Raw genomic sequence first — 57671 nt, forward strand, 5'->3', positions numbered from 1 at the left:
CGGTGGGAGGACAGTCCGTTTTTTGTGAATCGTGAGGTGCGGGCGTGGCCTGAGCGTGGGGATGGGGTGGCGCGTCGTGGTGGTGTGAGTGCGTTTGGTTTCAGTGGGACGAATGCGCATGTGGTGTTGGAGTCGTGTGGTACGGCCGCGGGTGATCGTGCGTTGGTGGGTGGTCAGGGTGTGGCGTCGGCGTATGTGCTGCCGGTGTCGGCGAAGTCCGAAGAGGCTCTGGAACGCGCCCTGTTGGGCCTCGCCGACCACCTGGAGGGGGAGAAGGGGATCGGTGCCGGGTATGTGGCCTCGGTCGCGCACACCCTGAGCGTCGGGCGGCATCACTTCGCGCACCGGTGTGCGGTGGTGGCGCGTGATGTGGACGACGCGGTGCGGTTGCTGCGGGAGGCAGCGCGGGGGGAGAAGCCGCGCAAGGTCCACCGGGGCGTCGTAGCCCGCGAGTTCACGCCCAATGCCGCCGTCATCACGGTGGCGCGGGAGATGATCGAAGAGGCCAACGGCAGCCAGGGCGACCCGGCAAGCTACCAGCAGTTCCTGATGGCGCTGGCCGACTTCTACTGCCAGGGCTACGAACCCAGCCTGGAGCATCTGTTCGCCGAGCCGCCCGCCTTCGTCTCCCTGCCCACCCAGCCCTTCCTCGCACGGCACTGCTGGGTCGGCGCCCACGCGGCCCGGCAGCAGGCGGCCGCCGCGGCAACCGCCGTCCAGGCCCCCGCCGCCCTGCCCGCCACCCCCGCCCTGCCGGTGGCGGTACCCGAGCAACGCACCACCTCCGCACTGCCGTTGCGGCAACCGGCGGTGGCCCAGCCGACGCAGCCGGTCGCAGCGCGACCGGTGGAGCCGGCGGAGCGGACCGTGGACGGCAGTGTGCGTCTGCTGCCCGTGGAGGTCGCCGCGGCCCTGGTGACCGAAGGGAGCCAGGCCCCGGACCGGGCCGCTCACCAGCGGATATCCCTGCGCCCGCTCACCGAGACCGAAGCCCCCGCACCGGTCCCCGCACCACAGCCCGCCGCCCCGGCCCGGCCCGCGCCCGCGGTGACCACCCGGGTCGTCGCCGCTCCGGTCACCGCTGCCGCCACCCCGGCGGCGGTGGACTCCGGCGAGGTGCTGGACCGGCTCCAGGTGAGTCTGGCCGCAGAGTTGTTCGTGGAGGTCGAGGAGGTGGACCCGGATCGCAGCTTCACGGAGTTGGGGCTGGACTCGGTGGTGGGTGTGGAGTGGGTCCGGGTGGTGAACGAGGACTTCGGTACGTCGATCGGTGCCACGCGGATCTACCAGTACCCGAACCTCCGCGAGTTCGCCGGATACGTCGCCTCGCAGGCCGCAGCGGTCACCGTCACTTCGGCGCCGGCACCACGGCCCGTACCGCAACAGCCCGCGCCGCAGGCCGTATCGCAGCCCGTCTCCCGGCTCGTCCCCGAGCGGGTGGCGGAGCCGGTGGCGGTGGCCGTTCCGGTGGCGCTGGATTCCGGTGAGGTGCTGGAGCGGTTGCAGGTGAGTCTGGCGGCGGAGTTGTTTGTGGAGGTCGAGGAGGTGGACCCGGATCGCAGCTTCACGGAGTTGGGGCTGGACTCGGTGGTGGGTGTGGAGTGGGTCCGGGTGGTGAACGAGGACTTCGGTACGTCGATCGGTGCCACGCGGATCTACCAGTACCCGAACCTCCGAGAGTTCACCGGATATGTCGCCGAGCAGGCCGCGGCGGCAGCCGGTACGACACCCGCACCGCACACCGCACCCCCGGCAGCGCACCAGCCCGCATCCCCGGCGACGCAACAGCTCGTGCCGGAGCAGCGCACCGATGAGCCGGTGGCCGTGTCGGTGCCGGCGGCGGCGGATTCCGGTGAGGTGCTGGACCGGTTGCAGGTGAGTCTGGCGGCGGAGTTGTTCGTGGAGCCGGAAGAGGTGGACCCGGACCGCAGCTTCACGGAGCTGGGGCTGGACTCCGTGGTGGGCGTCGAGTGGATCCGGGTGGTGAACGAGGACTTCGGTACCTCGATCGGCGCCACACGGATCTACCAGTACCCCAACCTCCGTGAGTTCGCCGCGTTCGTCACCGCTGAAATGCCCACGCCCGAAGACGACTTGGCCGAGGTGCTGGCCAAGGTCTACGACGGGCAGATCGATGTCCAGCAGGCCGAGGCGCGCCTGGGCACGCCGAAGACGGAGGCCTGAAGTCAATGAACCGCCAGGAGATCCTCGCCGCGCTGAGCGAGAAGCGCATCACCCCGGACGAGGCGGCCCGGCTGCTGCGGGGCGAAGCCCCCGCGGCGCCCCGCCCCGCCGCGGCGCCCCCGGCCGCTCCGGCCACCCCACCCGCCCCGGCCACCCCGCCCGCCACCGTCACCTCGGCCGCGCAGGCGGAGCAGCACAGCGGCGGTACCCCCCAGCCCAGCCCGATCGCCATCGTGGGCATGTCGGGCCGGTACGCCACCGCGCGGGACCTGGAGGAGTACTGGCGGCTGCTCGCCGCGGGCGGCGACGCGGTGCGTGAAGTCCCGCGCTCCCGTTGGGACATGGACCGCTACTACGACCCGGAGATAGGCAAGGAGGGCTCCATCTACTGCCGGTGGATGGGGGGCCTGGACGACGTCGACCGGTTCGACTCGTTCTTCTTCGAGATCTCGCCCTCCGAGGCGGAGATGATGGACCCGCAGCACCGGCTCTTCCTGGAGGAGTCGTACCGGGCCTTCGAGGACGCCGGATACACGCGGAAGACCCTGGACGGCACCAACTGCGGTGTCTACCTCGGTCTGGCCAACGGCGACTACCAGACGCTGTGCGACCGGACACCGCCGCGGCACGAGGACGAACTGCCCAGCGTCACCAGCGTCAGCAACGCCATCGCCGCCGGCCGGCTGGCCTACTACCTCAACCTCAAGGGCCCCGCCCTCACGATCGACACGGCCTGCTCCTCCTCGCTGGTCGGCGTGCATCTCGCGGTGCAGGCACTCCAGCGCGGCGAGGTCGACATGGCGCTCGCCGCCGGTGTCTCCCTCTATCTGAGCGCCCACTCGTACCAGCACATGTGCTCCGCCGGAATGCTCGCCCCGGACGGCCGGTGCAAGTCCTTCGACAACAGCGCCGACGGTTTCGTACCGGGTGAGGGCGCCGGGGCCGTGGTCTTCAAGCGCCTCGCCGACGCCGAACGGGACGGCGACCACATCCACGGCCTGATCGTCGCCAGCGGCATCAACCAGGACGGCCGCACCAACGGCATCACCGCGCCTAACCTCGGCAGCCAGGCCGAGCTGGTGCGCGCGGCCTACGAGCGCAACGGCATCGACCCCGAGACCATCAGCTACGCCGAACTCCACGGCACCGGCACCAAGCTCGGCGACCCCATCGAACTGGAGGCGCTGGCCACCGCGTTCCGCAACTGGACCGACCGGCGCACCTACTGCGCCATCGGCTCGGTGAAGTCCAACATCGGCCATATGTCCGCCGCCGCGGGTGTCGCCGGACTGCACAAGATCCTGCTGTCGATGCGGCACCGCACCCTGGTGCCGACGCTCCATGTCCGGGAGCCCAACGAGCACTTCGACTTCGAGCAGTCGCCGTTCTACCTCAACACCAGCTCCCAGGAGTGGCGGCCCGCGCCGGGTGCGCCCCGACGCGCCTGCCTGAGCTCCTTCGGCTTCAGCGGGACCAACGCCCATGTGGTGGTCGACGCCTACACCCCCACCGCCGCGCCCCGCCCCCAGGGCGGCGACCGGGACCGCACCTTCGTGGTCTCCGCCAAGCGGGAACCCCAACTCCGCGAGTACGCCCAGCGGTTGGCGTCCCACCTCGGCAGCCGCCCGGACCTCGACCTGGACGATGTGGCGTACACCCTGCACACCGGGCGGGAGGCCATGCGGGAGCGGCTGGCCGTCACCGCCCGGGACCGTGCCGGACTCATCGAGGCGCTGACCGCCTTCGCGGAGACCGGTGCGGCCGGGCCCGGGGTGGCCCGGGGCAAGGCCGCGAACCGGCCCGCCGCCGGGGCGGACTGGGTGGACGGCGGGAAGGTGGACTTCTCCGCCGAGTGGAGCGGCCTGCGACCGCGGCGGATACCGCTGCCCACCTACCCCTTCGAGCGGGAGTCCCACTGGTACCCGCGCGAGGTGGAGGGCTCCCGGTGGGCGGAGACGGGCGAGGCCCGCCCGGCCGCACCGCACCCGCTGGTGCACCGCAACATCTCCGACTTCACCCGCCAGCGCTTCCGTTCCGACTTCACCGGTACGGAGTTCTTCCTCGCCGACCACCATGTCGACGGGGTCCCGGTGCTGCCCGGGGCGGCCGTGGTGGAGCTGGCGCGGGCCGCGGGCACCCTGTCGGCGGGCCGGGAGGTCACCGAGGTCGGCGAGGTGGTGTGGTCGCGGCCCGTCACCGAGCGCGCGGTGGAGATCTCCCTGCTGCCCTCGGGTGCGGACGCCGCCACCTTCACCGTCACCACCGTCGACGCCGAGGGCGCCGAGACGACCTGCGCCGCCGGCACGGTGGGCTTCGCACCCCGCACCACGCCTCCGGTGCTCGACCTGGCCGCGCTGCGCGCCAAGTGCCCCACCCGGGTGGACCGTTCGAGCCTCTACCCGCGGACCGAGGGCGCCCCGGACACCGGAGTCGTCTACGGGCCCGCGTTCCGGGCCCTCACCGAACTGTCCCACGGCCCGGACGACGCCCTCGGGATGCTCGAACTCGACCTGACCGAAGGCGAGTTCGTACTGCACCCGGGCCTGCTCGACGGGGCCTGGCAGGCCATCGGGCCGTTCCTCGCCGAGCTGGACGGCACCTTCGTGCCGTTCGCGGTGGACGCGGTGCGCTGCTTCGCGCCGCTGCCGTCCTCGGCGGTGGTCCATGTACGTCCGGCCGGTGCCGCGGGTGCGGGCAGCCGGTCGTTCCACCTCACCGTCGCGGACCGCGAGGGCACCGTCGCCACGGAGATCCGCGGCTTCACCGTCCGCTCCACCCGGCCCACCGGCCGTACGGACGGCGGCTCGGAACAGCCGCAGGACGTCTTCCTCACCCAGCGCTGGCAGGACGCGCCGCCGCGCCCCAGGGCCGGGGCGGCGGCACGGCGGGTGCTTCTGCTGCACACCGCCGACCCCGGTGAGAACCCCCTGCTCACGGCCGCCGATGTGTCGGCCGTGGCCGAGGCCGTGCCCGGGGACGCCCTCACCGTCGACGGCACCCGCTTCACCTACCGCCCGACCGAGACCGAGGACCACGCCCGGCTCCTCGCGGACCTGCGGAAACGGGACCTGCTGCCCGACCGGATCGTGCTGGCCGGCCCGGCACCCGCCGACGGCCCCTACATCGTGCACGCCCTGGCCCGTGCCCTCGCCGCCGCCCGGCCCCGCCACCCGGTGGAGCTGCTGCACGTCCACCCCGTGCCCGAGGGCGGCGAACCGGCCCCGGAGGCACGCGCCTCGGGCGGCTATCTGCGCTGCCTCACCAAGGAGGACCGGCACCTCACCGCCCGTACCGTGGGCGTCGCCCCCGGCTCCGCCGCCGACCGCGTCCGCGCCGAACTCGCCGCGGAACCGGACGAGTTCCACGACATCTGGTGGCAGGGCGGCACCCGCACCGCGCTCCGCGCCGCGGAGGTGGCCGTCGAGGGCGAGAGCGTCGCCTTCCGGGACGGCGGGGTGTATCTGATCACCGGTGGCGCGGGCGGCGTCGGACTGGCCTTCGCCCGGCACCTCAGCCGTACCTACGGCGCCCGTCTGGTCCTCACCGGCCGCACCTCCGAGCAGGACCTCGGGGAGGCCTGGCGGGCCGCGGACCTGCCCGCCGACCGGACGCTGTATCTGCGGGCGGACGTCTCCCGCCGCGAGGACGTCGACGCGCTGCTCGCCGGTGCCAGGGAGCGCTTCGGGCGGATCGACGGCGTACTGCACTCCGCGGGCGCGCTCCGCGACGGGCTGCTCCGCGACAAGCCCGCCGGGGACATCGCCGCGGTACTGGCACCCAAGGTGACCGGCACCCGCCTTCTCGACGAGGCCCTGCAGGACGAACCGCTGGACTTCTTCGTGCTGTTCTCCTCGATGTCCGCCGTCCTCGGCAACCTCGGGCAGAGCGACTACTGCTATGCCAGCGCCTTCCAGGACGCCTTCGCCGCGCAGCGGGAACGCCGCCGCGCGGCGGGCGAGCGCACCGGCCGCACCCTCTCCGTGGGCTGGCCGCTGTGGGCGGACGGCGGGATGCGCGTCGACCAGGACGCCGAACGCCGGCTGCGCGAGCACCTGGGCATCGTCCCGCTGGAGTCCGACCGCGGCTGCCGCGCCCTGGAGCACGCCCTCACCCTGAGCGACACCCATGTGGTGTACGCCCCGGGCGACCCGGCGGCGATCCGCCGCACCTTCGGCCTGGCGGAGGCGGAGCCCGCCCCGGCACCCGAGGCCCCCGCCGCCGCGCCCTCCGTGGTCCCGGTGGACCGGATGCGGTCGCCGATGATCGGCTATCTCGCCCGGATCATCAGCGAGCGCACCAAGCGCGCCGTGGAGAAGATCGACGCCACCGACGAGTTCGAGGTCTACGGCATCGACTCCATCATGATGATGAGCCTGACCCGGCGCATGGAGGAGGACTTCGGGGAGCTCCCCAAGACCCTGTTCTTTGAATACGGCACCATCGAGGAGCTCGCGGACCACTTCCTCGCCGAACGCGCCGAGGACGTACGGCGGGTACTGGGCATGGACGGTGCGGACCGTGCGGAGGAGCAGGCGGCCGAGCCCGCCGCCGCACCCGAGCCGGTCGCCACCGCGCCCGAGCCCGCAGCCGCCTCCCGGTTCCTGCCGGTGAGGGCGGAGAGCGCCCGGCCCGCGGCGCCCCGGGACACCGGCTCCGGGACCCATGACATCGCCGTCATCGGCATCAGCGGACGCTACCCGGACGCCGACGACCTGCCGGAGTTCTGGAGCAACCTGGCCGCCGGCACCGACTCCGTCCGCGAGGTGCCCGCCGAACGCTGGGACCACAGCCAGTACTACGCACCCGACGGCCGCACCCCCGGCAAGGCGTACGCCAAGTGGGGCGGCTTCGTACGGGACGTGGACCGCTTCGACCCGCTGTTCTTCAGCATCTCGCCCGGCGAGGCGGACTTCATGGACCCCCAGGCGAGGCTGTTCCTCCAGACCGCCTGGCACGCCGTCGAGGACGCCGGCTACACCCGCGCCACCCTCGCCGACCACACCGTCGGCGTCTATGTCGGCGTCATGTACGGGATGTACGAACTCTTCCAGGGCGAGATCAAGGGCGAACCCGCCCCCGTGCCCTCGTCGTTCGCGGCGATCGCCAACCGGGTGTCCTATGTGCTGAACCTGCGCGGACCCAGCATGGCCGTGGACACCATGTGCTCCTCCTCGCTGACCTCGCTGCACCTGGGCTGCGAGAGCATCCGCCGCGGCGAGAGCGACATGGCCATCGCGGGCGGCGTCAACCTCACCATCCACCCCAACAAGCTGATCCTGCTCAGCCAGGGCAACTTCGCCTCCACCGACGGCCGTTGCCGCAGCTTCGGGGAGGGCGGCGACGGCTATGTGCCCGGTGAGGGCGTCGGCGCCGTACTGCTCAAGTCGCTGGACCGGGCCATCGCCGACGGCGACCACATCCACGCCGTCATCAAGGGCAGCGCCCTCAACTCCGGTGGAAAGACCACCGGTTTCACCGTGCCCAACCCCAACGCCCAGGCGGAGCTGGTGCGCAGCGGCCTCGCGGACGCCGGGGTGGACGCGCGCACCGTCTCCTACATCGAGGCGCACGGCACCGGTACCTCGCTCGGTGACCCCATCGAAGTCACCGCGCTCACCAACGCGTTCCGCACCGGGACGCCCGACACCGGCTTCTGCGCGATCGGCTCGGTGAAGTCCAACATCGGGCATCTGGAGTCGGCGGCCGGTATCGCGGCGCTGACCAAGGTGGTCCTCCAGCTCAAGCACCGCAAGCTGGTCCCCTCGCTGCACGCCACCACCCTCAACCCGTTCATCGACTTCGAGCGCAGCCCGTTCCGGGTGCAGCGCGAACTCGCGGACTGGGCCGCCTCCCCGGCCCATCCGCGCCGCGCCGGGATCAGCTCCTTCGGCGCGGGCGGCGCCAACGCCCATGTGGTGGTCGAGGAGTTCCTCGACGACCGCGCCCCGCGGAAGTCCACCGGCCCCTGGCTCTTCGTGTACTCGGCCCGGGACGAGGAGCGGCTGCGGGAGACCGCGGTCCGCCAACTGGCCGCCGCCCGCGCCGGGTTCGACGGTGCCGGCCTCGACTCGGTCGCCCACACCCTCCAGACCGGACGGGAGGCGATGGATTGGCGGCTCGCCGTGGTGGCCGACTCCGCCGGTGAACTGGCGGCGCTGCTGGAGGCGTACCTCGCGGGCGACCACAGCTCGCCGAGGCTCGCCACCGGCGGCATCCACGGCGCCAAGCGGCAGTCGATGCTGCTGGACCTGATCGAGGACTCGGACATGCTGGCCCGGCTGCTGCGGGAGCGGCGGTTGGAGAAGGCGGCCGAACTGTGGGTCGAGGGCGTCGCGTTGGACTGGTCGCAGCTCCACACCGGCCCGCCGCCGCGGCGGGTGCCGCTGCCCGGCTACCCCTTCGCCAAGGAGCGCTGCTGGGTCACCACCCCCGCGAAGACCCTGGCGGCCACCGCCGAACGCCTGCATCCGCTGCTGCACCGCAACAGCTCCACCCTGGAAGGGCTGCGCTTCAGCAGCGCCTTCACCGGCCGCGAGTTCTTCCTCACCGACCACCGGGTGGGCGGACAGCCGATGCTGCCCGCCGTCGCCTATCTGGAGATGGCGCTGGCCGCCGTCCGCGGAGCCCTGCCCGAACAGGCCCGGGACACCGCGCTGCGCGTCCAGGACGTGGTGTGGCTGCGGCCGTTCGTCCACCGGGACGGCGCGCCCGACCTGCACATCACGCTCACCCCGGGAGCCGGGCAGGACACCGTCGCCTTCCGCGTCCACAGCGACGGCACCCACTGCCAGGGCGAGGTCCGCCTCGCCCCGGCCGCGGAGCCCGAGCACACCGTGGACCTGGACGCGGTACGAGCCCGCTGCGCCCGCCCCGAGGTCGACGGCACCTGGTGCTACCGGGCGTTCACCCATATGGGCATCGACTACGGGCCCGCGCACCAGGCCGTCGCCACCGTCCACCGCGGCGACGGCGAGGCCCTGGTCGCGCTGCGCCTGCCGGACGGGGTCGACACCGACGGCTACACCCTGCACCCCGCGACACTGGACGCGGCGCTCCAGTCGACGCTGGCGCTGGCCCTCCCGGACAGCCTGCCCGCCGACCCGGCCGAGCTGGGTTCCGCCGGGACCTCCGCCGAACTGCCCTTCGCCGTCGAGGCGGTGGAGGTCGTCCGGCCCACGGCACCGGTGATGTGGGCGCATCTGCGGCGCCCCACCGGCAGCGGCGAGGGCCGGCTGAAGCGGGTCGACATCACCCTGTGCGACGCCGAGGGCCGGACCGCGGTCCTGCTGCGCGGGGTCGCCTTCAAGACCTTCGAGTACGACACCGCGCCCGCCGAGGAGCGCCTGCTGTTCGCCCCGCGCTGGCGGGAGTCGGCCCCCGAGTCCGCCCCCGCGGCCCCGGCGCACTTCGACCGGTGGGCGGTCCTGCTCGGTGACGGCGCGCCGGTGACCGCGGCGGACCTGGGCCGCTCGCTGCCCGAGGCGGGCTGCCGGACGCTCGACTCGGACGTCCCCGCCGACGCCCCGCGCAGCGGTGAGCGCTATCTCGACCAGACCGTGGAACTGCTGCGGCAGGTGCGGGAACTCGTCGAGGAGCACCGTGGTGGGCGTCTCCTGGTGCAGTTGGTGGCCGCCGACGGCCACAGTGTGGCGCTGTCCGGGCTGCTCCAGACGCTGCGGGTGGAGCACCCGTCGGTCAGTGTGCAGGTGCTGGCCTGCCAGGACGCGCCGCCCGCGGTGGTCCTGGCGGAGCGGCTGCGCGCCGAACGCCGCTGGCCCACCGCACAGGTCGTCCGCTACACCGCGGACGGCCGCCGTGAGGAGCGCCACTGGGAGGAACTGCCCACCCCCGCAAGGGAGTCGGGCGCACCGCTGTGGCGGGCCGGTGGGGTCTATGTGATCACCGGCGGCGCGGGCGGCCTCGGTCTGCTGATGGCGGACGAGATCGCCCGGAGTGTCCCGGACGTAACGCTGGTCCTCACCGGCCGGTCCGCGCCCGGTGACCGTACCGAGGAGGCGCTGGCGGGGCTGCGGGCCCATGGGGCCGTCGCCGAGTACGCGCAGACCGATGTCACGGACGCGGAAGCGGTGCGTGCGCTGATCGCGCGGGTCGGCGCCGAGCACGGCGGGCCGCACGGGGTGCTGCACTGCGCGGGTATCACCCGGGACAAGCTGCTCACCGCGAAGGCACCGGACGACGCGCGGGCGGTGCTCGCGCCCAAGACGGCCGGTGTGGTCGCGCTGGACGAGGCCACGGCGGGGCTGCCGCTGGAGTTCTTCCTGCTGTTCTCCTCCGCGGCCGGCGCCCTCGGCAACATCGGCCAGGCCGACTACGCGGCGGGCAACGCCTTCCTGGACCGGTTCGCCGCGTACCGCGAGGAGTTGGCGGCCCGCGGTGAACGCCGGGGCCGGACCCTCTCGGTGAACTGGCAGTTGTGGCGGGACGGCGGGATGGGGGTGGCCGCCGAGCAGGCGCGGGCCGCCGCCGACAGCGCGGGTCTCGCGGTCCTGGACCGGGCGACCGGCCTCGGGGTGCTCGCCGACTGCGTGGCGAGCGGCGAACCGCAGGTGCTGCCGCTGGTCGGCGACGCCGCCAAGCTGCGCGGCTACCTCCTGGCGCAGACCGCCAACACACCCGAGTCCGCGCCGGACGGCACCCGGGACGGCGAGGACCGTCCCGAAGTGGCCGCCGGGCAGGCCGAGTTGCTTGCCGAGGCCATCAAGGAGGTGGTCGCCGACGAGATCAAGCTCGACCCGTCGCGGATCGACGCCTATCTCGCGCTGGAGAACTACGGCATCGACTCGGTGCTGATCATCAATCTGACGCAGCGCCTGGAGGAGGACTTCGGGCCGCTCGCCAAGACCATCTTCTTCGAGAACCAGACGGTGATGGAACTGGCGGAGGCGCTCAGCCGCAGCCACCCGAAGGAGACCGCCGCGCTGCTGGCCCGGCGCTCCGGCGCGGTGGCCCGACCGGAGCCGACCGCCGCCGGAACCCAGAGCGACACCGCCCCCCGGCCGGCCACGGCCTGGTCCCCGCTGTGGGGAAACACCGCGGACCGCGCCGCCCCCGCCCTCCCCGGAGGTGAGGCGGCCACCGGCACCGACATCGCCATCGTGGGCGTCGCCGGGCGCTACCCGCAGGCCGAGAATCTGGCGGCCTTCTGGACGAACCTGCGCGAGGGCCGGGACAGCATCACCGAGATCCCCACCGACCGCTGGGACCACGCCCCGTTCCACCGCCCCGAGCCGGGCCGGCAGGACGCCACCTACGCCAGGTGGGGCGGGTTCATCGACGACGCGGCCTGCTTCGACTCGCTGTTCTTCAACATCTCGCCCGGCGAGGCGGAGATCATCGACCCCCAGGAGCGCGTCTTCCTGGAATGCGTCCACCACACCCTGGAGGACGCCGGATACAGCCGCCGCGCCCTCACCGGCCGCCCCATCGGCGTGTATGTCGGCGTGATGTACGAGGAGTACCAGCTCTACGCCGCGCAGCAGCAGGTGAAGGGCGAGATGGCGACGCTGAACGGCAGCGCCGCCTCCATCGCCAACCGCGTCTCGTACTTCTACGGGCTGCACGGGCCGAGCATGGCGGTCGACACCATGTGCTCGTCCTCGCTGGTGGCGATCCATCTGGCCGCGCAGAGCCTGCTGTCGGGCGAGTGCGAGGCGGCGATCGCGGGCGGGGTGAACCTGTCCCTGCACCCCAACAAGTTCCTGATGCTGGGCAAGAACCGCTTCGCCGCCACCGACGGCCGCTGCCGCACCTTCGGCGAGGGCGGCGACGGCTATGTGCCCGGTGAGGGCGTCGGCGCCGTACTGCTCAAGCCGCTGGCCCGCGCCGAGGCGGACGGCGACCACATCTACGGGGTGATCAAGGGCACCGCGGTCAGCCACGACGGCAAGACCAACGGCTACACCGTGCCCAACCCGCACGCCCAGACCGCGGTGATCGAACGCGCCCTGGAGCGGGCCGCCGTGGACTCCCGCGACGTCTCCTACGTGGAGGCCCACGGCACCGGCACCCGCCTCGGCGACCCGCTCGAAGTCTCCGCGCTGACCCGGGCGTTCGGCGGCCCGGACGGCAACGGGGCGCACTGCCACCTCGGTTCGGCCAAGTCGAACATCGGGCACTGTGAGAGCGCCGCCGGTATCGCCGGGGTCAGCAAGGTGCTGCTGCAACTCCAGAACCGGGAGATAGCGCCCTCGCTGCACTCCGCCGTCCTCAACCCGGAGATCGACTTCGCGGCGACCCCGTTCACCGTCCCCCAGGAGGTCACCCCCTGGGAGGTCGGCCCGAGGCGCTCCCGGATCGCGGGGATCTCCAGCTTCGGGGCGGGCGGCACCAACGCCCATGTGGTGATCGGCGAGTACCGGGCGCCCGAGCGGCCCGCCGCCGGTGACGCCCCCGGCGAGCCGCTGCTGATCCCGCTGTCGGCCCGCCGCGAGGACCAACTGCGCACCATCGCCGACGAGTTGCTCACCTGGCTGCGGGCGCGCCGGCTGACCGCCGCCGAACTCGCCGATGTCGCCCACACCCTCCAGGTGGGGCGCGACGCACACGAGGAGCGGCTCGGCCTGCTGGTCCGCACCCAGGACGAACTGGAGGCCGCCCTCGGCGACTTCCTCGACGGCCGCCCCACCGGCCACCTCGGCCGCGGCGTCAAGCCCAATCCGGCCGTACACGCGGACGCCCTGTACGAGGACCACCGGGCGGGCCGGTTCGACGCGGTGCTCGACGCCTGGGCCGGCGGGCAGGACCTGGACTGGGACCGCCTCACCGAGCCCGGCACCCGCAACCGCCTCTCCCTGCCCGGCTACCCGTTCGCCCGGCAGCGGCACTGGCATCCGCCGCACGACACGGCCACCCCGCTCGCGGCGGCCCGGCCGGTGGCGCAGACCGCGCCGCGCCTGCACCCGCTGCTGCACCAGAACCGCTCCTCCCTCTTCGAGCAGCGCTTCACCGCGGCCTTCACCGGCGAGGAGGCCTTCCTCGACGGGCACCGGGTGGAGGGCCACCGGGTGCTGCCCGGCTCGGTGTCGCTGGAGATGGCCCGGCTCGCGGGCGCGCTCAGCCTGGAGCAGGAGGTCCGCTCCCTCCGGAACGTGCTGTGGCGGCACCCGGTGGTGGTGGCCGGGGAACCGGTGGAGACCACTGTGCGGGTGCACCCCGAGGAGGACTCCGTACTGGTCCGCATCGGCCTGGACCAGGGCCCGCCGGAGGCCGCGATCTGCATGGAGGCCCGGGTCTCCGTCGACCTGGAATCGGCCCAACTGCCCGGCTCCGGCGGCCGGATGGTGGATCTGGCCGAGGTCGTCGCGGGCTGCGAGGGCAAGCTGCCCGGCTCCGCGGTGTACGCCGCCATGGCCGCGGCCGGGCTGGACAACGGGCCCGCGTTCCAGGTGATCGAGGAAGTGCTGTTCCGGGACGGGGAAGCGGTGGCGCAACTGGCGCTGCCCCCGGCCGCGGAGCGGCACGAGGCCGATGTACTGCCCCCGGCCCTGGTCAACGGCGCCTTCCAGGCGGTCAGTGTGCTGATGTCGGGTCACGGCGACGGTCTGCTCCTGCCGTTCTCCATCGGGTCCGTCGACATCCACGGCCCGCTGCCCGACGAGTGCGTCGCGTATCTGCGGCACCGCGGTGCGGACGGCGGCGGTACCGTCGACCGCTTCGACATCACCCTGACCGACCTGGCCGGCACGGCTCTCGTCATCGTGCGGGACTACGCCCTGAAGTCGCTCCCCAACGGGGCTCAAGACAGGTGAATGAGGAAATGACCGAGCACGTCAGGTACTGGACCCCCGAGTGGCAGCCGTCCCCCGAGCAGGGCGGCACCCGGAGCGGCGGCGCGCGCCCCGCCCGCCGTGTCCTGCTGCTCACCACGGCCGCCGGCGCCGAGCAGGCCGTCCGCCGCGAGCTGGCCGCGCGGCACCCCGGCGCCACCCTCCACGCGGTGCGCACCGCGGAGGACTTCACCGCGGCACTGCGCGACGGGCCGCCTCCGGAGCGCGTCCTGATCTGGCGCAGCCCCGGCGCACCCGGTGACGTCGGCGGCGCGGAGGCCGCGGCCCGCGAGTACTTCCTGCTCCAGGACGCCACCCAGGCCCTGCTCCGGCAGCGGGCGGCGCAGGACGTACGGCTGGTGCACGCCGTCGTCGAGGACGAGGCGCACCGCGGTCTGGCGCTGCCCGAGTACGCGGCCGTCGCCGCCTTCGCGCGGGTCGTCGCCCAGGAGCGGCCCAGCTTCCACTACCGCAGTGTGGCGCTGACCCCGCGGCCCGCGGGCGAGGCCGCCGCGGCCCTGCTGGCGGAGTCCGAGCTGGACGACGCGGCGACCGAGGTCCGCCACGACGGCGCCACCCGGTCCGTACGGCGGCTGCGGGCACTGCCCCAGGCCGGCCGCGGCGGGGCGGGCGCGGTCTCGCTCCGGGACGGCGGCACCTATCTGATCACCGGTGGACTGGGCGGCCTGGGGCGGGTGTTCGCCCGGGAGGCGGCCCGGCGCGCCCGGGTCGGCCTGGTGCTGACGGGCCGCCGCCCGCTGGACGACCAGGGCCGCGCCTTCCTCACCGAACTGCGGGACACCGGCGCCCAGGTCCGTTACATACCGGCCGATATCGCCACCGTCGACGGGGTGGAGGCGCTGCTGCGGGAGATCCGCTCCGAGCCGGGACCGCTCACCGGAGTCATCCACTCCGCGGGCGTGATCCGGGACTCCTTCCTGCTGCGGAAGACCCGCGAGGAGGCCACCGCCGTACTCGCCGCCAAGCTGTACGGGACCCGGCTGCTGGACGAGGCGCTGAGCGGGGAACCCCTGGAGTTCTTCGCGCTGTTCTCCTCGCTGGCCGGGGTGATCGGCAATCTCGGCCAGGCCGACTACTCCTTCGGCAACGCCTACCAGGACCACTACGCGGGGTGGCGCGAGTCGCTGCGGGCCCGCGGGCTGCGGTCCGGGCGCAGTGTGTCGGTCGGCTGGCCGCTGTGGGCGGAGACCGGCGACGGGGGCGCCATGCACGCCGCGGACGGTGCCGAGGAGCGGGCCAGGGAGCAGATGGGCCTGCACCCGCTCGCGGTGTCCGAGGGCGTGCGCGCCTTCCATGACGCGCTGGCGCAGGACGCGGCGCAGGTGGTGGTGGTCAAGGGCGAGGACCGCACCTGGGACCTGCTGGCCCCGGAGACCGCGCCCGCACCGGCCACCTCCGCCGCTGCCGGGACCGTTCCGGAGGAGGGCGCCGCCGACCCCGTGCTGCTGGCCAGGACCCGTGACCATCTGGTGCGGCAGGTGAGCCGCTTCACCAAGCTCCCCGTCTCCGACATCCGCACCCATGACTCCTTCGGCCGCTACGGCGTCGAGTCGATCATGATCATCGGGATGACGGAGGAGCTGGAACGCGACCTCGGCCCGCTGCCGAAGACCCTGTTCTTTGAATACGACAGTGTGGACGAGCTGGCCGAGTATCTGGCGCGTACCGTGGCCTCTCCGCTGCGCGCCCTCTTCGGCCTCGGCGACGCCCCGGCGGCCACCGCGCCCGCCGCCCCGCCGGCACCCGCGGCACCCGCCCCCGCCCGTACCCCGGCCGCAGCCTCCGGTAAGTGGGCGCTGCTGCGGAACCGCGGCCGGGCCGCGCAGGAACCGGCCGCCGAAGCCGCCCCGCGCCGCCACCCGGAGCCCGCCCCCCGGGCCGAGCGCCGCGAGCAGCACGTCCGGGATGATCAGGACAACCAGGACATCGCCATCATCGGCCTCGCGGGCCGCTACCCGCAGGCGGACGACCTGGACGCCTTCTGGGACAACCTGCGGCACGGCCGGGACGCCGTCACCGAGATCCCCGCCCGCCGCTGGGACCACCGCCCCTACTGGGACCCGGAGAAGGGCAAACCCGGTACCTCGTACAGCCGTTGGGGCGGCTTCATGGAGGGGGTGGAGCTGTTCGACCCGCTGTTCTTCTCCATCCCGCCGGTGGAGGCCGAGTATCTGGACCCGCAGGAGCGGCTCTTCCTGGAGACGTCCTGGCAGGCCGTGGAGGACGCCGGGTACGCGCCGGGCGCGCTCGCCGGGCGCAAGGTCGGCGTCTTCGCCGGAGTGATGTTCGGCCTGTACCAACTGCTGGCCACCGACAAGCACGGCGGAGTGCTGCACGGCCACTCCTCCTACGCCTCCGTCGCCAACCGGGTCTCGTACTTCTTCGACTTCCGCGGGCCCAGCGTCACCGTCGACACCATGTGCTCCTCCTCGCTGGTGGCGGTGCACCAGGCGTGCGCCACCATCCGCAGCGGCGAGTGCGAGGTGGCGCTCGCGGGCGGCGTCAATGTGATGACCCACCCGTCGAAGTACGTCCAGCTCTCCCAGGGCGGCTTCCTCTCCACCGACGGCCGCTGCCGCGCCTTCGGTGAGGGCGGCGACGGCTATGTGCCCGGTGAGGGCGTCGGCGCCGTGGTGCTGAAGTCCCTGCGCCAGGCCCGCGCCGACGGCGACCACGTGTATGCGGTGATCAAGGGCTCGGCGGTCAACTCCGGTGGCCGTACGAGTGGTTACTCGGTGCCCAACCCGCAGGCGCAGGCCGCGGTGATCGGCGAGGCACTGGCCGCGGCGGCCGTCTCCCCGCGTGACATCTCCTATGTGGAGGCGCACGGCACCGGCACCGCGCTCGGCGACCCCATCGAGATCACCGGCCTCACCAAGGCCTACCGGCTCACCACCCAGGACCGGCAGTTCTGCGGGATCGGCTCGGTGAAGTCCAACATCGGGCACCTGGAGTCGGCGGCCGGTATGGCCGCCCTGACGAAGGTCATCCTTCAACTGCGGCACCGGGAACTGGTGCCGTCCCTGCACACCACCACACTCAACTCGCTGATCGACTTCGACAGCACCCCGTTCTCGGTGCAGCGGCGGCTGGGCGAGTGGAAGAGCCCGGCCGGAGTGCCCCGGCGGGCGGGTGTCAGCGCCTTCGGCGCGGGCGGCACCAACGCCCACCTCATCCTGGAGGAGGCACCCCCCGAGCTGTCCGGCACCGCGGGCGGGGACCGGCCGCAGCGCGAGGAACTGCTGCTGTTCTCCGCACGCGACCCACAGGACCTGGCGAACGTCGTCCGCCGCGCCCTCGCCCACCTCGACCGGCACACCGCCCCGCACCCCACCGCACCGGCGGACGGCGCACCCGCCCTCGCCACCGCGGAGACGGTGCGCGACCGGGTGCGTGCCGTGGTCGCGGACGCCCTCAGCATCCGCCCGGGCGACCTCGACGACCAGGAGACCTACACCGACCTGGGCCTCGACGCCTACGCCACCGCCGCCTGCCACGAACGCCTCCAGGAGGAACTGGGCACCGCCCTCCCCGCGGAACTGCTCCACGAGGAGCCGTCCGTCGCCAGTACCGTCACCCGGCTCACCGACCTGCTGACCGGCGGCGGGCACAGCACCGGACCCACCCCCGCCGAGACCGCCGAGCTGCCCCGACTGGCCCTGGCGGACCTGGCGTTCACCCTCCAGACCGGACGGGACGCGATGGCGGAACGGCTCGCGGTCCGCGCCCGCACCGTGGCCGGACTCCGCGACGCGCTCCGCGCCCACCTCGGCGGCGAGCGGGACATCCCCGGTGTCTGGTCCGGCTCGGCCGACGAGCAGGACCGGCGGCTGCACTCCATGCTGCGGCACGACGTCACCCAGAAGTACACCCGGCAACTCCTCGCCGAGGGACGGCTGGACGAGGTCGCCGACATGTGGGTGGTGGGCGCCGAGGTGGACTGGGCGGCGGCCTGGGCGGACCGCGGCGCGCGGCGGCTGTCACTGCCCACCTACCCCTTCGCCCGCGAACCCCACTGGATCCTGCCCGTGGAGCCGGACGGCCCGCTGATCCCGCCGCCCGACGCACCGCCGCCCACCGCGCCCGCGGCGGCACCCCCGGCTCCGGTCGCGGCACCCGCGCCCACCCCGTCGGCCACCGAACCCGCCGACCAGGGACGGGACTTGTACACCGAGGTCCTGGACGACCTCAAGGCCCGCTTCTCCACGTCGCTGAACATCCCGGTCGCCCGGCTGAAGCCCCGTACCTCCTTCGAGGACTACGGCATCGACTCGATCCGCATCACCCAGCTCAACAAGGTCCTGGAGGAGGGCTACGGGGCGCTGCCCACCTCGCTGCTGTTCACCTACAAGGACCTGGAGTCCCTGGCCCGGCACCTCACCACGGTCCGCCGGGAGCGGCTCCCGCGGGAACCGCGGCCGGCGAGCCCCCGGCCCGAGGCCGTGCCCGCGCCCGCCACCGTCGGCGACATCGCGATCATCGGCCTCAGCGGGCGCTACCCGCAGGCGCCGACCCTGGAGCAGTTCGCGGACAACCTCGCGGCCGGCCGGGACAGCATCACGGAGATCCCCGCCGAACGCTGGGACCACCGCGACTACCCCGAAGTCGACTGCCGCTGGGGCGGGTTCATCGACGACGCGCTCGGCTTCGACCCGTCGTTCTTCAACCTCTCGCCCAACGCCGCCGCCTATATGGACCCGCAGGAGCGGCAGTTCGTTCAGGCGGTGTGGCACTGCCTGGAGGACGCCGGCTACACCCCCGAAGCCTTCGCCGACCCCGAGGCGGGCGACCGGCGCGGCAATGTCGCCGTCTACGCGGGCGTCACCTTCAACGAGTACGGCCTCTACGGGGCGGCCGATCTGGCGGCGGGCAAGACCGTGCCGCTGGACGCGCAGCTGTACTCGGTGGCCAACCGCATCTCGTATCTGCTCAATCTGCGCGGCCCCAGCCTCGTCGTGGACACCGCCTGCTCGTCCTCGCTGTACGCCATCCATCTGGCGTGCGAGTCGCTGCGGCACGGGGAGAGCGAGGTCGCCATCGCGGGCGGCGTCAACCTCTCCCTGCACCCCAGCAAGTACCTCACCCTGGGCATGTTCAACTTCCTTTCCCCAGAGGGCCATTGCAAGAGCTTCGGGGACGGCGGCAACGGCTATGTCCCCGGTGAGGGCGTCGGCGCGGTGCTGCTGAAGCCGCTCGACCGGGCGCTGGCCGACGGGGACCACATCCACGCCGTCATCAAGGGCTCCGCCGTCAACCACGGCGGCAAGACCAACGGCTACACGGTGCCCAACCCGGTGGCGCAGGCCGAAGTGGTGCGCACCGCCCTGGAGCGGGCCGGGGTGGAACCCGGCGGCGTCAGCTATCTGGAGGCCCACGGCACCGGCACCTCCCTCGGCGACACCATCGAGATCGAGGCGCTGTCCACCGCGTTCGACGGCTACCCCGCCGACGGGCGGCACTGCGCCATCGGCTCGGTGAAGTCCAACGTCGGCCATCTGGAGGCCGCCGCCGGAATCTCCCAACTCACCAAGGTCGTCCTCCAGATGCGGCGCGGCCGGCTCTTCCCCAGCCGCCTCAACTCCGAACGCCTCAACCAGGAGATCGACTTCGGCCGCACCCCGTTCCGGGTGCAGCTCGCCGAGGAGCCCTGGGAGCCGCCGGCCGGCGAGCCGCGGCGGGCCGGCATCAGCTCCTTCGGCGTCGGCGGTGTCAACGTCCACCTGGTGCTGGAGGAGCACACCGCGGCCCCGCGCCCCGAGGCCGCCCGCGAGGACACCGGCTCCTGGCTGGTCCCGCTCTCCGCCCGCACCCCGCAGATCCTCACCCGCTACGCCGAGCGGCTGCTGGCGTTCCTCCAGACCGCGGGCCCCGGCCGGCTCCCCGAGCTGGCGGACCTGGCGTTCACCCTCCAGACCGGGCGGCGGGAGCTGTCCAGCCGGGTCGCGTTCACCGTGACCGACCACGCCGATCTCGCCGAGCAGTTGAAGGGTTTCGCCGCCGACGGCCGGGTGCCCGTGGCGACCGGTGAACTCGCCGACACCGCCCGCCGCTGGGTCGCCGGCGAGGACGTCGACCTCGCGGCCCGCTGGACGGGCCGGCCGGTGCGCCGCACCCCGCTGCCCGGCTACCCCTTCGAGACCGACACCCACTGGATGTACACCGAGCCCGTCCGGGGCGGCGCCGCCGGCGAGCTCCCGGCGGCTGCCGGGACCGAGGCCCCCGCCGCCGAGGGGCCGGACGACGACGGGGTGGACCACGCGTTCCTGCGCCGGCTCGCCGCGGCGTTCCCCGGCGAACGCGCCGAGCTGATGAACGGCTACCTCCAGCAGCGCATCGCCGAACTGCTGGGCTTCACCGGCGGCAAACTGCCGGAGACCGACCGGGGCTACTTCGAACTCGGTATGGACTCCATCACCTCCACCCAGACCCACAACCTGCTGGAGCAGCTCTTCGACCAGGAGCTGGACCTCCAGCTCTTCTTCAACTACCCGACGATCGAGGAGACTTCCGAGTACCTGCTCGGACTGCTCGACCTGGACCCCCGCCGCGACTCCACCACCCCCGCCACCCGCACGGTGCCCGCGCCCGACGACACCGACGCCCCGGTCTGGCTGTTCACCCGCGACTGGACCGAGACCGGACCGGCCGCCGACCCCGAGGCGCACACCGGTGGCACGGTGCTGCTCCTGGACACCGGTGACGAACTGCGTACTGCCCTCGCCGGCCTGCCCGCGGCGCGGCGCCCGGAGCGGGTCGTCCTGGTCCGCCCCGGCACCGACGGCTTCCGCGTACTCGGCGACGACACCTACGAGGTCGACCCGCTGGCCCGCGCCGACCACGAGCGGCTGCTCGCCCGGCTCGCCGACGAGGGCCGCACCGTGGACCGGGTGATCCACGCCTGGTCCGCGGACCGCTCCGAGTCCGACCCCGAGCGCATCCAGACCGGACTCGACCACGGCGTCTACGCCCTCACCGCGTTCAGCCAGGCCCTGCTCACCGCCCTCCCCGGGCAGCGGGTGACCCTGCTGTACACCTTCGCCGCGGCCGACCCGGGCGCCGCGCCGGAGAACCGGGCGGTGGCCGGACTGATGCGGGCCGTGCGGATGGAGAACCCGTCCCTGGTCTACAAGACGTTCGAGCTGACCGGCCCGGACCCGGACGAGGCCGCCGCCGCGCTGATGGCCGAGTTCGACCGGCCCGACGAGGACGTGGAGCTGCGGCACGACGGCACCCGGCGCTGGACGCGCAGCTTCCGCCCGGTGCCCGCCGCCCAGGTGGAGGCCGCCCGCGCCCCGTTCGGCAAGGGCGGCGTCTATCTGATCACCGGCGGCCCCGGCGGACTCGCGGGCCTCTTCGGCCGCTATCTGTGCCAGGACCACCAGGCCACCGTGGTCCTGGTGGGACGCAGGCCCGCCGACCCGGAACGGCTCGCGGAACTGGAGTCCTGGAGCCGGGACGGCGCCCGCGCCGCCTACCTCCAGGCCGACATCGGGGACCGGCGGCAGGTCGAGGACCTGGTCGGCGAGATCCGCTCCCGCTTCGGCCCGGTCACCGGCGTGATCCACTCCGCCGGTGCGCTCCGCGACGGCCCGATCAAGGACAAGCGTCCCGAGGAGATGGCGGAGGTCCTGAAGGCCAAGGTGTTCGGCACCCGCAACCTGGACGAGGCGCTGCGCGGCGAACCGCTGGAGCACTTCGTGATGTTCTCCTCGCTCGCCGCCGTCCTCGGCAACTTCGGGCAGAGCGACTACTGCTACGCCAACAGCTATCTGGACTCCTTCGCCGAGTACCGCGAGGAGCTGCGCGAGCGGGGCGAGCGCAGCGGCCGGACGCTGTCGGTGAACTGGTCGTTCTGGCGCAGCGGCGGCATGGAGACCAGCGACGCCATCCTCACCTGGATGCGCAAGCGGCTCGGCACCGTCGTCATCGAGGGCCCCGAGGGCTGGGAGGCGCTGCGCACCACGGCCGCCCTGAGCCACCCGCAGGTCGTCACCGTCAAGGGCGACATCGCCAAGATCGGCAGCCTGATGGGCGTGTCCGAGGAGGACATCGCCGCGACCGTGCCGGTCCCCGAGCGCACCGCCGAGGCCCGGGCCGAGGCCGCGACCACGGCACCCGGGACGGCCGAAGTGACCGCCCCCGCCGGCCTGTTCGACGCCGACGCCACCCCCGGCGACCTGCCGCCGTCCAGCCTCGACGGCATGGACGAGGACGCTCTCGTCGCCCTGCTGCGCAATGAAATCGAGCTGAGTGAGAACGAGGGCTGTTGAGTCATGAGTGAGCACGTCAAAAGCAGCACCACCGAGGTGCTGAAGCGGTCCGTGGTGACGATCCAGAACCTGCGCCACCAACTGGAGACGACCCGCCGCGCCGCGCGGGAGCCGATCGCGGTCGTCGGGATGGCCTGCCGCTTCCCCGGCGGCTGCGACACCCCGGAGCAGTTCTGGGAGTTCGTCCGGGACGGCGGCGTCGGCGTCCGGGACGTCCCCGACGACCGCTGGCCGGTGCAGGACCACTACGACCCGGTGCCCGGCACCCCCGGCAAGATGTACATCCGGCGCAGCAACTTCCTCGCCCGCGATGTGGCGTCCTTCGACGCCCGGTTCTTCAAGATCCCGCCGGTGGAGGCCAACTCCATGGACCCCCAGCAGCGCCAGTTGCTGGAGATCACCTGGGAGGCGCTGGAGAACGCCGGGCAGAACCCGGAGAAGCTGCGCGGCAGCGCCACCGGCGTCTTCGTCGGCATATCCAGCAACTCCGAGTACGCCCAGCTCGTCACCGACTCCGCCGAGGCCAACGAGTACATCGGCACCGGCACCACCTCCAGCATCGCCTCCGGCCGGGTGTCGTACGCCTTCGGCTGGAACGGGCCCGCGCTCTCCGTCGACACCGCCTGCTCCTCCTCGCTGGTGGGGCCGCAGCTCGCGGTGGACGCGCTGCGCCGCGGCGAGTGCGACATGGCGCTCGCCGGCGGCGTCAACATGATGCTGTCGCCTGGTGTGATGGCCTCGCTGTGCGCCATGAACGCCCTTGCCCCCGACGGCCGTTCCAAGCCCTTCGACGCCTCGGCCGACGGCTACGGCCGCGGCGAGGGCGCCGGGATGGTGGTCCTCAAGCGGCTCTCCGACGCGCAGCGCGACGGCGACACCGTGTACGCGGTGATCCGCGGCGGCGCCGTCAACAACGACGGCGAGAGCAGCGGCCTCACCAAGCCCAACGGCCGCGCCCAGCAGGCCGTACTGGCCAGCGCCCTGGAGAACGCCCGGGTCGAGGCCAGTGCCGTCGACTACCTGGAGACCCACGGCACCGGCACCCTCCTCGGCGACCCCATCGAGATCGACGCCGTACGGCGGGTCTACGGCGACCCCGCGCGGAAGCTGACGCTGGGCGCGGTGAAGGCCAACATCGGCCATCTGGAAGCCGGAGCGGGCATCGCCAGCCTGATCAAGACAGTGCTCTGCCTGCACCATGAGCAGATCCCGCCGATCGCCGGACTGGACGACCTCAACCCGCGGATCGAGCCGCTCAGCGACTCCTTCGACTTCCCCACCGCCCCCAAGCCCTGGCCGTCCTCCGCAGACCGCACCCGGTACGCCGCCGTCAGCTCCTTCGGCTTCAGCGGCACCAACGCCCACCTGATCATCGAGGAGGCCCCGCGGCCGGCCGCCCCCACGGCGAAGACACCGCCGTCCACGGCCGCGCTGCTCACCGTCAGCGCCGCCGACGAAGAGCGCCTGGTGCAGCAGATCCGCGACCTCGACGCCTATCTCGCCGCCCGCCCCGAGGTCCCCTTCGACGACGTCTGCTACACCGCCAACGCCTGCCGCACCGCCTTCACCCACCGGGCGGTCTTCCTCGGCAATGGCCCCGACGCCGTCCGGGACGCGTTCCGCGAGGTGCTGGCCGCGTACGACGAGGACAAGACGCTCTACTCCGACACCACGGTGATCCTCGGCAGCAGCCACGGCCGGGACCGCTGGAACGCCAAGCGGACCCTGTTCACCACCCACGCCGGGGGCCGCGCCTTCGCCGCGCTGACCGACGAGAAGATCCAGCCCAAGCTGGCGTTCCTGTTCGCCGGGCTCTCCGGCGACACCGGCCGCACCTTTGCCGCGGCCCGCGCCCTGGCCGCCCGCTTCCCGGTGTTCCACGACGCCCTCACCGAGTGCCTGAGCCTCTTCGAGGCCGAACTCGGGCCGCAGACCGCGGCGTTCACCGCCGAGGACGCCACCCCGGCCGATCCGGAGGCGGCCCGCGCCTGGCTCTTCGCCACCGAGTACGCGCTGAGCCGGCTGCTCGCCTCCTACGGGGTGCAGCCCGAGATCACCTTCGGCGAGCGGACCGGTTCCCTCGTCGCGGCCGTGGTCTCCGGAGTCCTCAGCCTGGAGGCCGCCGTCCGCCACCACACCGCGCTGGACGACGCCCGCGAGGCCGCCGGCACGGTGCGCCACGCACGGGTGGAGCTGGGCGCGGAGAAGTTCGAGGGCGTCCTGCGTGACTGGCAGGGCCATGTCCATCTGTCCGCCGTGTACGGGCCGTCCGAGCGGGTCGTCTCGGGTGAGCCGGACGCCCTCCAGATGGTGTGCGAGGCGCTGACCGCCGCCGGTGCCACCGTCACCCAGGAGCCCGACGGCGACTGGCCCTCCGAGGCCCACCGGGCCGGCGCCGACACCTGGCGCCGCGCCGTCCGGGACGAGGAGTACCGCCAGCCCGCCAGCCGCTACCAGTCCGCGCACACCCTGCGCACCAGCCACAACCCGGACGAACTGCGCGCCGAACTCCTCGACAACTCCCTCACCGCGCCCATCCGTTACCAGGAGGGCCTGGAGGAGCTGTACGAGCAGGGCTACCGCTTCTTCGTGGAGCTGGGCGCCGGACCGGCCGGCGGGGTGCTGGAGCGCGAGGACGTCGTGGTACTGCGCCCGGCGGACGACGCCGAGCCGCTGGAGGGCCTGCTGCGGGTACTCGCCCAGCTCTCCTGCCTGGGCTCCGCCCTCTCCTGGCAGGACCACTACGCCGGCCAGAGCCGCCGCAAGGTGATGCTGCCGAACCACCCCTTCGAACCCACCCGCCACTGGCTGGCCCGCGCCGACGCCGACCGGCCCGCCGGGGGCCTCGCCGCGCGCCTCGCCGGGGGCCTCAGCCGCGACGGCCTGCTCGCCCTCCCGCTCGACCTGCCGATCCCGTCCAAGCACTTCCTGTACACCTTCGCGCACCGCAACTTCCCCGAACTCGCGGACAACTCCGGTGTGGTGCACGTCGGTTACTACCTGGAGATGCTGCGCGCGGCGATGGTCCGCCAGCACGGCGAACAGCCCTCCCACGTACGGCAGATGAGGTTCGACGCGCCACTCATCCTGGCCGCGGAGGAGGTCCGGGAGGTCCTGCTGGTCCTGGAGCCGCAGGGCGACGGCGTCTACGACTTCGCCTTCCACAGCCGCGAGTCGGAGGCCGCCCGCTGGACCCTGCATGTGCACGGCGGCGTCGCCGCGGACCTCCCCGCCGGCAGCGCCGACCGCCCGCTCGATGTGCCCGCCCTCCGCGGCGGCGCCCGGCGGCATGTGGAGCGCGAGGAGTTCTACCGTCCGCTGGAGGGCGACCGGGGCTTCTACTTCGGCCCCGCGGTGCGCTTCGTGGGCGAGGCCTGGTGGACCGGCGACACCGAGGTCCTGGTGGGCTTCACCGACCCCGCGGACGGCTCCCCGGTCGACGGCTACGCGCTGGGCTTCCACCCCGGGGTCCTCGACAGTTGCGCGCAGAGCTGCAACTACGTGGTGCTGGAGCGTTCCGCGGCCGGACAGAAGTACATGGTCGCCGCCATGGACGACGTGGTGCTGCGCCCCCGCGGCCGGGACGGCGCGCTGTTCGCCTCGGTGGCGATGCCCGAGTTCGACCGGGAGCGCGGTGAGATCACCGGCGGCATCCGGCTGGTCGACAGCGCCGGGGACCCGCTGGTGTCGGTCGGGAGCATCCGGCTCAAGGAGTTCGACGAGGCGCGGATCGGCGCGTTCAAGGCCATGATGGACGCCGCCGCCCTCGAAGCGGACAGCGAGGACCGGGACTTCTTCCAGCGGTACAACCAGGCCGGTGTCGAGCGCAAACGGGAGATGGTGATCGAGTACCTCAGCCGGCTGCTCGCCCACATCCTGGAGATGGAGCCGGAGGAGGTGAAGGCCGAGGACGCCATGGAGTCGTTCGGCCTGGACTCCATGACCGGTCTGCGGTTCTTCAACCAGACCGGCACCCTGCTGTCGGTGGACATCTCCTTCGCCGACATGGTGCAGAGCGCCACCCTCGGCGACCTCGCCGACAATGTGATGGACCTGATGCCCGGCGGCGCCGGCCGGCTCCGTGACGCCCAGACCAAGCCGTACGACACCGATCTCACCCCCGGCCACTGGATCTACAAGCACCGGCCCAAGCCGGAGGCGAAGGTCCGGCTGTTCTGCTTCCCCAACGGGTACCGCAACGCCGACCTGTTCGACGCCTGGCAGGACCAGCTCGGCCCCGAGATCGACGTATGCGCCGTGATGCTGCCCGGGATGGACACCCACCGCCTGGACGAGCGGTCGCCGTCCGACATCGAGGACTTCATGGCGACCATGGAGCGGGTGCTGGACCCGGAGCTGCTGGACATCCCCTGCGCCACCTTCGGGCACAGCTGGGGAGCGCTGTTCTCCTTCCGGCTCGCCTACCGGCTGGGGCTCAACCCCCGCGCCGACCTGGTGCGTGCCTTCGTCTCCGGCTTCGCGGCCCCCGTCACCAAGAACCCCAGCATCCAGGACATCCTGGACCAACTGGCCAAGCACAGCATGACCGAGATCCCCAGCTACGAGGAGATCCGGCAGGACCAGGACACGCTGGACGCGGTGGTCAACGCCTACGGGACCGCCTGGGACTACGGCGAGATGGAGACCAGGGCGACCCTGCCCCAACTGCTCGCGGCGTGCAGACTGATCGACCGGTACGAGCACATCCCGCAGGAGGTCTTCGGCACCGCCGTCACCGCCTTCCACGGGGTGGACGACTGGGTGGCGTCGGAGGAGTCCAAGCTGTGGGAGCGACTGACCACCGGCCCGTTCGTCCTGCACACCATGGCCGGTGACCACCAGTTCATCGACGCGCACCAGTCGCAGCGCAGGCTGCTCGCCCTCATCCGGGAGGAACTGATGGGCGCGGTGGAGCCGTCGTGAGCGGTGTCAACACAAGGAGAAGCGGAATGGAACGGCGTGCGGCGGGCATCGAGGCCGTCAACTTCTACGGCGGTTCGGCGTATCTGGACGTCGAAACCCTCGCCAGATACCGGGGGTTGGACAACGAGCGGTTCGAGAACCTGCTCATGCTGGAGAAATCGGTCGCGATGCCCTTCGAGGACCCGGTGTCCTTCGCGGTCAACGCGGCCAAGCCGATCGTGGACGCGCTGAGCGAGGCGGAGCGCGACAGCATCGAGATGCTGATCACCTGCACCGAGTCCGGTATCGACTTCGGCAAGTCCCTCAGCACCTATGTGCACGACTACCTCGGGCTGAGCCGCAGTTGCCGCCTCTTCGAGGTCAAGAACGCCTGCTTCTCGGGCACCGCCGGCTTCCAGAACGCGGTCAACTTCGTGCTCTCCCAGGTCTCGCCGGGCGCCAAGGCGCTGGTGGTGACCACCGACATCGCGCGCTTCAAGGCGACCGAGGGCGGGACGGGCCTGGAGGAGGACTGGCTGTTCGCCGAACCCACCGGCGGCGCGGGCGCCATGGCCCTGCTGGTCAGCGACACCCCGCACATCTTCAGCGTGGACATCGGCGCCAACGGCTCCCACGGCTACGAGGTGATGGACACCTGCCGCCCCGTACCGGACAGCGAGGCCGGCAGCGCGGACCTGTCGCTGATGTCCTACCTGGACTGCTGCGAGGCGGCGTACCGGGCCTACGAGCGGAAGGTGGAGGGCGTCGACTACGCCACGACCTTCGACTACCTCGCCTTCCACACCCCCTTCGGCGGCATGATCAAGGGCGCGCACCGCACCATGATGCGCCGGATGTGCAAGGCCAAGGGCCAGGCCATCGCGGCCGACTTCGAGCAGCGGGTGCGGCCGGGCCTGACGTACTGCCAGCGGGTGGGGAACATCTTCGGGGGCACCGTCTTCCTCAGCATCCTCTCCACCATCGCCCACGCGGACCTCTCCGCTCCCCGGCGCCTGGGCGTCTTCTCCTACGGCTCGGGCTGCTGCTCGGAGTTCTACAGCGGCGTCGTCACCCCGGAGAGCCGGCGCCGGGTGGAGGCGATCGACGTGGAGAGCGTGCTGCGCGGTCGCCACGGGCTGACCATCGACCAGTACCTCCAGTTGATGAAGGAGAACGAGGTCATCGAGTTCGGCACCCGCAATGTCGAACTCCAACTGGACGTCATACCCGAGGTGTTGGACACCATCTCCGGTTCCGGCCGACTGGTGCTGAGCCGGGTCGACGACTACCACCGGGAGTACCAGTGGGTGTGAGCGGCGTCGTCACACTGACCGAACCCCGGCCGGGGGTGGCGCTGGTCGCCATGGAGGACCAGGAGAACAAGAACACCTTCACCGACGCCCTCCAGATCGGCCTGGGGGAGGCCTTCCAGGAGATCGCCGCCGACGAGCGGTACAAGGCGGCGATCCTCACCGGCTACGGCACCTTCTTCTGCTCCGGCGGCACCCGTGAGGCACTGCTGACCATCCAGGCCGGCGAGGGCACCTTCCAGGCCGAGGGGCACCCCGATGTGTACTCGCTGCCGATGGACTGCCCGATCCCGGTGATCTCGGCGATGCAGGGCCACGCCATCGGCGGCGGCCTGTCGATGGGCCTCTTCGCGGACTTCGTGGTCCTGGCCCGGGAGAGCATCTACACCGCCAACTTCATGAAGTACGGCTTCACTCCGGGCTTCGGTTCCACCAGGATTTTCCCGGAGAAGCTGGGCACGGCACTGGGCGGCGAGTTCCTGCTGACCGGACGCACCTTCCGCGGCGCCGAACTCGCCGAGCGGGGCGTGCCGTTCCCGGTGGTGCCGCGCAAGGAGGTGGTGCCGACGGCCCTGGCGCTGGCGGAGAATCTGGCGGAGAAGCCCCGCACCTCACTGGTGATGCTGAAGCGGCATCTGACCAGCGGCCTGCGGGCGGACCTGCCCGGCGTCGTGGAGAGGGAACTGGCCATGCACGAGGTGACCTTCCATCAACCCGAGGTCAAGAACCTGCTCATGAGCCGCTACGGCACCTGAGCGGCGCCGGAGCACCGCACCGGGCAACCGCACCACTGAAATCGCACAAGGAAAGAAGAACATGACCGAGGAAGAGATCTTCACCACCCTGACCGGCGTCTTCCAGGAGATCATCGAGGGAGTGGACGTCCAGGCCATCACCCGCGAGGACAGCCTGCGCGACCTGGGAGCCAACTCCATCGACCGGGCCGAGATCATCACGGACACCCTGGAGCAGGTCGGCGTCACCATACCGATGGTGAAGTTCGCCGACGCCAAGAACATCGGCGACATCGTCTCCGTGATCGCCGCCGGGGCCGGCTCATGAGTGCCCCCGGCCCCCTCAGCGGCAAGGTCGCGCTGGTCACCGGAGGTTCCCGGGGCCTGGGCCGCGCCATGGCGGTGCGCCTGGCCCGGGACGGCGCGACCGTCGCCATCGTGTACGTCAGCGACGAGGCCAGCGCCAAGGAGACGCAGACGGAGATCGAGCGCCTCGGCGGCTCCGCGCGCGGCTACCGCTGCGATGTCTCCGACGCCGAGCAGGTCACCCGCTGTGTGAAGGCCGTCGCCGCGGACCTGGGCCCGGTCGACATCCTCGTCAACAACGCGGGGATCATCCGCGACGGGCTGGCCGCGTCCATCAAGGACGAGGACTTCGACGCGGTGATGAACACCAACCTCAAGGGCGCGTTCCTGTTCATCAAGGCCTGCTACTTCGGCTTCATCCGCAAGCGCAGCGGCTCCATCGTCAACATCTCCTCGGTCTCCGGCGTCTTCGGCAGCGCCGGACAGGCCAACTACGCCTCCGCCAAAGCCGGGTTGATCGGTCTGACGAAGACCATCGCGAAGGAGCTGGCGGAGCGGAACGTCCGCTGCAACGCCGTCGCCCCCGGGCTGATCGCCACCGATATGACCCAGGACATGGTGGAGGACACCAAGCGCCTGGACCCGGTGCCGATGCGCCGCTTCGGCCGCCCCGACGAGGTCGCCGGCCTGGTCGCCTTCCTGGCGAGCGACGACAGCTCGTACATCACCGGGCAGGTCGTCTGCGTGGACGGCGGCATGGCGATGTGACCCGGCCCCCGCGGCGGGAAACGAAGAGGGTGCCCGCGACCAGATCGTTCCTGGTCGCGGGCACCCTCATCGGTTGCGGGGGCGGGCTCACTCCCAGCGGAAGAAGCGCGCGCCGATCCCGGTGGCCACCACGAGGAGGCCGCCCAGTACCGCCACCGGCACCAGGTTGTCCGCCCAGGTGCCGCCCTTCCACAAGTCCTGGAGGAACTCGGTGAGTTGGGTCAGCGGAGAGATCTGCGCCACGCTCCGCACCCCGTCCGGCAGGGCGTCCAGCGGCACCGCGCCACCGGATACCATGATCAGCGGGTACGTCAGGGTGTTGCCCACCGCCTGCGCGGCACCGGACGAGGGCAGCGCCGCGGCCATCGCGTAACCGACCGCGAGGAACGCGGCGATGCCCAGCAGCAGCGCCAGCAGCACGGCCACGATGCTGCCCTGGCAGTCGGCGTCGAAGAACACCATGCCGATGACGAGCATCAGCACCAGGCTCGTCGTCAGGATGGCGAACCGCACGGTCACATCGGCCGCGATATAGGTGCTCGGCTTCAGCGGCGTCGCCCGGAAGCGCCGCAGCGCGCCGTTCTCCCGCTGCCCCACCAGGTCGACCGGGATCATCACAAAGGCGGTAATGGCGAGGACGATCGAGGAGAAGCTGACCAGGTTGGCCTGGATGAAGCTGCGGTCGTGGAACTCGGGCCGCGGATCGGTGCCGAAGATGGCGCCCATGACGGTGACGAACAGCGGACCGAAGGCCAGCATGAAGAAGACGCTGGCGGGTTCCCGCAGGGTGCGCTTGGTCTGTACGGAGACCAGGTTTCCGAATGCAGATGTCACTGACCTGACCCCTCTCGCATCGGACGGCCGGTCAGAGACAGGAACACGTCTTCCAGGTTGGGCTGTTCGGAACGGAAGTCCTCCGCGGTCAACTGGACGTCCGCCAGCGCCGCCATGATCTCCTGGGCGAAGCCCCGGCCCTTGCCGCGGACCACCATGCGGCCCTCGACGTTCTCCACATGGATCACGGAGGCCAGCTTCTTGAGTTCCTCGACCGGCGGGCGGCCGTTGACGGTGAACGTCAACTTGGTCTCGCCGTCAAGGGAGTTGATCAGGTTTGTCACGGTGTCCAGGGCGATGATCTTGCCGTGGTCGACGATCGCCACCCGGTCGCAGAGGCGCTCGGCCTCTTCCATGAAGTGGGTGGTGAGGAACACCGTGGTGCCGTTGTCGCGGATGTCGCGGATCACGTCCCACACCGCGTGCCGGGACTGCGGGTCGAGCGCCGTGGTGATCTCGTCCACGAAGATCAGCTCGGGGTTGTTGATCAGGGCCAACGCGATGAACACGCGCTGCCGTTGCCCCCCGGACAGCTTGTCGACATAGGAGTCGACCTTCTCGTCCAGGCCCAGTTCCCGCAGCGTCTTCCGCCAGTCGCCGGGAGTGCGGTAGAAGGACGAGAAGAGCTGAAGCGCCTCCCCGACCTTGATACGGGACGGCAGTGCGGAGGTCTGGAGCTGGAGGCCTATTCGCTCATGGATCTCGGTCGCGTCGCGCGCCGGGTCCATGCCCAGCACCTCCACGGTGCCGCTGTCACGGGTGCGCAGTCCTTCGACGCACTCCATGAGGGTGCTTTTCCCCGCCCCGTTGGGGCCGATCATGCCGAATATCTCGCCCTGCTGGACCTCGAAGGAGACGCCGTCGACGGCGCGGAGCTCCCCGTATCTTTTCGAGACGTCCTGGCAGCGGATGACTGTGTTCATGTCTCGTTCATTCCTTGTCGTCAGCCTCCTGTGACTGCCCGCGACCCCGCTGGAGCTGACCGTCGAGTGGGGAGAGGCCGCTCTGCAGCAGCGATTCGAGCTTCATCAGAGCGATGCCGTGCTTCGGGTCGCCAAGGACCAGGAGCTTGTCACCCGCAGTGATGTCGAGATCGCGCCGGGCCTGCGCGGGAATCACGACCTGCCCCCGCTCGCTCACGGTCACGGCACCGTAGAACCCCCGCCCTTTCGGGTCGTACGAGGGGTCTTCAGAAGGTCCGCGGCCCTTGTCGTCAGACGGGGTCATACGACCGGTCCTCTACTCGCGGTACACATGATTCGGCATGTATATCATGTAGGGCTGCGCCGTCTGTGTGGGTGCGACGGCGACTTGATGACGATGCGGTGTCGGTGCTGTGCGGCCCCCGCAGCCCCCGCAACTAACTGCCCACCGAGTCGAGTTGGACCAGCTCCTCCGGGGTGAGGCGGAGCGCCGCGGCGGCCACGTTGGCGGTGAGGTGGGCGGGGTCGCCGGTGCCGGGGATGGGGAGGACGTGCGGGCCCCGTTGGAGGAGCCAGGCCAGCCGGATCTGCGCGGGGGTGGCCTCATGGGCGCGGGCGACGGCGAGGATCCGCTCGGGTTCGGTGTGCACGGCGCCGTGTTCGCCGCCCGCCCCGGCCAGGGAGTAGTACGGCACGAAGGCGATACCGCGCTCGGCACACCGGTGCAGAAGCTGCTCGTGTCGCCGGTCGTCCGGGCCGTACCGGTTCTGGACGCAGACGACGGGGGCGATGGCTTCGGCTTCGGCGAGGTGTTCCGGAAGGACGTTGGAGACGCCGAGGTGGCGGACGAGACCCGCGGTACGGAGTTCGGCGAGCGCGCCGAAGTGCTCGCTGACGGAAGTCTGGCCCATCCGGCGGAGGTTGACCAAGTCCAGGTGGTCCCGGCCGAGTTGGCGCAGGTTCTCCTCGACCTGGCCACGCAGTTGGTCCGGTCGGGCGGGAGTGGACCAGTCGCCGCAGGCGTCGCGCGCGGGGCCGACCTTGGTGCCGATGACCAGGCCCGAAGGGTAGGGCGAGAGCGCGGAGTTGATGAGTTCGTTGGCGGAGCGCAGCCGGGAGAAGTAGAAGGCGGCGGTGTCGATGTGGTTCACGCCGAGCTCGACGGCCAGGCGCAGCACACGCAGCGACTGCTCCCGGCCGCGCGGAGTGCCCAGATGGAACGCCGCACTGCCGGTGAGGCGCATCGCCCCGAACCCCATCCGGTTGACCACCATGTCCCCGAGCCGCCAGACACCGGCCGCCGAGGCGTGAACTGTCCGCTGGGGCATGGGAGTTGTCCGCTCCATTCGTTGGGTGACCGAGCTGGGGGCACGCCCGCTAAGGCGTCAGCCGCACCGTGAGGCTGTGGCCGTAGGTGTGGTGGGTGTCGGCTTCGATGCGGGTGCCGCCGGGGACGTGGTGGACGCGGATGCCGGGGGTGGGGGCGGCGGGGCGCAGGGGGCGGCCGTGCAGGGTGAGGGTGAGGTGGTCGCGGCGGGTGGTGGGGTCGGCGACGGCGAGTTCGGTGCTGCCGTCGGGTGCGGTGCGCAGCAGGGCGGAGCCGGGGCCTTCGAGGGTGAGCGGGCCGGCGTGGTGGCTGCCCTCGGTGAAGGAGTTGGCCGCGGTCAGACCCAGCTCGTGGTGCGAAACGGCCTGTAGCCGGGGGGAGTTGGCGAGGACGGTGAGCGGCGGGCGGTGTGCGTAGCGGGTGAGGCGGTCCTCGGTGGCGCCGGGCAGCAGGGCGTGGGCGAGGGCGGTGGGGCGGGCGCCGGGTGGCTGGTGGACGGTGAGGGCGAAGACCTGCCGGGTGAGCGGGGTGTCGGGGTTGGCGGCGCGTACCAGGCGGGGGCTGCGGGTGACGGTCTCCAGGGTGGCGGTGGGCGGGTGTTCGGGGTGCGGGTCGAGGAAGACATAGCCGACGGCGGTGGCCCGGTCGGGGTCGGCGTAGCGGAGCCAGGCGGGGGCGCCGGGACCGGGCCAGGGGCGGCCCTGGTGGGTGCGGCCGGTGAGGGCGGGGCGGGTGGCGGGGTCGGCGAGGCGGGTGTCCAGGGTGGTGGTCACGGCGCGCCGCCCGCCGGGGTCGCCGACCCCCGCGGCGAGTACCACGATCTCCTCGTCGAACATGAACCAGGAGCGGGTGGCGCGGGCCGCCCGGTAGGCGGTGAAGTCCGTGGGCAGCCGGCCGGCCCGGTGGGCGGCCCAGGCGGCGTCGTCGGAGAGGACCAGGCCCGCCGTCCCGTACGGCCCGAGGGCGGCGCCGCCGCTGAACTCGCCGGTGGCGCAAGGGAAGTAGACATAGGTGTTCTGCGCCTCGGAGGACGAGGTGAAGCCCGCCGCCGGATTGTCGTAGTAGTCCCCGCCGTACAGCTCGGGGATGGTCTGCCGGTCCTCGACGGGGGCGGTGACGCCGGGGAGCCGGTACGGGGAGAGCGCGGTGAGGTGGTCCAGACCGAAGGCGGCGGACTGGTCCTCGCCCGCCAGGTGCAACTGGTGGGCGCCGGAGCCCTGGAACCACGGCCGGAGGTTCTCCCCGCTCATGTACTCGTACAGCGAGACCCGGCGGGAGCCGCAGGCCAGGGCGAAGGTGAAGCCGGGCCGCCGGTGCACACTGCGGCCCATCGCGTGGAACGCGGCGTGGTGGGCGGCCGGTACCAGATCGCGGGCGGGCTCTCCGGTGGCGGCCAGGATGTCGGCGTAGCGGGCGATGCTCAGCGGGGAGGTGAAGGCGGAGGGGTCCACCGGAGTGCGGCTGGTGTGGTGCAAGTGCCGTACGTACGCGCGGAGTTCGGCGGCGAGGTCGTCCCGGCCGGCGCCGGCGGCGTGTGCGGAGAGGTCGGCGGCGGCCTGGACGACGGGCGCGGTGTCGGGGTAGCCGGTGGCGGGGCGGGAGACGCTGCGGCCCTTGACGGTGTCCAGTAGCCAGCCCTCGTGGATCAGCGGGGCGAAGCTGCGGGCGAGCCAGTCGTACACGGTGCCGATGAGATCGGTACCGTCGCCGCCGCCCTCGTAGCCGGTCCCGGTGAGCAGGCCCGCGGTGTCCGTCATCCGGGTCAGCAGCCCCTTGCCGTACGAGCCGGTGTAGGCGACGGAGGAGTGCTGGAGGAAGGACCCGTCGGCGTAGAAGCCGTCGGTGACGCCGTGCCGCAGCCGGTACGGGTCGATCGGTGCGAGGACGGTGAACTGGTCGGCGACGGCCTTGCGGACGCGGGCCTCCTGGTCGAGCACGGCGCCCTGCACGATGCGGTTGCCGGTGATGTCGGCGAGGTTGGCGCCGGTGTGGAAGCGGGAGTCGAGGTCGACATCGCCGTCCCTGCCGTTGCGCAGATAGCCGTCCATGGCGCGGACGCAGTCGGCGGTGAGCCCCGGATGCCGGGCGGCGAGCGGCTCGCGCAGCAGGAGCAGCAGCCGGCTGAGAGGGGTGGAGACACCGATCTCCCAGGTGAACCAGTTGCCGTAGTACCCGGCCGACTGGTCGCCGTACCACCGGTCGTACAGCTCGCGCAGGGCGTCCGCGGCGCGCTGCTGGCAGGCCGGGTCGCCGTCCAGGGCGCCGCCGGGGGTGCGGGTGGCGAGCGCCAGCTCGTAGAGGTGGCGGAAGGTGGTGGCGAGGTTGGGGTCGCTGCTGCCGAGGGGGAGCCCGGCGAAGAGTTCACCGGGTCCCGCCCGGTCCAGCGCGGTGCGCCGCTTCCGCGCGGTGGCGGTCAACTCGGCGATTCTCGGGGCGACTTCGGGACGCGCGTTGCCGGCGGCGGTACCGGTGAGCAAGGCCAGGGCGTTGGCGCGCAGCAGGGCGGTACCGGATTTCGGGTCCACGGCGAGGGCCGCGGCCCGGGGCGGCGGAGCACCGACGGCGAGTGCGGCGGCCGCGGGGGCGGCGGACAGCAGGGTGCGACGCGACAGTTCCACAGACACTCCAGCCTCGGACCGGATGCGGCCTAGGTCGATTCCGCATGGAAGCAACGGCCGGGAGGGGTGTCAATGACGCCAGCCGGTCCGGGTGCCGGTCAGCGGTTGCGGGCGGCGCGGAGCAAGTGGAGTGCGGGCTCCGGGAGTTCGCGGCCCTTGGGCCAGACCGCGTGCAGGGTGCGGTGCAGCGCCACCGCCGGATCGACCGGCACCTCCACCAGCCGGTGCCCCTCCAGGTCCTCCCGTACGGCCAGCGCGGAGAGCACCGCGGGCGCCACCCCGCGGGCGGCGGCGCTGCGCAGCGGTGCGGTCGAGCCCAACTCCAGTACCGGCACCGCGATTCCGTCGTACCGGCGCAGCGCCTTCTCCAGGGTCTCCCGGGTGCCCGAGCCCGGTTCCCGTACCAGGAGCGGGGTGTCGGCCAGCTCCTGTCCGGAGAGCGGGGTGCGGCGGCGGGACCACGGGTGGCCGGGGGCGACGACGATGGCGAGCCGGTCCCGGCCCACCGCGGACCGGTGCAGATCGTCCGGGACCCGCGGCCCCTCCACAAAACCCAGATCGCACTCGCCGCGCCGCAGCGCCTCGACGACCCCCCAGCTGTTGGTGACGGTCAGCCCCACATGCGCCTCCGGGGCCCGCTCGCGCAGGGTGACCAGCCAGCCCGGCACCAGCTCCTCGGCGACGGTGAGGCTGGCCGCCACCTGCAACCGGTGCTCCTGCCGGGAGCGCAGTGCGGCCGCGCCCTCCACCAGGGCCGAGGCCTCGGCCAGCACCGACCGGGCCCAGTCGGTGACCACGGCGCCGGCCGCGGTCAGCCGGGAGCCCGAGGTGGAACGGTCCAGCAGATGCAGGCCGAGGCGGCGTTCCAGGGTGCGCATCCGGGCGCTCGCCGAGGGCTGGCTGATCCGCAGGCGGGCCGCCGCCCGGCCCAGACTGCCCGTCTCCGCGACGGCGACCAGCAGCTCCAGGGCGTGCAGATCGGGCAGCGGCCGCCCGGAGCCCTCACCGGTGCTCTCGCCCCGGCCGCGGTGCTCGGCCGGGCGCCCGCGGCGCCCGTCACCGGCTGGTCCGCCTGGTCCGGCTGCCGCCGCTCTGTCCATGGGGACAGCCTAGGGGATGACCCATAGGGGAACTCTATGACCTGGTCATCACCTGCTGTCTACCGGCGGTGACGGAACCCCGGGAGCCTGGTGATCATGACCTCGGAGACGAGTACCGCCCGACAGGCTTCGTCCCACCCCGCGGCGGAAGCGACCGGCGGCGACCGGGGCGTCCTCGGCCGGGCCGGGAGCGCGCTGCGGCGAAGTGGGCGGGGGCTGCGGCGGAGCGGGTACGGGCTGGCGCTGGCCGCGGTCGGAGTGGCGCTGGCCGAGTCGGTGCACGTCCTGCTGCCCGCCGTTCCGGCGTTGACCGCCGCCGTCGTCCTGGGGATCGCCGCCGCCCATCTCCCCGGCGTCCGGGGCCTGGTGACGGGCGCCGCCCGGCCGGGCCTGACCACCGCGGGCAAGCGGCTGATGCGGCTTGGCATCGTACTGCTCGGCCTCAGACTCAGCCTCGGCGATGTGCTGGGCCTCGGCTGGGTGACGGTGGCGATGGTGCTGGGCGTGGTGGTGGCCACCTTCTTCGGCACCTGGTGGCTGGGCGGCCGGATGGGCCTGCCCGGAGATCAGCCGCTGCTCATCGCCACCGGCTACGCCATCTGCGGCGCCTCGGCGATCGGCGCGGTCAGCGGCGTACTCGGCCGGGAGGACGAGGCCGGTAGGGACGGTGATTCCGGTGATTCCGGTGCCCGGGGCGGGGGAGCGGACGGCGGCGGTCATGCCGCGGATGTGGCGACCTCCGTCGCCCTGGTCACCCTCTGCGGCACCCTCGCCATCGCCGTACTGCCGCTGCTGCGCGGCCCGTTGGGGCTGGACCCGGTGGGTTTCGGACGGTGGGTGGGGGCCGGGGTGCACGATGTGGGGCAGGTGGTGGCCACCGCGCAGACCGCGGGCGGGGCCGCGCTGAACGAGGCGGTACTGGTCAAGCTGATCCGGGTGGCGATGCTGGCGCCGCTGGTGGCCGGAGTCTCCCTGGCCCACCGCCGCGCCACCCGCCGGGCGGCCACCGAGGGCGGGACCACGGTGGCGGGTGCGGCACAGGCCGGGGTGCGGCGGCCCCCGCTGGTCCCGCTCTTCGTGCTCGGCTTCCTCGCCATGGTGGTCCTGCGCAGCACTCTCGCACCGGCCGCCGGACTGCTGGACGCGGCGGACACCGCACAGGAACTCCTGCTCGCCGCGGCCCTCTTCGGGCTGGGCAGCGCGGTGCATCTGCCGAGCCTCACCCGCTCCGGCGCCCGCACCGCCGCCCTCGGCCTCGCCGCCTGGCTCGTCGTCGCCTCGGCCAGTTACGCGGGCGTCCTGCTGACCACCTGAGCCGCGCCCGAGCCGCGAAGTCCGCGCCCGAGCCGCGAAGTCCGCAGCCGTTCTGCAGCCGTTCTGCAGCCGTTCCTCGGCCGTGGCCGGAAGCCGCGCTCCCTATCGTCAGGCAAGGGGGAAATAGCAGGTCAGGCACGGCTTTTCGGATGAGTCCATGGGTGCCCGCTAAATCCTCCGGTCATTTTCCCGCGGAATTCCTGCCGAACTCCCAGAATTCTCTGAAGCACCAATTCCAGTTTCCTCCAGAGGTTTTGGCCTCTGGTTCGCAGGCCTCATGATGAACACCGGAACGCTGCTTACGCACTACCGGTTCACTTCTGTTTGCCGGTAGCCGTCGGTGTGGGGCCGACGGTCACAGGAGGGGGTATTCAGGACATGACCACGGACACGGAAGCGAACCAGGCGGGGCCTCCGGCGGGTGCGGTACCGGACCCGAAGGACGTCGCCTCGCTGGTCCAGTACATCTTCGGAGCCCTGTCCGCGCACACCCTCGGGGCCGCGGCCCGGCTGGGAGTGGTGGAGACGATCGGGGACGGTGTGGCGACCGTGGAGGAGGTGGCCGCCGGCTGCGCCACGGACCGTGAGGCCACCCTGCGGCTGCTGCGGGCGATGGCCGGTCTCGGGCTGGTCGAGGAGACCACGCTCTTCAAGGTCACCCCGGCCGGGCAGATGCTCGACTCCAGTCGGCCCGGCTCCCTTTCGTCCCTGGCGAAGGCCTTCACCGAGCCGTCGATGGTGCGCTCCCTGGAGAGCCTGGACGACGCGGTACGCACCGGTGAGGCCGTCTTCCCGAAGGTCTTCGGCCAGGACTACTTCGACTACCTGGAGAAGCAGCCCGAGGAGGCGGCCAGCTTCAACGCCGCCATGGGCGAGTCCTCCGCGGCCACCGCGGCGATGGTGGCCGAGGGCTTCGACTTCGGCGGCTTCGGCACCGTGGTCGACCTCGGCGGCGGTGACGGCACCCTGCTCGCCGCCGTGCTCCAGCGCTATCCCGAGGTCCGCGGCGTCGTCCAGGACCTGCCCGGCGCACTCGTCCAGACCCCGCAGAACATGCGCGACGCCGGTGTCCAGGAACGCTTCACCGCGGCTCCCGACGACTTCTTCGTCTCGATCGCCGAGGGCGACCTCTACGTCCTCAAGGGCGTACTGCACAACTGGGACGACGAGCACTGCCTCAAGCTGCTGCGCAACGTGCGGGAGTCGGTCCCGGAGAAGGGCCGGCTGCTGATCGTGGAGAACGTGCTGCCGCCGCATGTGGCACCGGAGTTGGTCGGCTCGTATCTCAACGATCTCAATATGCTGGTCAACTTCGGCGGCAAGGAGCGGACGGCGGCCGACTTCGCCGCACTGCTCCGGCAGGCGGACTTCGCCCACCCCGTGGTCGAGCAGCTCCCGGCCTTCGGCGTCTCCCTCATCCACGCGGCACCCGCCCCGCAGTGACCCGGCCGGCGACCCAACTCACCCCCGCCTCAAGTCACTTGGCGTCCGCATAGCACTCCACCGCCGCCACCGTGAACGGGAAACGGACCGGGATCGGGCCGAAGACCAGGCCGGTCGCCTCGGCGGCGGCCTCATGGATGGCGGCGGTGACGGCCGGGACCTCCTCCGTGGGGCACTCCACGATGACCTCGTCGTGCTGGAAGAAGACCAGCTCGGCGGCGAGCGGAGCGCACCTGCGGCGGAGCGCGGCGAGCAGCAGCAGGGCCCAGTCCGCGGCGCTGCCCTGGACCACGAAGTTCCGGGTGAAGCGGCCGCGGGCGCGGGCGCCGCTGCCCCCGGCGGGTGACGGCTCCTCCTCCTGCGGCAGCCCCGCCTCCTCGGCCTCCCCCGGGGTGCCGGACGGCGGGCAGGTGCGGCCGAGCCAGGTGCGCACCAGCCGTCCCTCCTCACCGGCCCGCGCCGCCTCGTCCACATAGGCCACGGCCTGCGGGAAGCGGCGGCGCAGGGCGGCCAGATGCTTCAGCCCGTCGCCCGAGGTCTGCCCGTATATCGCGCCGAGCACCGCCAGCTTGGCCTGCTCGCGGTCACCGGCGAACGCCCGCTCGGACACCGCCTGGTACAGGTCCTCGGGCCGGGCGGCGACCTCCATCAGGCCCGGATCGCGGGACAGGGCGGCGAGCACCCGCGGCTCCAGTTGGTCCGCGTCGGCGACGACCAGCCGGCGCCCCGGCCCGGCGACCACCGCACGCCGCAGCACCCGCGGGATCTGCAAGGCCCCGCCGCCGTGGGTGACCCAGCGCCCCGAGGCGGTGCCGCCGGGCAGGAACTCGGGGCGGAAGCGGCCCTCCCGCACCCAGTCCTGCAACCAGGACCAGCCGTGCGCCACCCAGATCCGGTACAGCCGCTTGTACTCCAGCAGCGGGGCGACCGCGGGATGCGCCACCGACTCCAACTCCCAGCGGCGGGTGGACCGGACGCGGATTCCGGCCCCGGCGAAGGCGCGCACCACATCCGCCGGGAGGTCGGGGCGGACGCGGCGGCCGAAGGCGGCGGACACCTCCTCCGCCAACTCGGCCAGACGCCGCGGCTCCCCGCCGCCCGCGTACCGCTCGCCGAGCAGCTCCGCCAGCAGCTCCCGGTGCACCCGGGCGCTCCACGGCAGGCCGTGCGCCTGCATCTCGGCGGCGATCAGCATCCCCGCCGACTCGGCCGCCGTCAGCAGCCGCATCCGCCCCGGCGCGGCCGTCGCCCCGTGCCGCCGCTGCTGCTCGGCGTACACATCGAGCAGGGCCTCGGGCTGGACGGGCGGCGGGGCCGGGTCGAAGAGGGAGGACTGGGCGCCGGGCTCCGCGGCCCGCGTCGGCGGATCGGGCGGTACGGGCAGGCCGTGCAGCCGGGCCCAGGCGGCGGCCGCCGAGCGCGGGGCGCCGAGGCGGCCCTCGTGCCCCAGCAGCAGGGCTTCGGCGGCCTCGATGTCGTAGGCGCGGTCCACCCGGAGGCCCGCGGCGAGCAGCCTGGGGTAGACCGCGGGGGTGGAGCGCCAGACCCAGCGGGTGGCCTCGGGGCGGGCGGCGACCGCGGCCACCAGGTCCGGTTCGCGCACCGATGGCCCCGCGGGCAGCGCGTCGTCACCGAGGGGGACCAGGTCGGCGCCGGTGCCCTCGGTGGGAAAGACCGCCCATCGGGTGCCCATGCCGCGAGTCTGCCACCCGGCACTGACAGCGCCCGGCGCCGGCAATCCAGTCCCCCCAACTCCCGTATTACAGACCGCTGTTGGGCCACCGGGAGCGGAACGTCCCCTTCCTGCTGGTAGCTTTCGTTGACCGACACGCCGGGACGATCCGGCGTCCACGCACCAGGCATCACCAGGGGGACGACATGACCTCAATGCTCAAGCGCGCCAGAACCGGCGCGGCGGTGGCAGGACTCGCCGCCGCGCTCCTGCTCAGCGGGTGCAGCAGTGACGGGGGCGACTCCGAGGACAAGGACAAGCCCGCGGGCGGTTCCTCGGCCGGTGCCGCCGAGTCTCCCGGTGCCGACAAGCCCGCCGACGGCGACCAGGCCGTCACGGGCGATGTGGACGGCAGTTGGCTCGCCAACGAGGGCGGCAAGGCCGTCGTCCTGGTCATCTCCGACGGCCAGGCCAGCTTCCTCGCCGCCGGTACGGCGTGCAGCGGAACCGTCAAGGCCGGAGTGATCGACCTCGACTGCGCCAACGGCGCGGGCCCCTCGGACAACCCCCGCGGCACCGGCCGGGTGAAGTCGGTCGAGGGCGACACCCTGAAGGTCGCCTGGGACGGCAAGGGCGAGGAGACCTACACCAAGTCCGAATCCGGCAAGATGCCCCCCGGTATCACCGCTCCCCCGGACCTCCCGACCCCCGCCCTGCCCACCCCCTGACCGACTCGGCGGCGGGCTGACCGACTCCGGCCCCGGGTGCCCTACTTGACGGGTTGCCCGGGGCCGCCGAGTGCCTCGGAGAAGTCGTCCAGCCGGGCCAGCAGCAGCCGCGCCGAACTCCGTACCAACTGCTCGTCGGCCTGCCTCCGGCCCTGGTCCGCGGACGCCTCCGGCACGGCTGGGCCGCCCACCGTCTCGGCGGGCAGCGCGAGGTGCGCCCCGGCCGGAGCCCCGGTCGCCTCATGCGCCTCCCACTCCTCCAGTACGGCCCGCACCGGCGCCCAGTCCGGCACCCGGCGCTCCCGTACCGCGCGGGCGCCGCGCTCGGTGGAGACCCGCAGCGCCTGCGACAGGTCCGCCGCCCAGGGCAGCGGCGGCTGGGAGGCGTCCGGCAGATGCGCCTCCATCAGCATGGCCACCCGGCCGAGTTGGGCCAGCGCCTGCCCCGCGGCGTCGGCGGCCTCGGGGGTGAGGTTGCCGCGGTGCCGTACCGGTTCCGCGGTGGCGCGGGCCTTGGCCTCCCGCCAGGCGATCCTGGCGTCCCGGGCGGTGAGCAGCGCCTCCCGCACCTCGGCCCGGTCCCGGTCGCCGGGCGCCGCGTAGTGGGCGGTGACGGCGGCGGCGTAACGGCCGCCGGTACTCAGCCAGTCGGCGAGCCTGGCCCGCAGCCGCGGCGTCTCCCACGCCGGGTAGACCGCGTACGCGGAGACCGCGAGCACCCCGCCGAGCAGGGTCAGCAGGACCCGCTCCGGCACCGTCTGGGTCCACTGCTCGCCGCCCATGCCGAGCAGGAAGACGACATAGGCGCCGATACAGGCCTGCGCCGCCATCTGCCCGGTGCGCAGCAGCAGATACATCAGGCAGGCGGACACCACGGCGAGCAGCCCGGCGAGATAGGTCCCGGGCGACGCCAGCCGCACCACCCCCGTCGCCAGGGCCACCCCGACGAGGGTGCCCGCGAAGCGCGCCACCGCACGCGAGTACGTCTGCGAGAAGTCGGGCCGCATCACCATCACGCCCGCCATCGGCGCCCAGTAGCCGTGGCCGAGGGGGAGTGCGGTGCCGATCAGGTACCCGGCGGCGGCGACCGCGGAGACCCGTACCGCGTGCCGCAGGATCGGGGAGCCGGGCCGCAGTTCCCCGCGCATGGCGGCGAGCGCGACCGGCAGCAGTTGCAGCAGCCCCGGCCGCCGCAGTGGCACCCCGGACCGCGGCCGGGGAGCACGCCGGGCACCCGAGGGGCGGCGGGGGACGGGGGGTTCGTCGGGCGGGCCGGAGTCGGCGGAGCGTTCGGGGGCGGCCTCGCGGATGGGGAGGCCGCTCGGGCCGGAGGTGCCGCCCGCCGCCTCCACCACATCGTGCAGCAGCACCGCGAGCCGCTTGGCCGCCCGCCGGGCCGGCCCGGTGAGCAGCGCCTCGGTGTCCGGGGTGCTCAGTACGGAGACCGCCGCGGGCTCCAACTCCACCGGCCGGCCACGGCGGATGGCCAGTGCCGCCGCGTCCAGCACCGAGCCGGCCGCGGTCAGCAGTTCCCGCACCCGCTCCCGCTGCGGCCCCTCGGCGGGGGCGCCGACCGCCGGGTCCGCCAGTGAGGCCAGCACCGGCCGAATGCGTTCGGCGAGGCCGCGGGTGCCGCTGAGTTCGGTGGGGCGGCGGCGGGCCTGGCGCTCCGTCAGCGAGGCCGCGTTCCGCGCCTCCATCAGCGGCTGCGGGTCGAAGGCGGCGGTCGCCTCGTGGCACAGCCGGCGCGCGTAGCCGGCCTCCGCGGTGAGGGCGTCGGCGAGGGCGTCCCGGTGCGCGCCCCAGGGCCGTACCGGGAAGAGGAGGACGAGGGCGGCCTGCACCAGGCCGCCGACCACCATCATCGCGGCGTGCCCCGCGGCCCCCGCGACCGAGGTCGGCAGCGTCACCGTCACCAGCATGATCGCCACATTGGAGGAGGCGATCAGGCCGACGGTGGGTCCGGCCGCCCAGGCCATCCCGGCGAGGAAGGTCCACGCCACCAGCAGCAGCAGGAAGAGCAGCGGGTGGGAGGCGGTGACATAGCCGAGGAACGTGGACAGGGCGAGGCTGGTGCCGGAGGCCAGGGCGAGTTCGGGCCGCGGGCGCCAACTCCGCTGGAAGGTGGCGATCGCCGCCTGGAAAGCGCCGAAAGCGGAACCCGCGGCGACGGCCGGTCCGAACGCCCACAGGCTGAACGAGACCACCAGGGCGAGCCCCGCGGCACCGCGGAGCGCGATGAGCGGTTCAAGCCTTTTCCGTTCGATCGTCAGCCCCGAGCGGGCCGTCTCCTTCAGCGCTCGAAGCCAGGTCACCTGCACAGGATACGGGCGGTGACCAGCCACGCCAGGGCCGCCCCGAGCAGGCCAAAGCAGGCCAGCGGACGACTGCGGAGCAACCGGGGAGGAGTATCCGCCGCCCGTCCGGCAATACGCACCGTGAGCACCGTGGGCAGAGGAGGGCCGCGGAAGGGAACAGCGGACGGAACGGAAACGGAACAGGAATGCCTGCTCGTACGTCTGACTCTGCGGATGCGTCCGCACCGGGCAGCCGGTTGGGTGCGGAGCTCCGGACGGTCACGTTCCGGAGTCGTCCGCTCTCGGTGCGGTGGGCGGAGCGCGCGGCGCACGGCCCCGCTGTAACCGTGGGAACACCCCCCGTGCACGTGCATCTGCTTGTGCATGGACACATGCATCCGCTCATGCAGCAGTAACTGAACGGCAGTTATGATCCGGCGTAGTTGACCACTGCATCAAGCCATCGCGTCACCAGTCACCTCGCCACCGCACCACCTCGGCTTCACCACCGCCGCATCACCGACCTCACTGGCCACAGCACCACCGGGAGCGACCTGTGCACCACGTCTACAACGGCATGGCCGCCACGGAACTGCGCGAAGCGGCTTGGCAGAAGAGCCGGCACAGCAACTCGCAGGGCTCCTGCGTGGAGTTCGCGAAGCTGCCCGGCGGCGGGGTCGCGGTACGCAACTCGCGCTTCCCCGACGGACCGGCCCTGGTCTACACGCGCGCCGAGATAGAAGCGATGCTGCTGGGCGTCAAGGACGGCGAGTTCGACCACCTGGTCGCCGGGGCCTGACCAGCCGTCAGGTCATCCCGACAGCTTTCCGCTCATTGTCCGAACCCCCGCCTGACCTGGGCGAGTTGGACTACCGTGAGTGTTCCGGGCGCTACGCACACGGCCCCGGATCAGGGAACGGACACCGCGCCGGGCCGTAATTCACCGGCCGTACCGCGGTAGTTCCACACCTTCCACGGAGGAGCACACCATGCCGCCGAGACGGGTGGTCACCGGACGGAGCCAGGAACCGCGCCAACGGTTCGTCGAGGAGCTTCGGTCACTCCGCGCGCGGAAGGGCGACAGTCTTCGCAGACTCGGTGAAGTGCTGGGCTGGGACTGGTCGTTGTTCAGCAAGATGGAGAGCGGCCAGACCCTCGGCGGCCCCGAGGTGGTGCAGGCGCTCGACCAGCACTACGGCACCGGCAGCCTCCTGCTCACCCTGTGGGAACTCGCCCTCGGCGACCCCACCCAGTTCCGCGAGCAGTATCGCCGGTACATGTCACTTGAGGCGGAGGCGGTGAGCTTGTGGCAGTACTCGCCGAGCATCATCCCCGGCCTGCTTCAAACGGAGGAGTACGCGTACGAAGCCATCTCCGCCGGAGGCACCAGGGGCGAGGAGCTGAAGCAGCAGGTTGAGGCCCGCATGAGCCGACATGAGGTGCTGGCCGGGGACGACGGCCCGGCGTTCCGCGCGATCCTGCCCGAGGCGGTATTGCGTGAGCCGCTGCGCGACGCTCAGGCATGGCGAGGGCAGCTTGAATACCTTGTGCAGGCATCCGAGCGCCCGAACATCACCCTTCAGGTGCTGGCGCAAGGCACCGGACTGCACAGTCTGATGAACACCGACGTGTGGTTCCTGCGCCTCGTCGATGGTCGTACGGTGGCATACACGGAGAACGACATCCGCGGTGAACTGATCGAGGAATCGGCCGCTGTCGAGCGACTCCAGCTCAGATACGATTCGATGCGCGACCTGGCTCAATCCCCGGCCGCGTCACGGAAGTTGATCACGAAGATGTTGGAGGAAGCGAAGTGCGATCCATCGACCTGAGCGCCGCCTCGTGGCGTAAGAGCTCGTACAGCAACACGGACGGTGGCGCCTGCGTCGAGGTTGCCGACGGCTTCCCCGCTGTCGTCCCCGTCCGTGACAGCAAGACCCCGCAGAGCCCCGCGCTCGTCTTCGACAACGCCACCTGGACGTCGTTCGTGGGTGCGGTCAAGGGTGGACGGTTCACCGGCTGAGTCGAGGAACAGCGCAGTCCTGTTCGGTCCGCGGTACCCCCCAACTCGGGGCGGTGCCGCGGACGTTCGCTGTCAGACCTTGGAGGAGCACACCATGCGATCCATCGACCTGAGCGCCGCCTCGTGGCGTAAGAGTTCGTACAGCAACGCGGACGGTGGCGCCTGCATCGAGGTTGCCGACGGCTTCCCCGCTGTCGTGCCGGTCCGTGACAGCAAGACCCCGCAGAGCCCCGCGCTCGTCTTCGGCAACGCCACGTGGTCGTCGTTCGTGGGTGCGGTCAAGGGTGGACGGTTCACCGGCTGACCGCCCCCGCGTCATCCCGGTAATCGGCCCCTGTCGCCTGGCGGGGGCCTTCCTGGTGTGCGTCACACTCCGAAGACGGCCCAAACCACCTTGCCGGGCTGGGAGTTGGGGAGCGGGTGCCAGCCCCAGCTCTGGCTGAGGGAGTCCACCAGGAAGAGGCCGCGGCCGGACTCCGCCGCGAAGTCGTCCACCTCGCAGGCGATCGGGCTGTCCGTACTGGGGTCGCGTACCGCACACACCAGCCGGCTCGCCCAGTGCAGCAGATGCAGCCGGACCGGAGGGGCGGCGGGACGCGGGACGTCCGAAGGGAGCGCGTGCCGCAGGGCGTTGGTGACGAGTTCGGAGACCACCAGGCCGATGTCGTCGCAGTGGTCCGCGAGGCCCCACTCGTCGAGGGTGCCGCCGCTGAACTTCCTTGCCTCGCGCACCGCTTCATAGCGGGCGGAGAGGGCGCAGGAGGCGGACCTGGAGACCGCCGAGGGGTCGATCGGGGGAAGCCCCCGCCTCGACGGCTCGACAAGCATGGCCGATCCATTCGTCCCCATGCGAAGGCACTCCCGTGATTCGCGTCCGTAGCGCTACTGCGGTGCTGCGGTGGTGCGCCGACCATGGTTCCGAATGCCTAGGGCAGATGCAAGGGCAGATGCACGTGCACGCGCCTGTATTGTCAATTTCTGCACCGGTTTCCACCGACTATTTCTTTGCCTTGCGCGTACAACCTCTGCGCATATTCTCTGTTTCCGTAACCGACCGCCTACGGGGTGGAGCGTTTTAGTGGCACACTGCCGTTTTCGGAACGTGTCAGGCCGTTCCGGAAGGTGCCAGGGAGGGTCGACGAAGTGACCGCAGGCGAAGCAGGCGGGGCGGGGCAGAGTTGGGGCTACCCGCAGCCGTCGGGCTCCGGCCCCAAAGGAGGATCGGTCGTGCGACGCATCCTGCTCGGCTCCCAACTGCGGAGGCTGCGCGAGGGCGGAGGCATCACCAGAGAGGCCGCGGGGTACTCGATCCGCGCCTCCGAATCGAAGATCAGCCGGATGGAGTTGGGCCGGGTCAGCTTCAAGACCCGTGACGTGGAAGACCTGTTGACCCTGTACGGCGTCACCGACGAAGGGGAGCGCGGGGCGCTGCTCTCGCTCGCCAAGGAGGCCAATGTGGCCGGTTGGTGGCACAGCTACTCCGATGTGCTTCCCGGCTGGTTCCAGACCTATGTGGGACTGGAGGCCGCCGCCTCCCAAATCCGGGCGTACGAAGTGCAGTTCGTGCACGGACTGGTGCAGACCGAGGCCTACGCGCACGCGGTGGTCGTCCGCGGCACCAGCGGGCTGGCCGAGGACGAGATCGAGCGTCGGGTCGCGCTGCGGCTGGCCCGGCAGAAGATCCTCGTCGCCGAGCACGCCCCGCACCTCCATCTCGTCCTGGACGAGGCCGCGTTGCGCCGGCCCTACGGCGACCGGGAGGTGATGCGCGGCCAGCTCCAGCACCTCATCGAGATCTCCGAGCAGTCCAACGTCACCCTCCGGGTGATGCCGTTCAGCTACGGCGGGCACGCGGGCGAGTCCGGCGCCTTCGCCCTGCTCAGCTTCCCCGAGTCCGACCTCTCCGACGTGGTGTACCTGGAGCAGCTCACCAGCGCCCTCTACCTCGACAAACGCGAGGAGGTCGAGCAGTACGAGCGCGCCATGGCCCAACTGACCGAGGCCGCGCCGGGCCCCGAGGAGAGCCGCGATCTTCTGAGAGGTCTACGCCAACTCACCTAGTACGCAAGTACGATGACGTGGCATCAGGCTCTCTTCTGCCCGCCGCCGACTGCCGTAAGGGATGACATGTCGTTCTTCACAGACCTGGACCAGCAGTACATCGACGGCGCCTGGCGTCCGGGCAGCGGCTCCTGGGACATCATCGACTTCAACCCCTACGACGGGGAGAAGCTCGCCTCGATCACGGTGGCCACCGCCGACGAGGTCGACCAGGCCTACCGCGCCGCCGAGCGCGCCCAGCGGGAGTGGGCCGCCGTCAACCCGTACAGCAGGCGGCTGGTGTTCGAGCGGGCGCTGCGGGTCGTCGAGGACCGCGAGGAGGAGATCGCCGCGGCGATCACCGCGGAGCTGGGCGGCACCCGCACCAAGGCCGGGTTCGAACTCCACCTGGTGAAGGAGTTCCTGCGGGACGCCATCCATCTGGCGCTGCGCCCCGAGGGCCGGCTGCTGCCCTCGCCGATCGACGGCAAGGAGAACCGCGTCCACCGGGTCCCGGTCGGCGTGATCGGTGTCATCAGCCCGTTCAACTTCCCCTTCCTGCTGTCGATGAAGTCGGTGGCGCCCGCGCTCTCGCTGGGCAACGGCGTGGTGCTCAAGCCGCACCAGAACACCCCGGTCTGCGGCGGCACCCTGGTCGCCAAGGTCTTCGAGGAGGCGGGGCTGCCGCCCGGTCTGCTCAATGTGGTGGTCACCGACATAGCCGAGATCGGCGATGTCTTCCTCACCCACCCGGTGCCCAAGGTCATCTCCTTCACCGGCTCCGACCGCGTCGGCCGGCACGTCGCCACCGTCTGCGCCTCCCAGTTCAAGCACGCGGTACTCGAACTCGGCGGCAACAGCGCCCTCACCGTCCTCGACGACGCCGACATCGACTACGCGGTGGACGCCGCCGTCTTCAGCCGCTACGTCCACCAGGGCCAGGTCTGCATGGCGGCCAACCGGATCCTCGTGGACCGTGCCGTGGAGCGGGAGTTCACCGAGAAGTTCACCGCCAAGGTGCGCGGCCTCAAGGTGGGCGACCCGGCCGACCCGGAGACCGTGATCGGCCCGCTGATCAGCGCCTCGCAGGCGGACGCCGCCACCCAGATCGTGGACCAGGCCCTCGCCGAGGGCGCCACCGCACTGGTGCACGGCCGCGCCACCGGAAATCTGGTCGAGCCCAGCGTGCTCGCGGGCCTGCCCGACGACTCCCCGCTCCTCAAGCAGGAGATCTTCGGCCCGGTCGCCGTCATCATCCCCTTCGACGGCGACGACGAGGCCGTCCGGATCGCCAACGACACCCCGTACGGACTGAGCGGCGCGGTGCACACCGGGAACATCGAACGCGGAGTGGCCTTCGCCCGCCGCATCGACACCGCGATGATGCACGTCAACGACTCCACCGTGCACGACGAGCCCCTGGTCCCCTTCGGCGGCGAGAAGAACTCCGGCACCGGCCGCCTCAACGGCGACGCAACGGTAGAGGCCTTCACCACCACCAAGTGGATCTCCATCCAACACGGGCGCAGCGGGTTCCCGTTCTGACCCGAACAGGGGCCGCAATGAGGTCAGGATCTGGCCTCATTGGGTCCTAGTGTCGGTGGTGTCGAAGGGGAACGGCGCGGGTCGTTCCCCGGTCCCACCACCTGAAGGCGGTTCGTCATGGTCACCCACGTTCCCTCCGAGGCTGCCGGCGACGAGTGCGGGGCGCTGCTCGCGTTCGTCGAGGCTCAGCGCGGTGCGCTGCGGCGGTCGGTGCTCGGGCTGAGTGAGGAGCAGGCCGCGAGTCGGCCCAGTGCCAGTGAGCTCAGCCTGGGCGGACTGCTCAAGCATGTCGCCGAGACCGAGTTGAACTGGCTGCGGATGGCCCAGCAGCAGCCCAACGAGAAGGCCCGCACCCAGGAGAACTGGCCCGAGAGCTTCCGCCTCGTCGGCGACGAGACGGTCCCCGGGATGCTGGGTTTCTACGCCGAAGTCGCCGCCCAGACCGAGGAGTTCGCCCGTTCCCTGGACAGCCTGGACGACACCTTCCCGCTGCCCGAGGCGCCGTGGTTCCCCAAGGAGGGCCGGGTGTCGATGCGTTGGCTGCTGATGCACCTGGTGGAGGAGACCGCCCGGCACGCGGGGCACGCCGACATCATCCGTGAATCCCTGGACGGCGCCACCGCCTTCGAGCTCGTAGCCAAGGCCGCGGCCGACGCGGGCTGAGGCGCACCCTAGGGTGGGCGCATGTCCGCGATCCGCCTGCTCGTTCTCGGTGCCGTACGTCAGCACGGCCGGGCGCACGGCTACCAGGTCCGCAGCGATCTGGAGTTCTGGGGCGCCCACGAGTGGTCGGCCGCCCGGCCGGGTTCGATCTACCACGCCCTCAAACAGATGGCGAAACAAGGGCTGTTGTACGCCCACGACACCGGCCCCTCCACCGCGGGCGGCCCGCCCCGCACCGAGTACGAGCTGACGGCCGAGGGCGCCGGGGCGTACCTCGCGCTGCTGCGGGACTCGCTCACCGGACACGACCAGAAGCCCGATGTGCTCGCCGCCGCCCTCGGCTTCATGGTGGACCTGCCCCGCGCCGAGGTCCTGGACCTGCTCGCCGAACGCGTCCGCCGGATCGAGGCCTGGCGCACCTCCGTCACCGAGCACTACACGCCCGAGGAGGGGCCGGGGCCGCTCGGCCATATCGGCGAGATCATGCACTTCTGGGTGCACTCCGCGGACGCCGGCGCCGAGTGGACCCGCGGCCTGGTCGCCCGGATCGAGAGCGGCGCGTATGTCTTCGCCGGGGAGGGCGAGCCCTTCGTCGGCGTCCTGCCGGAGGGCCGCCCCAACCCGTACGCCACCGGCGAGCACCATCCGGACGACGACCGGTAGCCGTACCCCCGGGCGCCTCAGTGGTGGAAGCCCGTGGCCGAGTCCCGGTCGAGTACCGCGGAGCGGGGCTGGGCGCGGAGTTGGGGGAGCAGCCGGGCCAGGTCGTCCAGCAGCAGATCGCCCAGATCGCTGGAGAAGCCGTTGCGGCACACGATCCGCAGGACCGCCAGATCCTCCCGGTGCGCCGGGAAGGTGTACGCGGGCACCAGCCACCCGTGCTCCCGCAGCCGCCGCGACACGTCGAAGACGTCGAACGGCGGGGTGCCGCCGCCGGACGCCGGTTCGGTGGTGAAGGCGAGGACGGGCAGCTCCTCGCCCCGGGTCAGCATCCGGAAGTCCCCGAACGCCTCGATCCGCTCGGCCAGTTCACGCGCCACGTCCCGGGTGGCCTGCTGCACCTCCCGGTACCCCTCCCGCCCCAGCCGCAGGAACGAGTAGTACTGCGCCACCACCTGCGCCCCGGGGCGGGAGAAGTTGACGGCGAAGGTCGGCATCTCGCCGCCCAGGTAGTTGACCCGGAAGACCAGCTCCTCGGGGAGTTCGGCCGGTGACCGCCACAGCGCCCAGCCGACGCCCGGGTAGACCAGGCCGTACTTGTGCCCGGAGGTGTTGATGGAGGAGACCCGCGGCAGCCGGAAGTCCCACACCAGGTCCTGGTCGATGAAGGGCGCGACCATCGCGCCGGAGGCGCCGTCCACATGGACCGGGATGTCGAGTCCGGTCCGCTCCTGGAGTGTGTCCAGTGCCGCGCACACCTCGGCGACCGGTTCGTAGGAGCCGTCGAAGGTGGAGCCGAGCACGGTGATCACGCCGATGGTGTTCTCGTCGCACAGCTCGGCCGCCGCCTCCGGGTCGAGGTGGAAGCGGTCGCCCTCCATGGGCACCTGCCGCGGCTCCACCTCCCAGAAGTTGCAGAACTTCTCCCAGCAGACCTGCACATTGATGCCCATCACCAGATTGGGCCGGGCGCCGGCGGACGGGTAGCGGTCCTGGTTGCGCCGCATCCAGCGCCGTTTGAGCGCCATCCCGGCCAACATGCAGGCCTCACTGGAACCGGTCGTCGAGCAGCCCACGGCCGTCGAGGGGTCGGGCGCGTGCCAGAGGTCGGCCAGCATGGACACACACCGCCGCTCCAGCTCGGCGGTGCGCGGGTACTCGTCCTTGTCGATCATGTTCTTGTCGCGGCACTCGCCCAGCAGCACCGTCGCCTCCGGCTCCATCCAGGTGGTGACGAAGGTGGCCAGATTGAGCCGCGCGTTCCCGTCCAGCATCAACTCGTCGTGCACCAGCCGGTACGCGGTGTCGGGAGCGATCGGATTCTGGCCCAGCCGGTCCTTGGGCGGCGCCTCGATCATGCCGGCCGTGGGGTTGGCCACGCCGTGCATCGGGTTGACCGGCAGCCGCCGGCCCTTCTCCTTCTTGGGGCCGTAGTGCAGCGGCACGGCGGACCTCCTCGCGGTGACGGTGTGCGGCGGAGCTCCCCGGAGCGTTCCCACCGCCTGAACCCCCTGGCGACGATACGGAGAAAGCGGGCATAACGCCTCTCCGGTGCCGTCCGCCGATCCCGCCCGCCGTCCGCGCTTGCACCTCACGCGACGTGAGGGGGCACGCTGGACCGCAGGCCGAAGCAACACGAGAGAGGCGGGCGCCATGAGCTGGACCGTGGGCCGGGTCGCCGCATCCGCCGGGATCACGGTGCGCACCCTGCACCACTACGACCAGATCGGGCTCCTGGTACCGAGCGGCCGCAGCCACGCCGGCCACCGCCGCTACGAGGACCGCGACCTCGACCGGCTCCAGCAGATCCTCTTCTACCGGGAACTGGGCTTCCCCCTGGACCAGGTGGCGGCCCTGCTGGACGACCCCGGCACCGATCCGCGCGAACACCTGCGCCGCCAGCACGCGCTGCTCACCGACCGCATCGAGCGCTTGCAGCGCATGGCCGCCGCCGTCGAAACCGCCATGGAGGCACGGAAGATGGGCATCAACCTCACCCCCGAGGAACGCTTCGAGGTCTTCGGGGAGCACGACCCGGAGCAGTACGCCGAGGAGGTCGAGCAGCGCTGGGGCGACACCGAGGCCTACCGCGAGTCGCAGCGCCGGGCCGCCTCGTACACCAAGGCGGACTGGCAGCGGATCCAGGCCGAGGCCGAGGAGCTGAACCGGCGCTTCATCGCCCTGCTGGACGCCGGAACCGCCCCGGACTCCACCGAGGCGATGGACCTCGCCGAGGAGCACCGCCGGTGGATGGACCGCAGCCACTACACCTGCTCCCACGAGATGCACGCCTGCGTCGCCGAGATGTACGTCACCGACGAGCGCTTCACCCGCAACATCGACAAGGCGCGCCCCGGCCTCGCCCGCTTCCAACGGGACGCCATCGCCGCGAACTCGGCCAGACACCGGTAGGGCGTGCTCCCGCAGAGGGGATGGGGCGGAGCGGAACCGGGGAACGTCGCTCCGCGTTGATAGTTTGTCGGCGCACGCCAACCGCGTACCGCCCCGCCACCACCCCTCAGGAGCCCGGAACCGTGACGACGCTTGCGCTCGGACCGAGCTGGCTCGACCCCGACTACCTGCTCAACCAGTTCGGGATCTACGGCCTGCTGTTGATCGTCTTCGCCGAGTCGGGCCTGCTGATCGGCTTCTTCCTGCCGGGGGACTCGCTCCTCTTCACCACCGGCCTGCTGATCACCACCGGCCAGTTGGACTTCCCGCTGTGGGCGGTCATCGCGCTGATCTGCGTCGCCGCGGTCCTCGGCGACCAGGCCGGATACCTCTTCGGCAAGAAGGTCGGCCCGTCCCTCTTCAACCGGCCGGACTCCCGCCTGTTCAAGCAGGAGAACGTCACCAAGGCCCACGAGTTCTTCGAGAAGCACGGCCCGAAGTCCCTCGTACTGGCCCGGTTCGTGCCGGTGGTGCGGACGTTCACGCCGATCATCGCGGGCGTCAGCGGGATGCGGTACCGCTCCTTCATCACCTTCAACGTGATCGGCGGGGTGCTCTGGGGCGCGGGCGTCACCCTGCTCGGCGCCTGGCTCGGGCGGCACAGCTTCGTACGGAACAACATCGAGGCGATGCTGATCCTGATCGTGCTGATCTCGGTGCTGCCGATCGCCATCGAGTTCCTCCGCGCCCGCGGCAAGTCCAAGCGCGAGGCCGCCTCCACCCCCGCCCAGCCCGCCGACCCGGCCCCCGCGGACCCCCAGCGCCACGAGAGCCACCAGGCCTCCCCGGACTACGGAAACCACCCGGGCCACCAGCAGCAGCCCGGCCACCACGACCCCTCCGGCTACCGCGACCAGCCCGGCTACCAGGACCCCTCCGGCCACGGCGGCCACCCGGGCGGCGACCAGTACGGCGGCCCCCAGCAGCACGGCGGCGACCACTACGGCGGCGGCCACTATGGCGGCGACCAGTACGCGGGGAACCAGTACGCGGGCGGGCAGTACGGCGGGGACCAGTACGGCGGCGGCCAGCAGTACGGCGGCGGGCAGCAGTACGGCGGCGGTCACCACGACGGTGGCCACCACGGCGCGCAGCAGTACCAGCCCGAGCCGTACCCGCAGCAGCACCAGAGCGCGCCGTACCAGGGCGCGCCGCAGTACCAGGGCGAGCCCTATCCGCAGCAGGCGGGCGGGCAGGGGCAGCAGTACCCGCCGCAGCCGTACCCCGGGCAGGACCCGCAGGGCGGGCACGGCGGGCAGCAGCAGTACGGCGGCCAGGACCCCTGGGCGCGATAGCTGCCGCGGCGGCTGCATCGCCCGGTCAGAAGCCGCGGGTCCGCTTCGCCGCCCGGCGGTTCGCGGCGCCCGGCACCCGGATCAGCATCCGGGAGATCTCCGAACCGAGGTTCACCCCGATCGCGATGGCCAGCGCCAGCGCTGCCGCCTTGGTGAGCGACACCAGCCCCGCCACCACGTCGTTCTGCGCGAAGCCCAGCAGACCGAAGTACGTCGCGGAACCGGGCAGCAGCGGCCCGATCGCCGCCGTGATGTACGGCAGCGCGGAGGCGAAGCGGTACCGCGAGAAGAGCTGGCCGAACATACCGACCGTGCCCGCCGCGACCGCCGTGGAGGCCACCGGCGACAGCTCGCCCGCGAAGCGCATCGCCCCGTAGATCACCCAGGCCACACCGCCGTTGAGGGTCACCGCGAGCAGGGTGGAGCGCTCCTGCTGGAGCAGCACCGCGAAGGCCAGCGCCAGCCCCATCGAGGCCAGCGTCTGCCAGTACGGCCGCTCCACCACCACCAGCGCCACGTCCGGATTGAGGCTCGCCCCGAACCGCACCCCGAAGTACAGCACCAGCAGCACCCCGGTCACGATGCCGATGAAGAGGTACATGACCTCCAGCAGCCGGGCCGCGGCGGTGATGTAGTAGCCGGTCAGCCCATCCTGCGCGCCCGCCACCAGGGCCCGCCCCGGCAGCAGCGCGAACAGCCCACCGGTGATCACCGCGGACGCCGGTACGTTCGCGTGCAGCAGCGTCAGCGTCACCCCGATCGCGGCCGGCGGCATCGCCGCCACGGTGAACTGGTAGAACTCCGGCAGCCCGCGCCCCGAGCACACCCACGCCAGCCGGTCGCCCAGCACGGCGCCGATCGCGGCCGCCACGAACACCAGCAGACCACCGCCGACCAGGACCGAGGCGCAGCCCGCCAGCAGACCGTTGGCCGCGGTCAGCGCCCAGCCGGGAAAGGGGTGCCGGTTCCGCCGGATCTCCGCCAGCCGCCGGTACGCCTCCTCCAGGGTGATCTCCGCCGCCGGGTCGCCCAGGTCGTCCACCAGCCGGAAGACCGCGGCCAGCCGGGTGTAGTCGGTACCGCGGCGGCGCACCGTGCGGGACGCCGTCACCGGGTCGTCGACCAGGGACGGCTGGTGCGAGACGGACAGCAGGGTGAAGGTGACCGTCGGCTCGCACCGGTCCAGCCCGTAGCTGCGGCAGACGGCGAACATCGCGGCCTCCACATCCTCCGCGCCCTCGCCCCCGGCCAGCAGCAACTCCCCGATACGCAGCGTCAGATCGAGCACCCGGGGCACCGCGGGCCCCGCCTCGTCATGCGCCTGCGCGGGCTCGGGCGCGGGCCGCTCCGCCACCGGCATCCGCAGCATGGTCCGCATCCGGTCCTGCCAGGGCGCCTCCTTGGTCAACTTGACCATGGGGATACCGCCCGGAGGCGTGAACGCCGGCGGACCGTTGCGCGCGGTGTACGTCGCCGGGGTGCTGAAGGCCGAGCCCTCCTGGTCCGCCCCCGCCGACGGCGCCTCGAACCCCTCCGGCAGCGCGAACTCGGAGGTGGTGACCGACTCCTCCGAGGGCGGCGCCGCGAACCCCTCCGGCAGCGCGAACTCCGAGGTGGTACTCGACTCGCCCTCGGGCTCGGCCGGTTCGCCCTCGGACTCGGCCGGTTCGCCCTCCGCCGAGGGCGATTCGTCCTCCGCCGGGGCGGACCCGGCGGCGCCGGCCGACTCACCCGGCCCGCCCCGCTGCGGCTTCCGCCCCGTTTCGCCGTCCTCCGGAGTCCGCTCCGCGTCGTCGCCGTCCCCGGGGGAGGACGGATGGCCGCTCCGCGCCTCGTCCGACTGCGGCTTGCGGTCCTCCGGACCCGACTGAGACCTGCCCACCTCTGCCCCTTCTGCGCCCGAGGGCACTCGATCACTGGTTGTGCCCAGTATGCGTACTCACAAAGAAACGGGCCGTGCGCCCCGGCAGGGGTCGCACGGCCCGTCCGGGCCGGGGGTCAGTGACCGCCCTGCTCCTTGAAGCGCTTGTAGGAGCGCTCGATCTCCGTCTCGGCCTCCGTACGGCCCACCCAGTTCGCGCCCTCCACGGACTTGCCGGGCTCCAGGTCCTTGTACACCTCGAAGAAGTGCTGGATCTCCAGGCGGTCGAACTCCGACACATGGTGGATGTCGCGCAGATGCTCCACCCGCGGATCGGAGGCGGGCACACACAGCAGCTTGTCGTCGCCGCCGGCCTCGTCCGTCATCCGGAACATGCCGATGGTGCGGCAGGTGATGAGACAACCGGGGAAGGTCGGCTCCTCCAGGATGACCAGCGCGTCCAGCGGGTCGCCGTCCTCGCCGAGAGTGTTCTCGACGAAGCCGTAGTCCGCGGGGTAGCTCGTCGAAGTGAAGAGTCGACGGTCGAGGCGGATGCGACCGGTCTCGTGGTCCACCTCGTACTTGTTCCGCGAACC

The 57671-nt window shown here is 72.0% G+C and carries 32 protein-coding genes and 1 pseudogene (1 of these 33 running past the window's edge); 21 read left to right on the forward strand and 12 right to left on the reverse strand.

The window, feature by feature from the left end; translation table 11 throughout:
* From ACFVST_RS12140 to fabG, 8 genes are all read left to right on the forward strand, one after another.
* A partial coding sequence (locus tag ACFVST_RS12140; protein WP_390149500.1) for a phosphopantetheine-binding protein occupies positions 1-2184 on the forward strand: 2184 nt, incomplete at its 5' end.
* Between the two features lie 5 nt (positions 2185-2189).
* Positions 2190-13952 (forward strand): SDR family NAD(P)-dependent oxidoreductase, encoded by an 11763-nt coding sequence (locus ACFVST_RS12145; RefSeq protein ID WP_390149502.1) that lies wholly within the window; start codon positions 2190-2192, stop codon positions 13950-13952.
* Positions 13953-13960: 8 nt separating this feature from the next.
* Complete coding sequence (locus ACFVST_RS12150) at positions 13961-22261, forward strand: SDR family NAD(P)-dependent oxidoreductase (protein ID WP_390149503.1); 8301 nt, start codon at positions 13961-13963, stop codon at positions 22259-22261.
* A gap of 3 nt (positions 22262-22264) precedes the next feature.
* Complete coding sequence (locus tag ACFVST_RS12155) at positions 22265-27184, forward strand: beta-ketoacyl synthase N-terminal-like domain-containing protein (RefSeq protein ID WP_390149505.1); 4920 nt, start codon at positions 22265-22267, stop codon at positions 27182-27184.
* Positions 27185-27210: 26 nt separating this feature from the next.
* The gene (locus ACFVST_RS12160; RefSeq protein ID WP_390149507.1) at positions 27211-28476 is read left to right on the forward strand and encodes a hydroxymethylglutaryl-CoA synthase family protein; all 1266 of its coding nucleotides are present in this window, start codon (positions 27211-27213) and stop codon (positions 28474-28476) included.
* Positions 28473-29228, forward strand: a complete 756-nt coding sequence (locus ACFVST_RS12165; RefSeq protein WP_390149509.1) for a polyketide synthase — start codon at positions 28473-28475, stop codon at positions 29226-29228. Before ACFVST_RS12160 ends, ACFVST_RS12165 begins: the two co-directional genes overlap by 4 nt.
* Positions 29229-29289: 61 nt before the next feature.
* A complete protein-coding gene (locus ACFVST_RS12170) occupies positions 29290-29535 on the forward strand; it encodes an acyl carrier protein (RefSeq protein WP_390149511.1) in 246 nt (81 codons plus the stop codon).
* Positions 29532-30281, forward strand: a complete 750-nt coding sequence (gene fabG / locus ACFVST_RS12175) for a 3-oxoacyl-[acyl-carrier-protein] reductase (protein ID WP_390149513.1) — start codon at positions 29532-29534, stop codon at positions 30279-30281. Before ACFVST_RS12170 ends, fabG begins: the two co-directional genes overlap by 4 nt.
* An 87-nt stretch (positions 30282-30368) precedes the next feature.
* On the opposite strand, the gene ACFVST_RS12180 is transcribed toward fabG, so the two are convergent.
* From ACFVST_RS12180 to ACFVST_RS12205, 6 genes are all read right to left on the reverse strand, one after another.
* The gene (locus tag ACFVST_RS12180; protein ID WP_390149515.1) at positions 30369-31115 is read right to left on the reverse strand and encodes an ABC transporter permease; all 747 of its coding nucleotides are present in this window, start codon (positions 31113-31115) and stop codon (positions 30369-30371) included.
* Positions 31112-32038, reverse strand: coding sequence for an ATP-binding cassette domain-containing protein (locus tag ACFVST_RS12185; protein WP_390149517.1), 927 nt, complete (start codon positions 32036-32038; stop codon positions 31112-31114). Before ACFVST_RS12185 ends, ACFVST_RS12180 begins: the two co-directional genes overlap by 4 nt.
* Before the next feature lie 7 nt (positions 32039-32045).
* Positions 32046-32342 carry an AbrB/MazE/SpoVT family DNA-binding domain-containing protein gene (locus tag ACFVST_RS12190; RefSeq protein WP_390149519.1) on the reverse strand — a complete coding sequence of 99 codons (297 nt, stop codon included), beginning with the start codon at positions 32340-32342 and terminating at the stop codon, positions 32046-32048.
* Positions 32343-32475: 133 nt separating this feature from the next.
* Positions 32476-33366 carry an aldo/keto reductase gene (locus ACFVST_RS12195; protein ID WP_390149521.1) on the reverse strand — a complete coding sequence of 297 codons (891 nt, stop codon included), beginning with the start codon at positions 33364-33366 and terminating at the stop codon, positions 32476-32478.
* A 49-nt stretch (positions 33367-33415) separates the two neighbouring features.
* Entirely contained in the window at positions 33416-35983 is a 2568-nt protein-coding gene (locus ACFVST_RS12200; protein WP_390149523.1) for a polysaccharide lyase family 8 super-sandwich domain-containing protein, read from the reverse strand.
* 98 nt (positions 35984-36081) lie between these two features.
* A complete protein-coding gene (locus ACFVST_RS12205; RefSeq protein ID WP_390149525.1) occupies positions 36082-37083 on the reverse strand; it encodes a LysR substrate-binding domain-containing protein in 1002 nt (333 codons plus the stop codon).
* A 96-nt stretch (positions 37084-37179) separates the two neighbouring features.
* On the opposite strand from ACFVST_RS12205, the gene ACFVST_RS12210 reads away from it, so the two are divergent.
* Positions 37180-38397: a YeiH family protein gene (locus ACFVST_RS12210; RefSeq protein ID WP_390149527.1), complete on the forward strand. Its 1218-nt coding sequence runs from the start codon at positions 37180-37182 to the stop codon at positions 38395-38397.
* Between the two features lie 378 nt (positions 38398-38775).
* On the forward strand, positions 38776-39840 hold the full coding sequence (locus tag ACFVST_RS12215; RefSeq protein ID WP_390149529.1) for a methyltransferase: 1065 nt from the start codon (positions 38776-38778) through the stop codon (positions 39838-39840).
* A gap of 34 nt (positions 39841-39874) precedes the next feature.
* On the opposite strand, the gene ACFVST_RS12220 is transcribed toward ACFVST_RS12215, so the two are convergent.
* Positions 39875-41533 carry a bifunctional 3'-5' exonuclease/DNA polymerase gene (locus tag ACFVST_RS12220; protein ID WP_390149531.1) on the reverse strand — a complete coding sequence of 553 codons (1659 nt, stop codon included), beginning with the start codon at positions 41531-41533 and terminating at the stop codon, positions 39875-39877.
* Between the two features lie 185 nt (positions 41534-41718).
* On the opposite strand from ACFVST_RS12220, the pseudogene ACFVST_RS12225 reads away from it, so the two are divergent.
* A pseudogene (locus tag ACFVST_RS12225) lies at positions 41719-41916 on the forward strand (hypothetical protein); the annotation flags it as partial.
* Positions 41917-42281: 365 nt separating this feature from the next.
* Here the strand turns inward: ACFVST_RS12225 and ACFVST_RS12230 are convergent.
* Entirely contained in the window at positions 42282-44555 is a 2274-nt protein-coding gene (locus tag ACFVST_RS12230) for an FUSC family protein (protein WP_390149533.1), read from the reverse strand.
* A gap of 538 nt (positions 44556-45093) precedes the next feature.
* Here ACFVST_RS12230 and ACFVST_RS12235 point away from each other — a divergent pair.
* From ACFVST_RS12235 to ACFVST_RS12250, 4 genes are all read left to right on the forward strand, one after another.
* Positions 45094-45336 (forward strand): DUF397 domain-containing protein, encoded by a 243-nt coding sequence (locus tag ACFVST_RS12235; protein WP_390149535.1) that lies wholly within the window; start codon positions 45094-45096, stop codon positions 45334-45336.
* A 190-nt stretch (positions 45337-45526) separates the two neighbouring features.
* Positions 45527-46369 (forward strand): helix-turn-helix domain-containing protein, encoded by an 843-nt coding sequence (locus ACFVST_RS12240; protein ID WP_390149536.1) that lies wholly within the window; start codon positions 45527-45529, stop codon positions 46367-46369.
* Positions 46351-46560, forward strand: a complete 210-nt coding sequence (locus tag ACFVST_RS12245) for a DUF397 domain-containing protein (RefSeq protein ID WP_390149538.1) — start codon at positions 46351-46353, stop codon at positions 46558-46560. Before ACFVST_RS12240 ends, ACFVST_RS12245 begins: the two co-directional genes overlap by 19 nt.
* 94 nt (positions 46561-46654) lie before the next feature.
* Complete coding sequence (locus ACFVST_RS12250) at positions 46655-46864, forward strand: DUF397 domain-containing protein (protein ID WP_390149540.1); 210 nt, start codon at positions 46655-46657, stop codon at positions 46862-46864.
* Between the two features lie 62 nt (positions 46865-46926).
* Here the strand turns inward: ACFVST_RS12250 and ACFVST_RS12255 are convergent, their stop codons facing one another.
* The gene (locus ACFVST_RS12255) at positions 46927-47409 is read right to left on the reverse strand and encodes an ATP-binding protein (protein WP_390149542.1); all 483 of its coding nucleotides are present in this window, start codon (positions 47407-47409) and stop codon (positions 46927-46929) included.
* A gap of 294 nt (positions 47410-47703) precedes the next feature.
* Here ACFVST_RS12255 and ACFVST_RS12260 point away from each other — a divergent pair, with 294 nt between their 5' ends.
* The 4 genes from ACFVST_RS12260 (at position 47704) to ACFVST_RS12275 (ending at position 51471) form a co-directional block, all read left to right on the forward strand.
* Positions 47704-48621, forward strand: a complete 918-nt coding sequence (locus ACFVST_RS12260; protein ID WP_390149544.1) for a helix-turn-helix domain-containing protein — start codon at positions 47704-47706, stop codon at positions 48619-48621.
* A gap of 66 nt (positions 48622-48687) precedes the next feature.
* Positions 48688-50145, forward strand: a complete 1458-nt coding sequence (locus ACFVST_RS12265) for an aldehyde dehydrogenase family protein (RefSeq protein WP_390149546.1) — start codon at positions 48688-48690, stop codon at positions 50143-50145.
* A 117-nt stretch (positions 50146-50262) separates the two neighbouring features.
* Positions 50263-50808, forward strand: a complete 546-nt coding sequence (locus ACFVST_RS12270; protein ID WP_390149548.1) for a DinB family protein — start codon at positions 50263-50265, stop codon at positions 50806-50808.
* A gap of 21 nt (positions 50809-50829) precedes the next feature.
* The gene (locus ACFVST_RS12275) at positions 50830-51471 is read left to right on the forward strand and encodes a PadR family transcriptional regulator (RefSeq protein WP_390149550.1); all 642 of its coding nucleotides are present in this window, start codon (positions 50830-50832) and stop codon (positions 51469-51471) included.
* A 17-nt stretch (positions 51472-51488) separates the two neighbouring features.
* Here the strand turns inward: ACFVST_RS12275 and ACFVST_RS12280 are convergent, their stop codons facing one another.
* Positions 51489-52913 (reverse strand): glutamate decarboxylase, encoded by a 1425-nt coding sequence (locus ACFVST_RS12280; RefSeq protein WP_390149552.1) that lies wholly within the window; start codon positions 52911-52913, stop codon positions 51489-51491.
* A gap of 208 nt (positions 52914-53121) precedes the next feature.
* On the opposite strand from ACFVST_RS12280, the gene ACFVST_RS12285 reads away from it, so the two are divergent.
* Entirely contained in the window at positions 53122-53880 is a 759-nt protein-coding gene (locus ACFVST_RS12285) for a MerR family transcriptional regulator (RefSeq protein WP_390149554.1), read from the forward strand.
* Between the two features lie 122 nt (positions 53881-54002).
* Entirely contained in the window at positions 54003-55214 is a 1212-nt protein-coding gene (locus ACFVST_RS12290) for a DedA family protein (RefSeq protein ID WP_390149556.1), read from the forward strand.
* A 25-nt stretch (positions 55215-55239) separates the two neighbouring features.
* Here ACFVST_RS12290 and ACFVST_RS12295 read toward each other — a convergent pair whose 3' ends face one another.
* Both ACFVST_RS12295 and ACFVST_RS12300 read right to left on the reverse strand, forming a co-directional pair.
* The gene (locus ACFVST_RS12295; RefSeq protein ID WP_390149558.1) at positions 55240-57096 is read right to left on the reverse strand and encodes a threonine/serine exporter family protein; all 1857 of its coding nucleotides are present in this window, start codon (positions 57094-57096) and stop codon (positions 55240-55242) included.
* A 116-nt stretch (positions 57097-57212) separates the two neighbouring features.
* Positions 57213-57671 carry the 3' portion of an inorganic diphosphatase gene (locus tag ACFVST_RS12300; RefSeq protein WP_390149684.1) on the reverse strand. Its footprint extends 33 nt past the window's final position, so only the last 459 of its 492 coding nucleotides appear in the window; the start codon falls outside the window, past its right edge; its stop codon occupies positions 57213-57215.

Origin of the sequence: Streptomyces sp. NPDC058045, assembly GCF_042885635.1 — a bacterium.
Classification (GTDB): domain Bacteria; phylum Actinomycetota; class Actinomycetes; order Streptomycetales; family Streptomycetaceae; genus Streptomyces.

Bases quoted from the DNA above. Each gene is read 5' to 3' on its own strand.
- ACFVST_RS12145 (WP_390149502.1), top strand. From the start codon at position 2,190: ATGAACCGCCAGGAGATCCTCGCCGCGCTGAGCGAGAAGCGCATCACC.
- ACFVST_RS12150 (WP_390149503.1), top strand. From the start codon at position 13,961: ATGACCGAGCACGTCAGGTACTGGACCCCCGAGTGGCAGCCGTCCCCC.
- ACFVST_RS12155 (WP_390149505.1), top strand. From the start codon at position 22,265: ATGAGTGAGCACGTCAAAAGCAGCACCACCGAGGTGCTGAAGCGGTCC.
- ACFVST_RS12160 (WP_390149507.1), top strand. From the start codon at position 27,211: ATGGAACGGCGTGCGGCGGGCATCGAGGCCGTCAACTTCTACGGCGGT.
- ACFVST_RS12170 (WP_390149511.1), top strand. From the start codon at position 29,290: ATGACCGAGGAAGAGATCTTCACCACCCTGACCGGCGTCTTCCAGGAG.
- fabG (WP_390149513.1), top strand. From the start codon at position 29,532: ATGAGTGCCCCCGGCCCCCTCAGCGGCAAGGTCGCGCTGGTCACCGGA.
- ACFVST_RS12185 (WP_390149517.1), bottom strand. From the start codon at position 32,038: ATGAACACAGTCATCCGCTGCCAGGACGTCTCGAAAAGATACGGGGAG.
- ACFVST_RS12190 (WP_390149519.1), bottom strand. From the start codon at position 32,342: ATGACCCCGTCTGACGACAAGGGCCGCGGACCTTCTGAAGACCCCTCG.
- ACFVST_RS12195 (WP_390149521.1), bottom strand. From the start codon at position 33,366: ATGCCCCAGCGGACAGTTCACGCCTCGGCGGCCGGTGTCTGGCGGCTC.
- ACFVST_RS12205 (WP_390149525.1), bottom strand. From the start codon at position 37,083: ATGGACAGAGCGGCGGCAGCCGGACCAGGCGGACCAGCCGGTGACGGG.
- ACFVST_RS12210 (WP_390149527.1), top strand. From the start codon at position 37,180: ATGACCTCGGAGACGAGTACCGCCCGACAGGCTTCGTCCCACCCCGCG.
- ACFVST_RS12215 (WP_390149529.1), top strand. From the start codon at position 38,776: ATGACCACGGACACGGAAGCGAACCAGGCGGGGCCTCCGGCGGGTGCG.
- ACFVST_RS12220 (WP_390149531.1), bottom strand. From the start codon at position 41,533: ATGGGCACCCGATGGGCGGTCTTTCCCACCGAGGGCACCGGCGCCGAC.
- ACFVST_RS12240 (WP_390149536.1), top strand. From the start codon at position 45,527: ATGCCGCCGAGACGGGTGGTCACCGGACGGAGCCAGGAACCGCGCCAA.
- ACFVST_RS12250 (WP_390149540.1), top strand. From the start codon at position 46,655: ATGCGATCCATCGACCTGAGCGCCGCCTCGTGGCGTAAGAGTTCGTAC.
- ACFVST_RS12255 (WP_390149542.1), bottom strand. From the start codon at position 47,409: ATGGGGACGAATGGATCGGCCATGCTTGTCGAGCCGTCGAGGCGGGGG.
- ACFVST_RS12265 (WP_390149546.1), top strand. From the start codon at position 48,688: ATGTCGTTCTTCACAGACCTGGACCAGCAGTACATCGACGGCGCCTGG.
- ACFVST_RS12270 (WP_390149548.1), top strand. From the start codon at position 50,263: ATGGTCACCCACGTTCCCTCCGAGGCTGCCGGCGACGAGTGCGGGGCG.
- ACFVST_RS12275 (WP_390149550.1), top strand. From the start codon at position 50,830: ATGTCCGCGATCCGCCTGCTCGTTCTCGGTGCCGTACGTCAGCACGGC.
- ACFVST_RS12285 (WP_390149554.1), top strand. From the start codon at position 53,122: ATGAGCTGGACCGTGGGCCGGGTCGCCGCATCCGCCGGGATCACGGTG.